This window comes from Serratia sp. UGAL515B_01, assembly GCF_033095805.1.
Lineage (GTDB): Bacteria > Pseudomonadota > Gammaproteobacteria > Enterobacterales > Enterobacteriaceae > Chania.
The window spans coordinates 461,372-517,484 of the sequence record NZ_CP109901.1 but is presented as its reverse complement, the minus strand read 5'-3'; the positions used below and the strand labels follow the sequence as shown (position 1 = coordinate 517,484).

Here is a 56,113-nt window from a genome sequence, read left to right as displayed (position 1 = left end):
AACCCAGGATACCAGGCAGTAATGTGCTGGATCTCCATGCTATGTGGCGTATCGCCTTCGTCGGGATCCTAATCGCTGTCAGTGCCTTTATGCTCGAAGCCTGGATGGAGCCACGCGGTTACAGTAGCGAACTGATCCGCACCGTATTGCTGCAAACCTTGGTAACGGCACAGTGGGCTTACATGTTCAACTGCCGCACCGCAGATCGCTTCTCACTCAACCGCCAAGTGTTCATGAATAAGGGGCTGTGGCTGGTAAGTGGCGTGTTACTGCTATTGCAGATGGCCATTATTTATCTCCCCTTTATGAACTCACTGTTTGGCACCGCTCCATTGCCGCTGTTCTACTGGGGTGTGACACTGATGATCGCTATTGTGCTGTTCCTGATTGTTGAGGTAGAGAAATGGATTATTAATCGTTTTATCTCAACGCCCCAAAAGACGTCATAACGCCTTCAGCAAGTGATACTCACGCCCGGTATATAATGCCGGGCGTTTTGCTATTGCAGCCTCGAAAAAGCAGCAAACTTCACCTAATGAGGCACATTAACAGGTATATTCAACGATCGTGGTGGCAGGTCTGGGATCTGGTGCTGAAACGGGCTACACTCGTGCCGCCAGACATCCTATAAAAACTGATAGAGAGGCTCGGATCAACGTGGCTCAATACGTCTATACCATGCATCGCGTCGGCAAAGTGGTTCCGCCGAAGCGTCATATTCTAAAGAACATATCCCTGAGTTTCTTCCCTGGGGCCAAAATTGGCGTACTCGGTCTGAACGGTGCAGGTAAATCTACCCTGCTGCGCATTATGGCGGGTATCGATACCGATATCGAAGGTGAAGCACGCCCGCAACCGGGCATCAAGATCGGCTATCTGCCGCAGGAACCGCAGCTCAATCCGGAGCATACCGTCCGTGAGTCGGTAGAAGAAGCATTGGCGGAAGTGGTAGGTGCGCTGAAGCGTCTTGATGAAGTGTACGCACTGTACGCAGAAGAAGGGGCAGACTTCGATAAACTGGCCGCCGAACAAGGCCGTCTAGAAGAGATCATCCAGGCTCATGATGGCCACAACCTCAATACCCAGCTCGAACGCGCCGCCGATGCGCTGCGCTTGCCAGAATGGGATGCCAAAATCGCTACCCTTTCTGGTGGTGAACGCCGCCGCGTTGCGCTGTGCCGCCTGCTGCTCGAAAAACCGGACATGCTGTTGCTAGATGAACCGACCAACCACCTAGACGCAGAGTCTGTTGCCTGGTTGGAACGCTTCCTGCACGACTTCGAAGGTACCGTTGTGGCGATCACCCACGACCGTTACTTCCTGGATAACGTGGCGGGCTGGATCCTTGAATTAGACCGTGGCGAAGGCATTCCCTGGGAAGGCAACTACTCTTCCTGGTTGGAGCAGAAAGATGCTCGTTTGGCGCAGGAAGCCTCTGCCGAAGCCGCACGCCGTAAATCGATCGAAAAAGAGCTGGAGTGGGTACGTCAAGGCACCAAAGGACGCCAATCTAAGGGCAAAGCTCGTTTGGCACGGTTCGAAGAGCTCAACAGCACCGAGTACCAGAAACGTAACGAAACCAACGAACTGTTTATTCCACCAGGCGCTCGCTTGGGGGATAAAGTGGTTGAAGTCTCTAATCTGCGCAAGTCCTACGGCGATCGTTTACTGATTGACGATCTCTCATTCTCAGTGCCCAAAGGGGCCATTGTCGGGATTATCGGCCCGAACGGCGCGGGTAAATCCACGCTGTTCCGCATGATGTCCGGTCAAGAGCAGCCTGACTCTGGCAGCATTGTGTTGGGTGATACCGTCAAGCTAGCCTCTGTGGATCAGTTCCGCGACAGCATGAACAACGCTAAAACCGTGTGGGAAGAAGTGTCTGGCGGTCAGGACATCATGCGCATCGGTAACACCGAAATGCCAAGTCGTGCCTACGTGGGTCGCTTTAACTTCAAAGGTGTCGATCAGGGCAAACGCGTCGGCGAGCTCTCCGGTGGTGAAAGAGGCCGCTTGCATCTGGCCAAGCTGCTGCAAGTGGGTGGCAACGTGCTGCTGCTCGATGAACCCACCAACGACCTGGATATCGAAACCCTGCGCGCTCTGGAAAACGCCCTGTTGGAATTCCCTGGCTGTGCCATGGTGATTTCGCACGACCGTTGGTTCCTTGACCGTATTGCTACTCACATTCTTGACTATCAGGATGAAGGCAAGGTGGAGTTCTTCGAAGGTAACTTTACCGAATACGAAGAGTACAAAAAGCGTACTCTGGGTGCCGATGCGCTGGAACCCCGCCGCATCAAATACAAAAGAGTCACCAAGTAAACTCTTATCGGGCGCGGTCATCCGCGCCCAATGCCAACACAGCCCGCCAGAAAAACGCCTATTATTTTTGGAGTACCGTTATGTCAATCAGAGCTATTGCTGTCGATCCTAAAGACCCTGCAAAATTTATCGAAATCACCCCAGAACAACCGACGCCGGGTCCATATGATTTACTGGTGGAAGTGAAAGCCGTCTCGGTTAACCCAGTGGACACCAAGGTTCATGCAGGCCTACAAAAGAATGGCTTGCAGCAGCCACGTATCCTCGGCTGGGATGCTAGCGGTGTTGTTGTCGAAGTCGGCAGCAGCGTCGACGGTTTCAAACCAGGGGATGCAGTATGGTATGCCGGTGACATTACCCGCCCCGGCAGCAACAGTACCCATCAGTTGGTTGACTCACGGATCGCCGCGCGCAAGCCGCGTAAATTGAACTGGGCCGAAGCCGCCGCGATACCATTGACCGCGCTCACCGCTTGGGAATCCCTGTTTGAACACCTGAAGATTCAGGAGGCAGACGCCAGCAAAACTCTTCTGATCATCGGCGGTGCCGGCGGTGTCGGCTCATTAGCCATCCCCTTGGCCATACTACGTAGCAAGGTACAAGTGATTGCTACCGCTTCACGTTCAGAGTCTGCCAACTGGTGCCACGAGCGCGGTGCCGATCTGGTGGTAGATTACCGCGATCTGAAAGGTAATTTGGCGAAAGAGGGTATTGAAAGTGTGGATTACATCCTGTGCCTGAATGATACAGATGGGCACTGGGAAGCTATCAGCGAGCTAATCGCTCCGCTTGGACACATCTGTACCATCGTGGAAAACCGCCAACCACTGGATCAGAACGCGCTGAAGCTGAAAAGCGCTGCGCTGCATTGGGAATTCATGTTTACACGCAGCATGTTTACGACACCGGATATCGCCCAGCAGGGAGAGATCCTCAAGAAAGTAGCGCGGTTGCTGGATCAAGGAAAGTTGACGACTACGCTGAGCGAAACACTGCAGGGGTTAACCGTCGAAACGCTCACCGCCGCTCACAGCAAGTTGTTAGAAGGGCATATGCAGGGCAAACTGGTGATTATCTATTGATTTAATAAAAAGCCTCCTCGGAGGCTTTTTATTAATTAGTTATTCGTGAAGCAATATAAAGAGCGTCACCTAATCTATCCTCGAAAATAGGGTTTGTTGCTTCAAATTCTTTTGTTGCATACATACTAAATGTTAGTTTCCCAAGCTTGGTTTTATCTTGTTCGTCACCGGCAATCACATTGTACCAAGCCTTTTTCAATCTCAGCACGTCCCCATCGGGGTCTCAACCAGACGGCTGGCATCAGCGGCTAGCAGTTGTTTAACCAAGTCAACGCAGCGCAGAAAACGTTCTTCATAATCACTGGATTCGACGTGAACATACTCAATGTCATTAGCATGCAACATCTCTTCCAGCAGGTGTTGGAAAGCTTTACGATCGACAGAACTGCCGAGACTGCGTAAACCGTCCGCCACCCATGGCGTGTTATTCTCCAGCAAGATCACCAGGTCGAAACGGTATTCGTCGATCAACGCTTGAACAAAGGGATGTTCCCGCCCTTCGTATTTCTTGCAAAACGCCTGAGTTGTAATAAAGTCGGTATCAATAAAGGCCACTTTATTGGCGTATTTCACCGCAAAATCTACATATTGCGCCTGCCCTAGAGCAATCTTGTCGTAGTCCGAATACTGAAGTGCCATTTCATCGCCCCCAGGTGTGAAAATACATAATCACGACCATATTCCCAGGCGCTGGTGGTATTGAAGATATTTGCCAGCTTATTGACCAGCGTTGACTTACCGCTGGATTCTCCCCCCAGGATAGCTACGGTTCGAACGAAGAAAGGTTTCACTTCCGTTGGAATATAATCCCAGTAACGAAATGGGTCCTGGCGGATCTGGCCACCACTGATATTCATAAAGGAACGTTCTGGATCTATCAGTATGGTTTCGATACCCAGATGTTCGCGGTAGCGCGGGGCATCCAAGGCTTCACTCGAGTAGATAAAACTCGGGATGATCCCTTCTTGTTCCATAAACTGCTTCATACCGTTACTCCACACATCCCAGCCATGCGGATAAGGTTCAATGCCTTTTTCATCGAAGGAATGGATGCGGATGTTTTTCTGGTATTTAAAGGTTTGTAACAGCCAGCGCAGACGATCGCTGACCGTCGGCTGTTGTGACATCGAACTATTCTCAAACAGTGCAAGGTCGCGTGGTTCATCGTGGCACAGGATCACATGTAACTCATCCACTTGGCTACAAGCACGCTGGATCAGATAGATGTGGCCAGTATGCAACGGGTAAAATTTACCAAACACTACGCCGACTTTCTTCTCACGACGCGGGAATTCAAGTCCTAGAAAACGGTGCAACGCTTCTAGCTTCTGTGCACTCGGGCTTTTAATTTTATCGTTCAACAGTTGGCTGAGATAACCCTTGGTCATGCGGCTTGCATCGGCCACCTGTTGTAATGTACATCCCTTTTGTTTGATCGCCGTTTTTAAGTAATCGAACTGCCGCATAGCCTCTCCCCTGTTTATATCCCCTTAATCTTTCAAGCTGCAGCGTTGTTGCCTGAGCCCGCCCTCTGGCCACTGACAGAAATGGGCAAACGAGTCACCTAGCTGCAACGGGAAAGCGATTGGGTATAATATACTAAACAAGAAAATGTTACGGCTGATTTAGAGCTCTTCCAAAACACTCAGAGCATCCGCCAGCTTTTTGACACCAAACACCTGCATATTAGCCGGAGGTTTCTTTGGCACATTGGCGTAAGGAACGATAGCACGCTTGAAGCCATGCTTTGCTGCTTCAGAGATACGCTCTTGGCCGCTCGGCACCGGGCGGATTTCCCCTGCCAACCCGACTTCACCAAACACCACCAGATCGTTAGGCAACGGGCGGTCACGCAGGCTGGAGACCAGAGCTAACAACAACGCTAGATCAGCGCTGGTTTCAGTCACCTTGACCCCCCCTACCACATTGACGAAAACATCCTGATCGGACATTTGCAACCCGCCGTGGCGATGCAAAACGGCCAGCAGGATCGCCAGACGATTCTGCTCAAGCCCAACAGCTACCCGACGCGGGTTAGACATCATGGAGTGATCCACCAACGCCTGGATTTCCACCAGCAATGGCCGAGTTCCTTCCCACACCACCATCACTGAACTGCCCGAAGTGACCTCATCACCACGGCTAAGGAAAATAGCAGAAGGGTTACTGACTTCACGCAGTCCCTGCTCCGTCATGGCAAACACCCCCAGCTCATTGACCGCACCAAAACGGTTTTTGTGGCTGCGCAGCGTGCGAAAACGTGAATCAGCATCGCCGTCTAACAACACAGAGCAATCAATACAGTGTTCCAGTACTTTAGGCCCGGCCAGAGAACCATCTTTGGTGACATGCCCCACCATGACAATCGCTACGCCCCGTGTTTTGGCAAAGCGAGTAAGATAAGCTGCCGTTTCGCGTACCTGTGCCACGCTGCCAGGAGAGGACTGGATATCTGCCATATGCATCACCTGGATGGAGTCGATCACCATTAGCCTGGGTTGTTCCTGTTCAGCGATCAGACAGATTTGCTCAATGCTGGTTTCCGACAGCATGTTCAACCCCTCAGTCGGTAAACCAAGACGATGGGCACGCATGGCGACCTGTTGCAAAGACTCTTCACCTGTGACGTACAGCGTTTTCATCTGTTCGGCGAGCTTGCACAACACCTGCAACAGTAACGTACTTTTTCCTGCACCAGGGTTTCCGCCGATCAAAATCGCACTGCCCGGTACTACACCGCCTCCTAGCACGCGATCAAACTCGACGAATCCCGTAGAGAAACGCGGCAGAGCCTCCAGGCTGATGTCAGAAAGCTTCTGAACTTTACTGACACCGGCATCACCGGCATAACCACTGAAACGCTCGGTGCGGGCAGAAGAGGAAGAGGCAGCAGCCAAACGCACTTCTGTAATAGTGTTCCAAGCATGACAAGCGCTGCATTGCCCCTGCCAGCGCGGATAATCCGCACCGCACTCATTACATACAAACGCCCGTTTTACTGCTTTGGCCACAATTTACCTCAAATCCTGTTTCAAACTGCCGCTGAGGATACAAAGCACACCCAGCAGATCGGCATGACGAATCGAAACCTGCGCTTTCTCATAAACCTTGGGTTTCGCATGGTAGGCAATACCCAACCCAGCCACCTGCATCATTTTCAAATCGTTGGCACCGTCACCTATCGCTACGGTTTGATGCGCGGGGATACCCAGTTTTTCTGAAAGCGCAATCAAGGTATCAGCTTTATATTTTGCATCAACGATCGGTCCCAGCACTTCACCGGTCAGTTTGCCATCACGGATTTCCAGCTCATTAGCCGCCACGGCAACCAACTTCAACTTGTCACGCAGATATTCAGCATAATAGGTAAAACCACCGGAAGCGATCGCCACATGCCAGTCTAACGCCTGGAGTTTACTAATCAGGCTGGTTAACCCTGGCATCAATGGCAGCTCATCACGAACCTGCTTGAGAATATTAGCGTCAGCACCTTTCAATGTACCAACGCGCTGCCGCAGGCTGGCGGTAAAATCGAGTTCACCACGCATGGCTCTTTCAGTCACTTCAGCAACCTGTTCCCCTACCCCTGCCAGTTTGGCAATTTCGTCAATACACTCAATCTGGATCGCCGTTGAGTCCATATCCATCACCAACAGGCCCGGAGTGCGTAGATGCGGGATCTTGCCCAATAGGGCCACATCTAACCCATTCTCTGCCGCCAGTAATTTGGCGCGGGCAGACAACGTGCCCGCCAGACGAACCACCTGGTAGTCTTCCACACACCAGGCCGTAACAACCACCATCGCAGCTCCCAACTTGCGTTGGAACTGTGTGAGACGCTCTTTATCCAGTTTTCTGCCATATAATAGCCAACCGGTATGGCCAGCTCGATAATCCAGCGGCATAACTTCATCGCCGTTAAGCGAAAGGGGAAGCCCCGGCCATTGAGAAATCTCCTCTGGGAGATCGCAATAGGTCAGACGATTCGGCATTATTGACTCCTGAAAAACACAGCGTGATAAAACAACGCATCAAGCTATCCTATCGCTACCGCTTCTGGCAACATATTACCCGATGAATTTCGAGTCGCAGCCAAAGGAGCCGCTGCTGGCTACAATGTAACGGTACGAAAAACCGGCAAGTATTATCCTCAAGGAAGCCCATGGCTAAAGCTAAACTGAAATTTCACCTGCATCGTACCGCTATCATTCTGATCTGTCTGGCATTACTGGTGCTCTTGATGCAAGGAGCCTCCTATTTTAGCCTGAGCCACCAGATGGCACGTTCGGAACAGGTGGAAGAACTGGCACAAACGCTCACCCGACAAGTCGCTTTCAGCCTGGTTCCATTATTAGAAGACACCAGTAACATCGATAATCAACGGATCACCAGCACCTTAGAACAGTTGACCTCCCATAGCAGGATACTCGATGCCAGCGTTTACAAATTTGACGGGTCTTTGATTGCACATTCCGGTGAGCAGATCACTGTGCGCGATCGCCTGGCGCTCGATGGCAAGCGTGCAGGCAGTTACTTTAATCACCAAATCGTAGAATCCATTCAGGGTAAAGATGGCCCACTTGGCTTTATCCGCGTAACGCTGGATACGCACGTGCTGGCTACCGAATCCAAACAGGTGGACAATACTACCAACCTGTTACGATTGATGATCCTGATGGCACTGGCGATTGGTATTATCCTGGCACGCACATTGCTTCAAGGCCGCCGTAGCCGTTGGCAGCAATCACCTTATCTGTTGACCGCTAACACCCCGTTAGAGGAAGAGAACACGGCAAAAAGCGATGGCGATAGGAAGCAGGAAGAAGAGAAAAAAATACGTAGGTGAGTAAGTCGATGGGCGCAGTCATTGCGCCCAACACGTTATTAGGCGTTGTCGCCCAGTAGCACGGATTCCAGTGCAATAACGATCATCTCGTTAAAGGTGGTCTGGCGTTCTGCGGCAGTGGTCGCTTCATGACGCAGAATGTGATCGGATACGGTGCAAATGGTCAGCGCTTTACAACCAAACTCTTCATACAACTCAGCAGCAACGCCGTAGATGCCTGCCGCTTCCATTTCCACACCCAGGATGCCGTACTTCTTCATCACCTGGAACATCTCTGGGTCTGGTGTATAGAATAGGTCGGCGGAGAAGATATTACCTACACGCGCTGGGATACCTTGGGCTGCTGCAGCGTCGACCGCATTACGCACCATGTCAAAATCCGCGATGGCTGCGTAATCATGGCCTTTAAAACGCATACGGTTCACTTTTGAATCGGTACAGGCCCCCATACCAATCACTACATCTCGCAGTTTGACATCATCGCGCACGGCACCACAGGAGCCCACACGGATAATTTTCTTAACGCCAAACTCAGCAATCAGTTCACGGGCATAGATAGAGCAGGATGGTATACCCATACCGTGCCCCATTACAGAGATCTTACGGCCTTTATAGGTTCCCGTGAAACCCAGCATACCGCGCACGCTGTTAACTTCTACCGCACCTTCCAAAAAGGTTTCCGCGATGTATTTTGCTCGTAACGGATCGCCCGGCATCAGAACGACGTCAGCGAAATCACCCATTTCAGCATTAATATGTGGCGTAGCCATAATCTCTTTCCTCAAAGCATTTCTAATAATGTGGTGGTCATTTGAAAGCACGCCTGTAAGCCCAGGTATTTCGGACTAAAAACGTGTCATCATCAACTTCAAAGCATGGATTTACCGTAATCCATCGGCGACACGCCAAAATAGCTGGCAATAGTCTGACCAATGTCAGCAAAGGTCTCACGGTGCCCCAATGAACCGGGTTTTACCTTGGGGCCATACACCAGAACCGGAATGTGCTCACGGGTATGGTCAGTACCGCTCCAGGTTGGGTCGCAGCCGTGGTCAGCAGTAAGGATCAGGATGTCATCCTCTTTTACCCGCTTCAACATTTCAGGCAAACGGCGATCAAACAGCTCCAACGCAGCAGCATACCCAGCGACGTCACGGCGGTGGCCGTAGGAAGAGTCAAAATCAACAAAGTTGGTGAATACGATAGTATTATTGCCCGCCTTTTCCATCTCGGCCAGGGTGGCATCGAACAGCGCGTCGATCCCTGTGGCTTTCACTTTCTGGGTGATGCCAACATGGGCGTAGATATCAGCTATCTTGCCGATAGAAACCACTTCGCCGCCTTTCTCATCCACCAGTTTTTTCAGTACGGTTGCCGCAGGGGGTTCGACGGCAAGATCGTGACGGTTACCGGTGCGCTGGAAGTTACCAGGCTTGTCGCCAATGAACGGACGCGCAATCACTCGGCCAATGTTATAGCCCCCCTCGGTCAACTCTTCACGGGCGATTTCACAAAGCTCGTACAGACGGTCCAGGCCGAAAGTCTCTTCATGGCAGGCGATCTGGAATACTGAGTCAGCAGAGGTATAGAAGATTGGCTTACCGGTCTTCATATGTTCTTCGGCCAGTTGATCGAGTATCACCGTGCCTGAAGAGTGGCAGTTACCGAGATAGCCAGGCAGGTTGGCACGCTCAACCAATTTATCCAGTAGTGCCTGAGGAAAACTATTGTGTTCATCCTTAAAGTATCCCCAGTCAAACAACACGGGCACACCGGCGATTTCCCAGTGGCCTGATGGCGTATCCTTACCGGAAGAAAGTTCGCTGGCATAGCCATAGGCACCAATGATCTCAGCGTTTTTATCTAAACCCTGTGGGAATTGACCGGTCGACTCTTCAGCCGCTTTGCCCAACCCCAGACGGCTCAGGTTTGGCAGTGTCAGCGGGCCGCTACGGCCCTCGTTAGCTTCACCGCGCGCACAGGCTGCAGCGATATGGCCAAGGGTATCGGAACCTTCATCGCCGAAGCGCTTAGCATCTGCGCTCGCACCAATTCCGAATGAGTCTAATACCATAATAAACGTACGTTTCATTGTGCTCTCCTGCGTTTTCACGCTATGACCGGCAGTGATAAACAACCACCGATCCTGATTCTTTAAACGGTGATTCTCATTCTGTGATGCGTTTGTACACCACAGGGGAGATTGCCGGGGCTTTGTCGCCCAGCACCATCGCACTGCGAACCGCATCTGCAGCTTGCTGCCAGCTTTCTTCATCGTTGGCGTGGATCACCGCCAAAGGACGCTGATTATCAACAAACGCCCCTAGACGAGCCATATGAGTCAGCCCAACGCTGTAATCGATACTGTCGTTGGCACGGCGGCGTCCGCCTCCCAACGATACCACTACCATTCCCAACGCTCGGGTATCCATCGCGATAATGTTACCCGGCTTTTCGGCATAAACCGGTTTGCTCAATGTTGCCACTGGCAGATAGCTATCATAACGTTCGATAAAATCGGTAGGTCCTTTCTGCGCCGCCACCATACGCCCGAACACTTCCGCCGCTTTACCATTATCCAATACCTTCTGTAATTTGGCTCGGGCATCGGCATCGTCAGTGGCTAAACCACCGGAAAGTAGCATTTCCACACACAGTGCCATAGTCACTTCGAGCAGACGCGGGGTACGGTATTCTCCCGTCAGAAAACGGACGGCCTCTCGCACTTCCACCGCATTACCGGCACTGGAGGCCAGAACCTGATTCATATCGGTGAGCAAGGCTGTGGTCTTACAACCCGCCCCATTAGCCACGCTAACAATCGCCTGTGCCAAATCTTCCGAAAGTGCGTAGGTGGGCATAAATGCACCAGATCCCACCTTAACATCCATCACCAAAGCGTTAAGTCCTTCAGCCAGTTTCTTCGCCAAAATAGACGCGGTGATCAATGGGATCGAGTCCACAGTTGCTGTGATATCACGTGTGGCATAAAAACGTTTGTCAGCCGGGGCCAAGGAACTGGTCTGTCCGATAATCGCCACCCCCACTTCCTTGATAATCTTACGGAAGACAACGTCATCTGGGTAAATACTAAAACCGGGGATCGCTTCCAGTTTGTCCAATGTCCCCCCGGTATGCCCCAGGCCGCGACCTGAAATCATTGGCACATAACCACCGCAGGCCGCTACCATCGGGCCAAGCATCAGCGAAGTCACGTCACCCACGCCGCCGGTTGAATGTTTGTCGACAATCGGGCCGTTCAATGACAGACTTTTCCAGTCAAGTACCGCGCCTGAATCACGCATCGCCATCGTCAGCGCTACCCGTTCCTGCATAGTCATATCGTGGAAGTAAATGGTCATGGCCAGTGCAGCAATCTGCCCTTCGGAAACCACGTTATCGCGTATCCCATTGATGAAAAATCGGATTTCCGCCTCACTCAACGTATGGCCATCACGTTTTTTACGGATTATTTCTTGTGCCAGGAACAAGGCATCCCCCTGTTTTACCCATCGATATGCCAACAATAACCACGCCTGTTTTAAGGCGCGTTACAGTAGCTGGTCGCGTGATAGAAAATCAGTAACCGTTACCTGTAGCCTGTGTGCTATGTCCCAATGTGATCAGCAGACTGGCCAACAGGCTTGAAGCACCAAAGCGGAAGTGACGCGCGTCAGCCCAACCTTTCCCTAGAATACGATCGGCGAGTTGTAGGTATTGCTGCGCATCTTCTGCCGTGCGAACACCGCCTGCGGGCTTGAAGCCGACATCGTTGGCAACACCCATATCACGGATCACCGTCATCATCAGCTCTGCGCTTTCCAACGTTGCGTTAACGGGGACTTTGCCGGTGGAAGTTTTGATAAAGTCAGCCCCAGCCTTGATAGCAATCTCGGAGGCCTTACGGATCAACTCAGCCTGCTTCAACTCGCCGGTTTCGATGATCACTTTCAGCAGCACATTGGCCTCGGCACAAACCTGTTTACACTGCTTCACCAGTTCAAAACCGACCTTATCATTACCGGCAATCAAGGCACGGTACGGAAATACCACGTCAACTTCATCAGCACCGTAAGCGATAGCAGCACGGGTTTCCGCCAAGGCGATAGCTACATCATCGTTGCCATGCGGAAAGTTGGTAACAGTGGCAATACGGATATCTGGCGTACCCTGTTCATTCAGCGTTTTACGCGCAATAGGAATGAAACGGGGATAAATACAGATGGCGGCAGTATGGCCTGCCGGGCTGTTTGCCTGACGACACAGAGCGATCACTTTCTCGTCGGTATCATCATCATTCAGCGTCGTTAAATCCATCAAGTTCAGCGCACGTTGCGCTGCTGCGGTTAATTCGGTCATAAAACTCTCCAACTGAGGACGGACATTGTTGGCGAGCGGACTTGGTTCCTTGAAGATAGCGTGTGGAATTAAACCACGACGGCAACTGAGATCCTTCTCGCCGCACATAGCCTTTCGGTATCGAACAGCCATTGATTACTATTTGAACACGATAACGGTGAGTTATTTGTGTTCCTATTCACATTATATGAAATAGCTATGCAACAAATTTAAATTATATGTGAATAATGTCACGAAACAACGGCAGATTGTACACATATTCACTAAACAGAACTCTAAGTAACAACGGGCACCGCTCAGTGTGCCCGTTATAAATTGTTTCAGGCCCTCAAAAGGGCCGTATGAAAAGGTTGAGGCCATGAATTCTGCAACCTTGAGGATCCGAAATTTCGCTTATAGTGCCAGAAAAAATCCGGCTATAGTGGCGCTCATCAAGTTGGAAAGCGTACCTGCAACAACCGCCTTCAGGCCAAAACGCGCAATATCATGACGACGGTTTGGTGCCATACTGCCCAGCCCACCAAGCAGGATCGCGACAGAAGACAAATTGGCAAAACCACATAGCGCAAAGGAAATAATAGCTTTGGTATGCTGCGACAAGACCTGCAGACCATCAGCAACAACAGCATCGTCCGGGCGCAGGTAAGCACCGAAATTCATGAAGGCGACAAACTCGTTAACAACGATCTTCTGACCAATGAACGAACCGGCCACCATCGCTTCATGCCACGGCACACCGATCAGGAAAGCGATAGGTGAGAAGATCCAGCCCAGGATCAGCTCTAGAGAGAGTTCAGGATGGTTGAACCAACCGCCAATCCCCCCCAATATCCCATTCAAAACGGCGATCAAGGCAATAAATGCCAGCAACATAGCCCCTACATTCAGCGCCAGTTGCATGCCGGATGCCGCACCTGAAGCCGCTGCGTCAATCACGTTAGCTGGACGGTCTTCTTCGGCAATCAACTTCATTGCATCGTCTTTATCGTGTGTTTTTTCTGTTTCCGGTACCATCAGCTTGGCAAACAGCAAGCCACCCGGTGCAGCCATAAATGAAGCGGCAATCAGGTACTCCAGCGGTACTCCCATCTGAGCATACCCGGCTAATACCGAACCCGCGACAGAAGCCAAACCACCACACATCACAGCGAACAGTTCAGACTGAGTCATGGTGGCAATATATGGCCGAACCACCAAGGGCGCTTCAGTCTGGCCTACAAAGATATTCGCCGTTGCCGACAACGACTCAGTCCGTGACGTTCCCAACAATTTATGCAATCCACCACCGAGGATCTTAATCACCAGTTGCATAATGCCAAGGTAGTACAGCACAGCAATCAAAGAGGAGAAAAAGACGATCACTGGCAATACGCGCAACGCGAACACAAAGCCACCGCCACCGAAGACTTCAAACATTTTATCGGAAACCAGGCCACCAAAGATGAAAGAAATCCCTTGATTACCATAGCCGATAACATTCGCCACTCCATCAGACATACTGCCAAGAATGCGGCGCCCAACGGGTACATACAGCACCAGCGCGCCGATAGAAATTTGAATGATAAATGCGCCGATCACCGTACGCAGATTAATAGCACGCCGATTGTTGGAAAGCAGTACCGCAATGGCGATGAGTACCATCATACCAACCAGGCTCATAATGAGTTGCATACGAAAATATCCCTGTTTCGAAAAAGAAAGGCCCCCAGCCCAATGACTGCAACGGATTGACTAAGGGGGATAACGGTGAGTAATTATACTGGGCCTGATGTTGTGAGACCCGTTTTATGTCACAAGCGAATACAACTAGAAGTAATTAAAAACTTTATAATGTGAAGTTAATCACATTAATGAGCCATGTGTGAGGGTAGGGCAAACAGAGCCTGGGCATTTTGTAGCAGAGAGTCGGCTATTTCATCCGGAGGTTCCGGCCTAAACTGACAGAGTATCTTAAATACTTCAGCAGCCCGTTCAGGGCGGTTAGGTTGTCCCTGATAACCGGCTAAAGGCATATCCGGCGCATCCGTTTCCAATAACAGAGATCTCAGTGGCAATTGTGCCATAACGCGGCGGGTTTTCTGAGCGCGTTCGTAACTGATCGTTCCCCCCACACCGATGGCGTACCCCAAGCGAATAAAGGTTTGAGCCTGAGCTAAGCTACCGGCAAAACCATGCACAACGCCACGGCGAGGGACATCTGCTTGGCGCAGCAGCGCTGCCAGTTGATCATGGCTACGGCGAGAATGCAGGATCACCGGCAGATCGTAGCGTTTCGCCAACATCAGCTGCGCTTTGAGCAACATCTGCTGACGCACAAACTGAGGATCGTCCATGTACAGATCCAGGCCGATTTCCCCCACCGCAACCAGTTTTTCTGGCCGCATGGCCAGAAAATCAGCCAGTTGTTCAAGCTGCTCATCGCGATGCTGTGAGATGTATAAAGGGTGTAGCCCTAACGCGGCAAACAGCGGAGCATACTCCCCCGCCAGTTTGATCACATTTTCAAAACGATCCACCGTTACCGCTGGCACGATAATCTGCTGAACACCGGCCTGAGCCGCCAACGCCAGGCTTTCCGTCTCGTGACCAGTAAAGGGAGGAAAATCAAAGTGACAGTGAGTATCGGCAAAAACGTAACTCACTGGTTCTCTCCACCACCGGGGGGAAGATCGCCTGGCGGAATAATTTTTGGCGTTACTCGTTGCGTTTGAGATTGCGCCTTATAGCCAGATAGTGCCTCAACATCAGTCATGATCGGCGAAGGCATCCGCATATTTTCCAGATGTAACAGACTGCGTGAAAGGGAGTTTTTTACCTTTAGACCATCACGCTTTTCCTGTTCCAACAACCAGTGTCCTACCGTTGCCAAAAAATAGCGTCCGCAGCGACGGCCCAGATGGTAGTCCTTATTCAAAGAAGCCAAACGGCTGCCAAGGGCATTGCTCGCCAAAGGCTTAGGGGGATAAATTTCAAAGATGCGCAATTTACCCGGCGGTTTCTCAATAAACTGCTGAATACGATGATAGCTCTCTTCATGACGCTGCATGATTCGCACCATCTGTTGCAGACTACTGTCACCGAGCCATTGCTCCATGCGTTTTATCCACTGAGGCGTGTAATACATCTGCGAAGGCACAGTACGGATCACAACAATCGTATCCGCACCACGACGATAAGCTTCTTCTACCGGGATAGCATCACTGATCCCACCATCCTGGTAACTGATACCCTCGAGCTCAACGCCCATGCGGTAAAAACCAGGAATAGCACTGGAAGCTTTGATAGCAGGCAGCCAATTGGCCCGCTCAGCACGCAGATAAGTCGGTTCGAAATCGTCACTCCGGCAGGCGCACATCAGGAACTCACGGTTATTGCTCAACCGTTGTTCAGCAACATCAATCGCCAGTGGCAATTCTTGTGAGGTGATATCCACCAGCCAGTCGAGATCGATCAGATGCCCACCGCGTACAAAACGCAACGGATTGAAGAAATTGACAGAGGTGGTGTAACGGGTGATCACTCGCCGCGCATAACCCAATTGGCCACAAACAAAAGCCGAGAGATTCTGCGCTCCAGCGGAAGTGCCAATCATCAGTTCAAACGGGTCAAAATTAGCGTGCTGAAATTCATCCAGTACACCTGCGGTAAAAATTCCGCGCTGTCCGCCACCCTCACACACCAGCGCCATTTTACCTGCGCTGTAAGGTTTATACGCCAACGGTTCTATATTGCCGAGCGTGATAGGTATTCTATGTCCCAACCCTATATCCTCAATGTGAACGTTTTTCCGAGGATAGCGCTTCCTGCTCTTTTCCGTAATCTTCTTGCAACACACCAGAAAGGAAGCCATTACTCCCAGACAACCAAGCATAATCATTGCCGGAAAACTCCGCCCACACCTGCCATAGCTGGCCTTTCAGCTGTTTCCAGCGGCCGACAATGATGTCGCTATTCATGACTTACCTCACGAGATGTCGAGAAAATAAATTAATCTTTGTTACACTTCGAAAAAAACTAAGGGCGCCGACGGCCGGTAAATAGACTGACCAGGAATAGAATAATACCGATGAAGAAGACAATTTTAGCCGCCCAGGCAGCACTGCCAGCCAAGGAACCAAACCCCAACGTCCCTGCGATGAAAGCGATAATGAAAAAGATAGAGCCCCAACGAAACATAAGCCTCTCCTTACCATAGTGAAAAACGCATAGCCATCAGCCAGTTTAGTTGATGGGATTAACCTTCACACACCGCATTATTCAAGGCTATATACCTCAATGGCGACCGATCAGAAAATACAACCGGCTCTGTTCAAACTCGACAACACAGAGAACGGGCTTTTGGGGCGCACACCTTAGGTGTTGAGGCTATTTGCACGCAGTGCTACGTTGCTCGCCGATTATTGGGCCCACCAAACATTACCGCTCACGCCTTGCCCTGTGAACAAATGACCGTAAGCGACACTCACGTGCAGTTAAAGGACACAGCCTAGGGTTTTACAGCCAGATCATTTTTAACGCTTTTCACACCTTCGATAGCTTTGGCAATTTTCTCCGCACGCTCTGACTGTTCTAGTGTTTTCACCGTACCGGAGAGTTGAACCACACCATCGGCAGTTTCTACTTTCACATTACGGGAAGGCACGATATCGTCAGCCAGCAGTTTGGCTTTCAGTTCACTGGTCGTTGCTGCATCGTTAGCATAGGCTTTAATTGACTGAGTCTCTTCATCTTTCACGTGCAACTTATCACTGACAGATTTGACACCGTCCACCAAGCTTGCGGCCTTAACTGCCTTCTCGGCCTGCATTTGACTAGTGACAAAACCGGTCAACGTGACAACACCACCTTCAGTTATCACGGAAATATCATTGCTTTTTATAGACTTATCCTCAACCAATGCGCTCTTCACCTTGGCCGTTATTGCGCTGTCATCCATGTAGCTGTCGACTTTTTTCATCGAACTACCGATTGTTTTTATGGAGCTATCGATTTTGGCACCAGCACTGTCAGCAACGCTGGAGGCTTTGTTTAGCAGGGTTTCTTCTGCAACAGCAGTACCACTCAGCAAAGCAGAACCCAACACGATAACCACCAGTGAATGTGCGAATTTGGTATTTTTCATCGAACTTTTCCTTCTTGTTATGGGTAGCAAGACAACTGATACTCTAATTCTGCAGGATAGCGGCAAACTCAAACGGAACTTCACGATCGCTATACCGCAAACGTTCAGATTGAAATAATGGGAATGAACATGAAGCAATGTACGTGCCAATATGTAGACACCGTCAAAGCACAACAATAAAACAGCAAAGTTGTAACATTAAGACGGAAAACTGTTGCCTATCGGCGACATTAGGAGACTGAGGGTAGCGTTTTTTTCCTATCTCATTGATTCTGATAGTTTAAATGTGTCTCCATTCGACAACATCACCGAATAACTCTCTATTGAGCCTAAGAACAATAGTACTTTACGCTAGAACTGTAAGATATACCCTAAAAATATAGGCCATATGATAAGAATGACGTTAGGGCCAGAAACAGCGCGAAGGAAGCGGTGAAATAGTTGCAATAAGAAGAAGTTATTAATCCGCTAGGTGGGGACAGAACAAAAAAACGCAGGGCACCTTGAAATGCCCTGCTGGTTTAATCAATGCTCACGAGTTTTACGGAACACCACGTCAGGATAGCGTTCTTGTGTCAGATTAAGATTAACCATGCTTGGTGCGATGTACGAAAGGTTCTCCCCACCATCCAACGCCAGATTAAGCTCGTTTTTACGCTTGAACTCTTCGAATTTCTTCACATCGTCACACTCCACCCAGCGTGCAGTAGAGACGTTAACTGACTCATACAGCGCTTCAACGTTATATTCGGTTTTCAAGCGTGCAACCACAACATCAAACTGCAGCACACCCACAGCCCCCACGATCAGATCGTTATTGGCGATCGGCCGGAATACCTGTACAGCCCCCTCTTCGGAAAGCTGGACCAACCCTTTGAGCAGCTGTTTTTGCTTGAGTGGATCGCGCAGGCGGATACGGCGGAACAGTTCAGGAGCAAAGTTAGGAATACCGGTGAACTTCATATCCTCACCTTGCGTAAAGGTGTCGCCGATCTGGATAGTCCCATGGTTATGCAAACCGATAATATCGCCAGGATACGCTTCTTCAACATGCGAACGATCCCCCGCCATGAAGGTCAGTGCATCAGAAATCACAACGTCTTTGCCGGTACGCACCTGACGTAACTTCATGCCTTTTTCATATTTGCCTGATACCACACGCATGAAAGCCACCCGGTCACGGTGCTTCGGATCCATATTGGCCTGGATCTTGAACACAAAACCGGTGAATTTCTCTTCTGCGGCTACCACTTCACGGGTATTTGTTTTACGTGGCATCGGCGCTGGTGCCCAAGCTACCAACCCATCGAGCATATGATCGACACCAAAGTTACCCAACGCGGTTCCAAAGAACACCGGTGTCAACTCGCCGGCCAGGAAAGCTTCCTGCTCAAACTCATGAGAAGCACCTTGTACCAGCTCCAACTCATCGCGCAGTTGTGTCGCCAGATCTTCCCCCACGGCCGCATCCAGATCCGGGTTATTCAACCCTTTGACAATGCGAACCTCTTGAATGGTATGGCCTTTACCGGTCTGATACAGGTAGGTTTCATCTTTATAGAGGTGGTAGACCCCTTTGAACAGTTTTCCGCAGCCAATCGGCCAAGTGATCGGTGAACAGGCAATTTTCAGTTCGCGTTCAACTTCATCCATCACTTCCATCGGGTCACGAATGTCACGGTCAAGCTTATTCATAAAAGTCAGAATGGGTGTATCACGCAGGCGGGTGACTTCCATCAGCTTGCGGGTACGATCTTCTACACCTTTAGCAGCATCGATCACCATCAGACAGCAGTCAACCGCCGTCAAAGTACGATAAGTATCTTCAGAGAAGTCTTCGTGCCCAGGAGTGTCTAGCAGGTTAACTAGACATTCACGGTAAGGGAACTGCATAACAGAGGTGGTGATCGAAATACCACGCTGTTTCTCCATTTCCATCCAGTCAGATTTGGCATGCTGGCTGGAACCACGGCCTTTTACCGTACCCGCGGTCTGGATAGCCTGCCCGAACAACAGCACCTTCTCGGTAATGGTTGTTTTACCGGCATCGGGGTGCGAGATAATGGCAAATGTGCGCCTGGACGCCACCTGCTCTAAGTAACTGAGGGTTTTCATTCTGTATTGTCTCAAGTATGTACAACAGCATGTACAAATTAAATTTTTCCTTAGATGGCAATTCTACAGGCATGGCATGTTCAATGATAGCCGGGATCGCTCCCGGCGGTGGGGGTTACATTGTAATGTTATTTAACTTGTACCCGATTGTTGGTGTCCCTGAGAATGAGATTGTTATTCCTTCATCCGGCTGTAAAAGGATCGTCCCAGCATTAGAAAGCTGAAGCACGTTAGACCCGCCAAGGCGCAGGAACGCTGAGGATATATCACCGTTGTAAGAAAGCGTTATCGGCAGACCAGTTGTATTCTGAAATACTAAAGGGCTGACAGTAGGCGCAATCTGCACCATTGGCTTTATCGGGAAATAAAGAGTTGATGTAACCATATCGAATACACGACCACTCGTCGTGGTTTGTGATGCGTCAAAGTAACCTCCTCCCTCCGGCAGTGGAATGCCGATCGACGTCCAATACTTAACATCGATATTGTCTACGCTGTAGTGATCTGCCCCAGATGATATTTCTACCCTCTCCCACAACCCACCATTTAACTCACCAAACCGTGCGCCAGGTGCTGCAAAGAATTTGCGCGACGAGTAGCAGTTAATGAATTTTGAGCTTATTCCTGCATCGAAAACGTCAGCAAATCCGCGATTCTCGAATCCAACCCCCGTGAAAGTATTCATGCGACTAGTTGCTGATATGGTCACACCGTTGCCGTCATTGTTTTCAGATGTGCCACCAACAAATGTCGCGGAATCGCCGTTATTAATAAAAATTCCGTCTCCGATCATGCCTTCAATTATAGGATTGATGAAAGTACAGTCGGTGGCCCTTGATGGCCCTGCCCCTGGTCCGTATCTCAAACCTGAGAACGGTCTGCTTGTCATAGGCTGCTCATTCGTAGAGCAAATAATCGTGTCAAATTTAGAAGCAACACTGAATGGGATGTCTAAAGCAAAGCAAGCTGAAGTCGAACCTTCGCGCATGTTTATGTTTCTAAAGTCTAAGTGGTGGCAATTGTCTACAAACAGGTGACTTGTTGTAGTCGGATTTCCTTTAATTCCAAAGTCGCGCAAAGCCATTCCGAACGTGAAATTTGATGCCTGAAGACGTATGCACCGCGTGCCAGCTTCAGCAGGGAAATGCAGCACAGAGTTATGTCGACCATCGCCAATCATGTCGACACCAAAGAAGCCCAGGTCAAAAACGGCATGAGTTTCATATTCGCCAGAAACCAGATGCATCTGCTTTTTATTTGCAATGCAGTAGTCGCGCCATTTGTTAAGCTGAACTGCGTTATCAGTGACTGACGGCAAGATACCAAACTTACGACAGCTTACCGCTTTATCGTTCAGGAACGCTTCAACATGCAGACCGTTGGCAAGATTAAACAGACTGCCCCCGTCCTCAACAACAGCACCAGATTTTACTCGCCCAATGCCACCGCCGCCGTCTGTAGCCTCTGCGTAACCCATCCATGCGATTACTGTGTCAGCCTCTAAATCTGTATCAGCAACCATATCAGCAACGGTTTCATATGTCTGGACAGCGCCGCCCACCAGCAAAGCGCCGTTGTCTTGCGCCAGATCATTACGCAGTTGGCCTGGGTCATACTTCAAGATATTTGGGAAGTAGAACTGCTGCGCCCCAAAAGAGTCGTAAATGGCCATACTATAAGCTTCTTCGGTAACAAACTTGCCGATCTGCCCGTTGTAAACCGGGTAGCCACCTGCGTTTATGCTGATCGGCTGTGCGGTAGGAATGAAAGATCCGTCTTCAGCCTCTAAAAACACTTGGATCTGATTTGATGGGATGGTCGGGTCTGTATCTACCTGGCCTATAAATATCTCACCGTTGGCCACTGCTTTAAACGACCTAGCCATCGTGAACAACTGGGAAGGCATTGATACTAAAATGTTGGGCATTGGGTAAACTCCGGGCAAAAAAAAGCCCCGCGTATGCGAGGCTGGCTTGATGGCATAAAAAACCCCGGCAATTAGGCCAGGGCTTGATGTATTTCCGCGTAATCCTATACACCTATCAGTGCAAATCCTTTCTACCGTCAGCTCTATATAGCGCCCCCCTTAATGAGTACGCTATTGCGCTTGCATCCCCTATCCGGTCGTATAGCTTTACCGCCAAAGGGGAACCTATCGCTTTTAGAGCTGGATGCAATTCGTTAATCCATACTTCACGAATAAAATCCATGTGGATGCATACAACATTGGCGTGGTGTGCATGCATGTGAAAATCAAATGATGGGCTAACCACCCCGCTTCCAATTTCACGATCCAGAATATCCAGAACCCACCTGCGGAACTCTTTAGCAACATCAGTGCGGGCAAACATTGCAATCAGGTGAGCGCCGCGAAGGGAAAAAACTCTCACCTTTTTGCGGTAGTTTCCTGAGGTCACTGATTCAATGACCTGAGTCATTCCGCCAGTAAACTCATCACTGTTCTGGTTAAACAGGTTGGTGATCGACTTGGCGCTTTTGTATTGCAATGCCTTGGCAATATCGGCAGAGGTTAGCCATACGCCAGAGATACCAGATACCGGTACAAGTGCATTGCCTTGGAAGTTGAAGTCTGATTTTGCTACAATGTTCATGTCGATATTTCCTGAGTGGTTATTTTCGATAAGAAGCCCTGACTGTTCACGCAGTTGGGGCTTCACCTTTTTAAGCATTTAACAACCCTTCTCTTTTCAAGCTCTCCATTACTCTGCGGTGAATCTCTGTATTCGCTGATCTTCCATTCTCTTCTGCCACCTTTCGAACTAGATCTAAGTCCTTCTGTGGCCAACGCAGATTGAACTGCGGCATTCTGCTAGCACCTTTCATATTTAACCCCTTTAAGGTCACCGTGACCTTATTGAGAATATAATATCATCGTTCTATCATGTCAACTTAATAGACAAGGGTGACGTGATGGCTAGAGACGAACCAAAGTTCACATTCAGAATGCCGCATGAAGTAAAAGAAAAGCTCAAGTACAGGGCGAAATCTAACGGAAGATCATTTAATGCTGAGCTACTGCAAATCGTACAGGACGCCCTAGCCCAGCCATCACCCATATCAGGCTATCGTGACGACGCTGAGAGACTGGCAGATCAGCAGGCTGAGCAGTTCAAGAAGGTTGTGTTTGATACGCTTAGAACTATGTACGACAAGAAAGAAGGGTAGCCCACCTAGCGATGGGCTTATCCCTATCACTCTACGCCAGGGAGGTACATCTGAACCTCACTAATCATGCGCTCACGCGCAGAAGCAAGAAGAGCCTTTCTACCGCCAACACCCCACTTAGCCATTCTGCTTGCGCACTGGCTCACTTCCTTTGTTTCGGCGTTGATGATGTGGTCTAGGCGGTTTAGTCGTGACATTGCATCAACCCCCTTGCGAATGACTGCCCTGAAGATATCGTAAACTTCTATCTCAAACTCCGGCTTAATCCACGCCGCATAGCGGATAGCAAGGATTTCCACACCCCAAGCCCCAGTCTCTCCCCCACCCTTTGTTACCTTAAGTGGTTGATTTTGTTCCGAAGCACTTTTTAGTGCTTTGGCCTGCAACACCTTAATGAATCGCTTGATCTGGGCGCTGCGCAAGAAAACACTTGGACGCTGTGATTCAGTTGCTTCACCATTGGCTACCGCTGCCGCATGAAGATCGTTAAGGCTATAGCGCCCTTCATTATCAACACGAACGGAAACGCCGTTTACTGACACGGTTGGGTATTTCATTGTGATTTACCTATAGAAAGCGAACCTGTCACACAGAAAAGCCGCCCCAGAGAGGTCACCACCTATTACGGCAGTTCTCAGGATCGCTTTCTGTAGGTTCTGGGATTATAACGTGCGCGTGTGATGCGCGGTGTGCTTCAGACACAAAAAAGCCCCGGCAGGTTGCCGAGGCTTAGATGTTTGGCTATGTTGATTAGCATTGCGCTAACTTGGCGATACTATGTATAAAAATTAAACATTGGAGGTTGGGTGAAGAATATAATCATAGTTTTTTCTGCCATTATCTTGCTCTCAGGGTGTGCAAACTCTTCAAAAACATATGCACCTGATGGAAGAGAAGCTTACTCTATCGATTGTTCTGGATTGGCTAGAACCTGGGGGATGTGTTTAGAAAAAGCCGGCGATCTGTGTGGCGCTAAAGGTTACGATATCTATACGTCAACTGGTGACAAGGGGTGGGTAGCTACAGCCCAACCAGATTTTGCTATGGCCGGAAGTACTATTTCACGAAATCTATTAATCGCATGCAAAAAATAGCCTTCCTTGGCCATGCTTCAATCATGAGTCATTCCGCTTATTGTGGTAACTATTCCAGCTCTAGATAGGCGGTTAAACTCTTGACTGCCTATCGCTTCACGCATTGCATTTACGGCAGTTTTGTTAGCCATAAATCGGCGTTCTGCGGCGGCAATGGCCTCTTTGCTGGCACCGATCTTAGTGGCTTTAGTTGCCTCTTGGATGGCCTTTTCTATGGCATACCGCCCGCTGCGTGAAGTCGCTAACTTCTCTATTACCCCTTTTGCAACAGAACCAGCAACAGCACCTACAGCGCCGCCAACAAACCCCGCTCCAGTAGCACCAACAATTGCCCCTGATGTTGAGTTACCTATCGCATTGAGAACTGATTGCACTGCTTTTGGCAACCCCTGCTCTAAAGAACTAATTGCAGGGATGGAGCGACCTGTATTCTCAACGTACCTAATCGGCTTTGTTGCTGCCCTAGCAAGCTCGCTATAAGCACTGGCAATCCGTCCTAATTCTTTTGAATGCCTGCTGATGGATGAAATGTTTTGCGGTGTCAGGATTGATGCAATGTGAGATATCCCGGCAGCGTCTGCTTTTCCACCCCTGACGCCTTGTGATAATGCGTCTTGAAGGATTGATGCGATAGCTGGCGCTCTTTCCGACTCAGGGAGCGACCCTATAATCTGGTTGAATTTCCCAGATCCGACTTTTGCTGAGTTTTGAAGTGCCTTAACGCCGTTTGTGACTAGCGTGTCAGTAGCAAGATCCTTACCAAGCGCATTTTCAGCCTGCTTTTGGGCGGCAAATCGAGATTTTGAAAGCTCGTTCGCAGCGCTCCACTGGTCAATAAATCCACCTTTTTCAGCCATAATGCGCATATCTTCAGTGGCAGCATCACGAAGCTCACCCATCCTTCTAGCCATGTTGGCTTCGCCGGAACGAATGTATTTCTGTTCAGCATCGGCAAGCTTCCCGCGCCATGCTTTCATTGCGTCGAAAGTTATTCCGTCCTTGCCTGTCTTATTGTATGCCGTTGCGAACTGTTTCATTTCTGGTGTAAGGGGCATTCCAGCAGAAATATCCCCTTGAATAGTGGCATTCGTATTAGACATGCGAGATTTCATGTCTGGCATGGTAGATCTAACACTATCCCATGCTGACTTTTCTGACGCCTTCATACTATCGATGCCAGAAAGCACCCTTTGCTTGATAGCCCCACTCTTTTCTGCAGCACTTCCAACTTCAGCGCCCAACTCATCAAGAGCCGAGTTGAATTTCGTCTGTATCTCGCCGAAAGCTTTTGAGTGAGCATCTTGAGTAACACCTGGCTTTGATGCCAGTATTCCTTCTGCTTGAGCTAGCCCTTTACTACCAGATCGCATTCCCGGAGTTAGAGCATTAACATCAACACCAACTGATTCCGCCGCCTTGGCAACCTCATCTGTTATATTTGATGCTTGGCTGGATATGTCAGATCTTCCAGATCCAGTTCTTGCCATCCTTGACACATCATCAGCAGAGTTTATCGCCGCTGAACCTAACGCATCTTTAACTTTCGGAGCGACTAATCTGCCGACTCCTGATAGCAAGCCCTGAGCACCAAGGTTTACTGCTGCGTTCTGTGCAGCGTTTTGCGCAAAGTCGCCTTTCTGATTACTTGCTTCCGCTAGCGATCCAATAACCATATTGCCAGCCACGCCGGCACCGGGAACCAGGTAACCGCCGATAGCTTCACCAGCTTGGGCATAAGGATCTGTTGGTCGGTCTACAGGGCGGTATACAGGGTCGAGAACATCCCCGGCTCCTATCGCACGGCTACCAGCATTGATTAGGCTAGCCCCGCCCTGCAATATATCGAACGGGATATTAGCCAGACCACGCGCCGCTTGCTCTACGTTATCCATCATGGATGGGGCTTGTTGCTCTGCGGGTTGCTGTTGCGACTGAGCCGGAGCGATAGGATATGCAGCAAAGAATTGTTGCCGTGCTGCTTCTGCTTGGTCGCCAGCCTTGGGTGCTACAACTTCATTGAAATATTGCTCTTGCGCTGCTGCTTGCTGGTCTGGAGGGAGTTGCTGATACTGAGGGGATGCCATTACTTCTTTCCACGGCTTAGCCATTAATCACCCCATAATGATTGAAAGCCTGAATTTGCTTGCGGCTTTGGTTGCGCTTCCTGAGTTTTAGACGGCCTGCTTTCACCGCCGACATTTACTTGATACTGCTGATTGTAGTTGTCGGTGTATTGCTGGATGTCTGCAATAGATTGCTGCATAGCTTCCGGGCTTGAGTAGTCAACCTGCGGCATACCTTGGAAGTACATTTTCGCTTCCGCAACGGTGTTGATACCACTTGCCCCCATATCACGAGCAGCGGCTATGCCTTGATTCTGCATGCGCCCCTGGATGCGCTGAGTTGCATTGTAAAGCTGGCGCTGCTCTTTGTTTCCAGGCAACCGGCTGCGCAGCTCGGCAAATTTAGCAGGATTTCCTGAGCTGCCCGTAACCCCGGTCATGAAATCAAGCTGATCAGTCTTTGCGCCCGCTATTGCATCGATGTCCTTTTTCATCGCGTAGTTTTGAGCGTTAGCTGCCGATGTCGCAGGTGCCGCAATGGCACTGGCTGGAACCCGAACCATGTTTCCTGAATCATCTATTCCTTCATAAAAGGCATTAGCTCCTGCGCCGTGCAATTTACCGCCCACATTTACTGTTCTTCCATCCGCAAGCTGGACAACCCGAGATCCTGAAGGCCCGGCGGCACCTCTTGCAGATGCTCTTTGCATTGCAAGGTCCTGACCACGGCGAGCAGTTGATGCAGAAATATCCTGCCCTCTCGCTGTAATATCTTGGCCTCTCCTTGCTGTTTCGGCGCCAATATCTTGCCCACGCATCTGAACCTTTCGGCCTTCAGCCTTGTCTTGCAAGTCGTAATACTTTTCTGGCCCAAGCGCAGACAAGCCAAGATGATCTACGAAGTTCAAGAACTCTTTCGGATCTTGCTGATACATTGAAGCAACGTCTTGAGGTCTTGCTCCAATACGCTGTAGCTCGCTTTGGTTTTTAGTCAGCCAAGCACCCATACTTTCAGGGGATGCTGCGGCAACACGCGCTGAGGCAGCAAGAGAGCCAACTGCATTACGCTGGTCATCGTCAATAAAGCCAAGTCCTTTCTGAACGCTTTCGAACTGCTCAGGGTATTGGGCAGCAAGTTGGCGCATTGCTGTACGATCACCGGATGAGAAGGCTTGTCCGTATAATTGCTTGAACTGGCCAGCGCGTTCCTGAGCTTGCTGCTGCTTGTAGATTTCATTAAGCCCTGCTAATCCCTGCACGGCTTGCATGCCGAGATTATTACCGCCTGCGCGTGCAAAGTCTTGGTTCTGCCCTATTCGCGCCAGATTGACGTTGACGTCGCTTGATTGCGGGGCGTTGGAATTTACTTGGCCAATAGCGCCAAGCAAACCGCCAGCACCCCCTTGTTGCCATGTCGCCATTTAGAATAACCCTCCAAGTGCACCCAAGCCCCCGCCAATCGCAGCACCCCAAGGCCCACCAATTGCCATGCCAGCACTAGCGCCACCAAGCGCACCAGTAAGCCCTTGCTGAAATCTCGACGGCTGATTAGCTCGCTGTGCTGCCAGTGATGCGTTTTGTTGCAGTAATTGGCCTGTATTGTTCGCGTAGGTCTGCCCTGCGTTAGCTTGCCCCTGAAGCGCACCAAGACCAATGTTTGCTAGGTTCTGTGCGCTATTCATCTGACCATTGAGCCAGTTTTCACCCAGTTGAGGTGCGATAAATGCGAGTTGATTTGATGTTGCCGTGGAACCTAGGCCGCCAGTTGCCTCTGCGGCTGCGAGATTTTGATACCGCGCCATATCCGACATTTGTTTGAACTGACCGGAGTTGTAATACTCTCCAAGAGCCTTTTCCTGCCCTGGAAGAGTAGATAATCCCTGCAACTGCTGGACATACTGCTGAGCCATTGGTGTAAACGGTGCAAGGCCATTCATTACCGTCTGCCACTGCTCGCGCTGTAGCCCGGTTTGTTGATTGATGGCGTCAGCCTGTACGCCTGCGCCACCATCGCCCCCCTTCCCGCCTTTTTCAGGGTATAGAGGTTCGAACCCGGCAAGCTTCCTTGCCAGGCTAAAAGCAAAATGACACATAATTACCTCTTAGATAGGAAAGCGATCAGCTCGTCGCGGGTTGCGGCGTAGAACGTCACATCGTCCACGCCTTTGAAATACTTTTTGATGGTGCCTACTCGCTGTAGGCCAATGAGGGCGCAATACATCTGGCCATAACGGAATTTACGGGCTGCAAACGATGTAAAGCATTGGTAGTTTGTATTGCCGATCATCAATCGCCAGAACTCTAGGCCGATATCAACGCTGTGCTTTCGTGCTTCTTTCAAAATCATCGCATGGCATTCGATAGAAAGAGGCTGCAATTCTTGAAAGTACACAACGCCGCAAAACTGGCCATCAATCTGCACGCCAAGGTATACACATCGCGGGTTATATTCGTAACCATCGCCGTTGTTACTTCCCGCTATGATGTCTGGATGGTTACCTACTGACTCGATTAGATCGATGTTTCGCGTGGGGGTGAATGTAATCATGCTATTAGCCCGTGAGTTCTCAGGGCATCCTCTAGCGTCTTAATTCTCTGACGCGCTTCTACGAGCCCGGCGGCAATAGCTAAGACTTCAGACTGACTATAAGTAGCGCCAACGGGGTAACCCGAGTTGGCATTGAACGCACCGGTAAATGCTGTTCCTGCGGCTGGTGTTATGCCTGTAACTCGTTCACCGACAACTTTGGTGCCATTTACAGAGTAACTGGTGGCTACCGATAGCGGACTCGCTATGCTCTGTAGTGTCGCTGCCGACTTTGAAACATAATCGCCTTCGACAAAAATCAGGCGGTTATCTAGGTTGAAAATATCCGCGTCATGACCATCAAGCCGTATGTCCTGCACGTCATTTTTTACTTGAGCGTCGTAAGCGCCTTGCGCGGCGGCGTTAGCTCTTTTACCAACACTAGCTAGATTAACGTCGCTGCTTAGAACATAACGAGCGTATGGAATGCTGAAGTTCTCAGGGAGTATCGTCCGATTGATGCCTCCCTCACTTATTGTAAGAATGCCATCTATTAGGCTTTGATCTGCCATTTTACTCGGCCCTCAGTTGACAGTTAGACAGGGTTACCGGCGCGGAGGTGACTATTCGGACTTTGAACCCGATGTTTTTCCGAACACGCCCAATCCTCTTCCAAATAACGCGCTGGTCGTAAACAAATGGTGCTTGCCAGGGGATCATCTGCTCACTACCGTAATTAAGTCCGTCAGTAGTAGCAGAAATAAACAGACGCTCGGCTTTTCCGGTCACGCCCGTCGATGCTTCAAGCTGAAAATCAAATAACCGTGCGTTGTCAGCTTTAAACATTGGCGTGTAAAGCAAATGCTCTTGCTGTTGTCCGTACTGAGCTGAACTTGAGAATGAAAACGTGCCTAGCCTTCCCTGCAATTTATCGCCGACAGTAAAGCTCTGGTTTTCAAAGCAGAAATCTATGGCTGTATGGGGAGAGTCAAAAAGCCCGGTTTTTAATATGCACCACTGCTGGCTCTGCTTTAGAGCTGCGTCGTAGCACAGAACGTGGTGGTCAAGGTGGATGATCAACAAGTCATGCCCATCGAATCGAATAGACTCCATTACCGCTTTGCTTATCTCATCTGCTGTATAGCTACGAAGGATCTGCTCTATCTGTCGCGTGGCAATGCTTACTGACTGGCCTGAGTTAATGAGATAGATGGAAGGTGGACCGCTGGATTGGTTACTGATAAACGCTATAGTGTCGAGATACAAAGCTTTGCAATAAGTACCGGCTATCCCTTTATCAACAAGCCAGTTTGATTGAGCAACGTAAATAGCAGCTTGCGGGTCAGTAGAGCCGGTAATAGTGAAATACTCTATTGTGCGGCTACCGAACATGATGACGAAATCGCGCCACGTTGTGCATGCGATTATCCCATCCGGCTGAGTCTCTGCCGTGTAAATTGGTCTAAATCTATCAGGGTGAGACTCGTCATCTAGGTCTGTAACGCCAAACTCCTGAGTTCCATCCTTTACCCATACATACCGCCCACGAGCGCGGCAAATATCCCTTACTCGCCCGATATCATAAGACGGGTAACCGGATAAAGGTGGCCAGTTGTCTAGCGTTTTAACAGTGCCGTCATAGCGATAAATACGCATAACCCCGCCAGTGGACACGGCTTGACTGTCGTCACTGTGAGCCATACTTACGCGGTCGGAGTTAGGCACTGTGTTTACCAGCACGCCAGACTTGTAAAGATTACCGCCAGCCACGCGATAAGCGACGCTCTGTACAGTATTGAAGTCCACCCCTCTCGACGGGCCCGACACAGATTGTCGAAAATCGATACCAGGAAAGGATCGGAGATAGCCAGCAGCGCCCAACACCTCAGTTTGGACAGCAAGCATATTCACTGGCAATAGATCGCTGTAGTCTGCGGTTCTGTAATCCTTCCCGGTTCCGCGTACTAATGGGAGTTGAGTTACTGGCATATGACACCGCTATTGAGGTTTGGGGAAGAAATTAACGCCGTTGCGAGTAAACAGGCGGTTACCGGAACCTACTGGCATTCTTGATGGGTAGCCCTGAGTTGATTTCGCTGCCGCTGCCGTAGCGATTGCCGTGGCTTTCTGCAGTAGTTCTTTGCCATGCGCTGCTGACGTCACAACCTTTGGCATTGCCTCGATTGCGTAATCAGGGGCGTGACGGATAGCAAGGTTGTTGATAACTGCTGCAATGTGCGCCTTTTTCAGTCCATGAGCATCACCAGGATCAACCGGCTCGCCATCCGCTGAAAACAAGTAACCGACATCAATGCCGCTGATACCGGTATCTTCCTGTAACCACTCGGCCATCATCATCTCAAGATCGTTGGCAGCATCCTCGATTGATTGCGGCTCTACATCCGTCAGCGTTGAGTTGCTGGCCACCGCAATTTTACGCAGCGCCGCCAGCACCAGATCACCCTTCGTTAGTATGTTCATCAATTACCGCCTTCGGCTTGCGGCCACGCTTAATATTCTCTGGCTCTGGCTCTGGCTCTGGCTCTGGCTCTGGCTCTGGCTCTGGCTCTGGCTCTGGCTCTGCAGGATTTAACAGCTTATCTGGATGATCAACCCAGCCATTTTCCAAATGCTCTTCAACCTCATCATATTCAACAATTTTGTATGTCAAATAGATGCCCCACACTTTTTCAGTGCCGCCAGCCTTATAAATCATCTGAGACATGGTTATTCCTCAAAGAAAAGGGGCCGACTTGCGACCCCGTTATTGTTATGCCTGATTAGCAAGACCGACGCCGATTGACTCAGGGCGAATGGCGGTTGGCGCATACCACAGAGCGATACGGCACAACCCGGCGAATGTGCTGATATTGCCTTGATAAGCAATCACTCCGTTAATCCCAACACCTGGGATGTTGAAGCTTTGCGTTTTCATGCCGCTGAATAGTTGATGGTTGATTGGGATTGGCTGAGACACCAGCTTGATCGCATCATCAGCCATGAAGATGTTGGTCTGTGCTGTGGTGGTATTGAGCAGATTGATCGCCATGCCAGCCGCCAATGTTGTGTTAACGTTGGCATATGCTTTCTGTTCCGGCGTCAGCGTCACATCACTCAGCGCGATAGGTTTCGGCGTAATGGTCAGGTTGTTGCCATCAACAGCAACAACGCTAAATGTCGCATCATGCGTCAGTACGTTCTTTGCCATCTGGGATAAGAACTTAACGCCGGTGAACGAGATCTTGTCACCGCGCTTGAAGCCAACGCCAGAACTAACAGCGACAACAGCGGTTCGGTTATCTACGTTCTGCTTGTTACCATCAATTCCGAGCGTCCAGGCTTCCGGCTTGAACGACTGAGCTCCTGCAACGGTAACGCCGGTTACTGCCGAACCTACCAATGAAGGCATTTTCGGGTGACGCAAGACGTTGTTGAACCCAGCAACTTGGCTTTGGATTGTGCCAGTCTTGTAAGCATCCTCAGCAATGCGCCCGTAGATGTCGCGCTGAGTCAGATCATAACCAGCCCCGCGATAGTCTTTAGGGTTGAACACAAAGCTAATGCCAGAATCTCGGTTAAGCTCGCGAGAGAACATGACTTCTTCCGCTTCAGAAACGAAATCCCATCCTGTCTTAGATGTTCCAATGGGAGTGGCAGAGGAAACCACTAAGCTTCCAAGGTCAACCCCTTGCTGAAGTATTGAGGTTTCAACGTTGTTGGCCAGCTTTTTTGCTGATGCGTTTGTACGACGGCGCAAACTACGCTCATCACGCACATCATCGGCGCGAAGCGTGAAGAAATCGTTATCAGGCTCACCCATATTACATTTAACAGCCAGCTCGAGGATGCCGGTAGCTTGGCCGGTCAAATCCCATCCTTTCTGTGTCGGAGCTTCTTGCTCTACTGGCAACCAAAGTTCATTGCTTGAGCGCTGCATGTCTTGCGCTGCGGGGTTGAGATAACCAATTGCTTGCGCAAGTGGAGTCATGTTCGTTACTGTCTCAATCACTTCATCGATCATGAAAGTGATGATTTGACCTTCTTTAAGTCCTGCCATTATTTGACACCTTTTAATTGATTTTTGAGTTTGCGGTATGTCTCCACATCACCCTTATCTGCTGCCTCTTCCATCTTCTTCTGTAACGAAGCAAGATTTGCAGCAGTAGCCTGTCCATTTAATGGTTCATCAGGCATAGGGGCGGCTGAGACTGCTTTACCGCGTGGCTTGAGCGTGAGTTTTGCGTCTAAACGGCCAAGTTCAATCATGGCCTGCTGTGAAGGCAGCGCATTCAAGCGTTTTGTTAGCTCTGGGTTAGAGCCCAGGTGATAAATGATTGCCGCTGATTTCTCTGGGAAAAGCTGCATAATGCCCGTGACTACATCCGGCGCAGTCATTGCCGCCAATGCGTCTTCTTTCTCTTGATAATCAGGTAGGTTCAATTTCTCGGCGCTGTCATAGTGCCGGTTAATCGCTTGAGTTTGCTCGATGGACTTGGCTTCGTACTCCTGAACCTTCTGAGCTTGCTTCGCGGCAAACCCGGTATGCTCTTGTGTGGCCTTTACCTGCCATACCCCCAAAGCTGCCTGAAATGCAGCCTGCGCTCTGGCAGTGTCAAAGCCGTACTTCTCAAGTGCCGCATCGCTAAAGTAATCATCAATAGATGGCGGCTGATCTGGTGATTCAGGAGTGACGCGCAGGGTTTCCGGTAACTCACCACGCTTTACTGCTGCAAGTGTCTGCTCAAGCTCACGTAGACGCTTGCGCTCTAGTCGCTGTGCAGCGTATTTCGCGTTGGTGGCTGGATCCTGCTTAGGTTTCTCATCTTCGCCAGCAATGACAATATCAAAGCCTTCTGGCTCAGGTTCCGGCGTTTCCACAGGTAGCGATCCCGTTTCAACTTCCAGATTGATGTCAGTTGGATTTGCTTCATTGCCTGTTTCGATGGTGCTCATAGTTTATCTCTCACATGGTTTGAGGTGTCTCAGCCGGTTGGCTGGTAGAGTTCTCGGCGCTTAGTCCGGGGATTTTCATGTCAGCGAGTTGATTGGACTCGTTGACGTCTTTCATTAGCTGGATAGTTTCGAGGACAGACTTTTGATCTAGGTTTCTTGCCTGAGCCAGCGAACGCACAGTGTTGGCTTGCTTTTCAAAGGCATCCTGTTGAGTCGTGTATGCTTTAAGTTTCAATTCTTCAAACATGGCTCTTGCCTTGACAGTCTCCACTTGCGCGGATATGTCACGACGCTGCGATTCGGTATGAGCTGATAGCATCCGGGCCTGTGCAGTTACTTCGTCGGCGTCTGCCTTCTTCATTTCTGCCTGGGCTAATACCATTGCGGCGTCTGGCTGCTTCGGCTGCTGTTGTGCTTGCGCCAGCATCTGCTCTTGCTCTGGCGTTTCTGGCTTCTTAACGCCCATCATGATCAGCTGCTTGGTTGCGTACTCACGCATCATCTCAACGCCCTTGCCGTCAAGCAGGGTGAAGTATTGGAGCAGGAGCATTTGATACTCAGGCGTACCGGGTTGAACTTTGCTTAGCAAGTCGAGAATTTCAGCGCGGTTCTGGGCTTTCATGGACTGGTATGACGGGCCAACATCTGTGTAAGTCTCGAACTTACCGCGAATGTCATTGAGCGTTACAACCTCACCGCTTTGCACATCTAGCACTTGGCTTAGCAGTTCAACTTCTTGCTCTGATCCATCCTCGCCAGTAACCAATACTTTGCGCGGCACGTCATAAAGCTCGTTGACCATCGACACGTAAATCTCACCGTCTCTACGCATGGCCGTGGCGAGGTTGTCCTGGTAAACATACACCCCAAGGTCTGCGCGTTGGTTTAGCTGATTGACTGTATCGAATGCCACTTGGCCGTTAGCTGCTTGTGCATCCACACCTTGCGGAGATACTTCTTTTACTGCTGCCGTTGCCGCTTCAAGCATCAAAACGTTTGCTTGCGGAAGTTCTGGGTTTTCCATATACCCGACCGGCCCCAGTGGCAGCTCGCCATTGCCGTTTTCTGTCGTCCTATTCAGCAAGTAATACGGGTAATCATCCGTGCCGCTATACATCGCCTCATAATCTTTGATTTGCTCAGCAAAGAAGAACGGCTTTTTAGTCGGGCTTCGAGCTACAGTGTCGGCACCGGCAGACAAGATGAAGTTACGCAAGCGCTGTCCGTCTTTAGTGCCGCGTACAACGCCCTCGTAAACCTCCTTGTCGCCAGCAAAACCCCACTCTCCGTACACCGGAACAATTGGGATGTGCTCGCCTGCGATACGCTCGCGGTCAACGATAATCGCGGTTGCTGTGATGATTGACTTGTAGACTCGGCGCTTTTTGACTTTACGCTCTGCTACTTTTTCGAAGCCATTTTCTGATAGCTCATCGATGACCTTTTTAATGTCTGCTTTGTAGTAGCTGACAGGTTCGCCGGTCATCGGATTGCGATAGATGTAGACAGTTTCTTTCTTGCACTCGACTTCGTAGTGTTCGCATATGTAGACGCAATCAGTAGTCATCCAGGGGAATGTCCACTGGGTATCCTGGCTTTGGAAGTCTGGCATCAAATCAGGATCAAGGTCGTTTTCTTCTGCGTACACCGTCCATCCGTCACGAGTAAATGGCGTAATGATTGAGCACCATTTAGCATCTGACTTGTCGATCTCTTTAGCGTTCGCGTCCCATACGACGTGCGCTGCGGCTTCGTGTATCGGCTTCCTGCGGATTACTTGCGTGTTACTTAGCTCGTCCTCGTCTTCATACTCTTGCACAAGCCGCCAGGCACCAAACCCGGTTTCTAGTTGCTCACGGACAGCGATATTTACAGCACCTTTTGCGGCGTTGTTACGCATGTCAGTACGATACATGCCCATTAATGTGTCGGCTGCGTCCGGGTCTGCTCCATCCTTCGGCCTGAACATCACCTCAATCGGGTTCTGTCGCATCTCTGCGATCAGCTTGCGTACTATCGAGCGAACAACATCAAACTGTCCGCGATATTGCAGTGTGCTGTAGTCCTGTAGCCAGTCGTCCCACTGTGATATACGGCTGAAATACAGATCGTTGACCGCTTCAGTGCGAGCGTCTTCGCTAGCGCTCCAGTCGCGATCAAAGTGCGAGAGCAGCGCATGCAGCCTTTTGTTGTCTTCCACGTGTGCTACCTCGTTTTACTGATGGGTTTGATCGGTGCGGGGATTTTCTTTTCTTTGGGCTTATTGATGTCGCGCATCAGTTTTGCAAACCGGCGCATCATGTATGCGTAGCGAACGGCATCAATGACGTCATCGTTCTTTTTGACGATCTTCCCGTTTGCGTCGCGGTGATAAAGCCTGAACTCGTCAAAGAATGGTTCGCAGGTGTTGAATACACGGAACCTTCCTTCAAGCATCAGATCGCGAAGCTCTATCAAGCCAGACTCAACAGAGTTGCCGCCTTCCGGGAATGTTGCGTGTTCGCCTAGCATCATGAATCCAGCATCGGAGTATTGAGTTTTTAGCTGCTCACCACCCCCCTTCTCATGCTGATGTCCGTCATGAGGCCAAGCCACAGGGATCTTGCTGGCCCATGATTTAACGGCACCCCACGCTTGCACGGCGGTGTTCTCTGCTTTTTTCCATACCCTTGCGAGATAGAAAACGTCCTCGTCCTTATCCCACCAAAGTTGAATATGCGACTGCGGGTGATCCCATCCAAAGTCCTGCCCATCGATAACGTAGAAGTGATCTGGGCATTCGAACGGTTGGCACTTGATGGTCTCTTCAGGTATCTGGAAGATGCGACCGGTGCCCATCGTTGGGATACCACTCGCACGGGCTTCTCGCTCATGCTCTGGATACCCAGCAATGATTTGTTCTTTCAGCTCGTCGCTGTAGTGTTCGGCATCGTAGATAGTCATGTTGACTACCTTTTGTGCCTTGTTTGGGTCTTTTACGAACTTCTCAACAACCTGCGACATACCCATGAGGGGGGTAAATGTCAGCATTGAGAATTGTCCGTACTTGTTGGTACGTGTCAGACCTTCGCTATAAATTGGATACGGCGGCTCTTCGTCAAACCATACGCCGTGTATCGTGTCACCCTGCCAACGTGCGCGGCCTTGTGAATACGGCTTGAAGTAGCAGATTGATATGCCATCTTCCACACCATCAGAGTTGTGATGCTTGACCAAGAGGTGGTCGACAAGGTTCGGGAAGAAAGGGGATTTCTTCCAGCTAATGATGTCTTCTTTCGGGATTGAGCCATAACCGGGCTCGTCGTTCTCTTCGATACGTCCACAGAGAATGCGCTGAGTAGTTTTAGTAACAGTCTCGTTTGTCTCCCCACCGATCCAGAACACTACCGGCTCGTAGAATCGTTTGCCTTGCCACTCCCCGCCGTACTTGCCATCACTCGGATAGCCATTGGTGCCTGGGTAGCGTCCGGTAAGATGGAAGGCCACCTCTGCGCCGCCTGTGTACGACTTGCCAAGCTGGTTACCGGCCATAAAGCAGCGCTCAGGGTAATCAGAGCCAGCGTCAATAAATTCTCGTTGCTTGTTGTATGGAGTGTATTCGTAGAGTTGGTGGGTACTGCGGTAGGCTTCTTCTTCTTCCAGCAATTCAAGCAGCTCTATCTGCTCGTCCTCTGTCAGCTCATCAAAATCAATCGCTGCGTTTTCCACGGCCTAATAACTCCTGAATTCGGGACAGACGCTTACCGCGATCCCCCTTTTCAGGTGTCACGTCTTCAACTTGCGACTGTTCTTTGAGGCCCAGGTCACGGGCGATGATGTTTGCATTGAGAAGGTCTGCTGCTGCGCCGGAGAATTTCTGGTCGTAGATGGTTTCTTCTGCTCGCGTAGTGACGTAATTAAAATCTTCGCGAGCCTTGTATAAAGCCCATGTCGGCTTAGTTATATCGAGGAATAAAAGCAGACCTGTTAATGTCATTGCCCGCATCTTGGCAATAGGCTCCTGCGTCACTTCACCCTGATAAGCAAACGCCTTCATTTCCCACAGCGGGTTGTTCTCTACCCACTCGAAATACTCACAACATGCAGCCCACAACTCCTCCGGCGAATCGAACTTTGGATTGCGCCCATGAGTGCTGCGGGCCTCCCAGAATCGGTTGCCCTTTGGTGCTGCCATTGTCTTTACTCCTTCTGCACTTACGCATTGACTATCGCAATTGCATCACCGTTAGTCGCATTGCCGTCCAGCGCTTTAACCCAAACCGGTGACCCTGGCGTTGCGACATACGCTAAGACTTCTTGATGTCGATTGATGATCGGAAAGCCGATAAGCCCATTTGCTGGCTGAGCATCAGACTGGCACACATAGCCGTAGCCAGGACTAATGCCGATTGTCGCCGTATTAGCTCCGCCATATACCTGCGTCCATACGCCACGCGGACAAGTTACGTTTAGTAGTTGCATGATTGCCTCTTATTACGTAGTCGGTACCATTTGCTCAGCAATGAGCAAAATAGTTGTAGCTGTGAAGTTGCCGCCGTTACTCTTGATCGTTATCGCTGCGCCATTTGTTGCGAGATTTCCGCCAGCGTCGACACTGAAAAATGTGGGAAGAGATACCGTGTCTGTAGTGACAGCAACATCACGACTCTCTACTAATCGGTTGCCCGTTGTGCCAACAAAATCGACTTCCATGCTGCGGCTAGAGCTTCCCCCTTGCCACGACCCTAATATGTTGATTTTAAAGGTAACAGTTGAATTGTTATTAAAAACAACGAGCTTATTGTTTGTCGTGTCAAAGAATGGCGCGAATGTGCCTGAGGTCGGAGTTAGCGTCTTTATCAAGTTGATGAGATTTGTTGTTGTCTGTGGCACTAGTAGACTAATGCCAGTAAACAGCAATTCTGACTTGCGGCGCACAGATGTAATTCCGCTTGGGCCCTGCTGACCTTCTGGGCCTTGCGGACCTTCAGGCCCCTCGGGGCCAGGAACGCCGACGTTGCTCGGTAATAAAGCCATGCTAACCCCTACAAATTACGCTTAATGAGTATTTCAATCGACGTTAGCGTGATAAGAGCGCCGGACTGATTGTCGAGAACGACCATCCCACCCTGCGTAGTCAGAAAATCATCTAACCCTTCTGTAGCTGTCTCTATCGACGTGTTAGCCCCTAGAAGCTGGTCTGTAGCGCTTTTCGTGACGCGTTCGCCGTCGATGAACGTTAACCCATCTTCTCGCCTTAGCTGCATGAGCCAGCCGCGAGTTGTAGCCGCCGTTCCGTCGATAGTCCCTGTTAGCCTTACCCGTATCGTTATTCCTGTCGGGTTTGAGACTGCAGGAAAGATAAGGCAGTTGTTAGGGCCGATTGTTACGCCAGCGTTGTCGATATGCGTAGCGCTCAGAGTTACTAGCTCAGTGAGATTTTTAATTGTGCCGATTGGGACAGCTTGGCTACCCGTCCAAGAGAAAACAGACTGACGATAAGTAGATGCAGGGACGGAGCTACCACCACCCCCGCCGGGGCCGATGGCAAAGGGTGGGATTAATGACATTTGTTACCTCTTGTTCCATTAAGCGGCTTTCTCTGTCAGCCTTCTTGCCGTCAAAAGACCAGCTATCCACTGAATGCCCTTGGGAGTAAATTTTGCCTGCGTAAATGCATGCCCGTTGTTCTGGTTTTCGCCCGTTTTAACGGTAAACCTGCCAGCGTCAAGATGTTGGGAATACGGCGTTAATTTCCCAGCCAGCTTGTACATAATCCCGCTATCAACCAGGAAGAGCCGAAAATCAGACTCTTTTACTTTGAGTAACTTCGCAACCTCGCGGAAACCCATAGAGCCTGAAGCCTCTACGTAGTTATCAACGAAATCAGCCTTCGGAGCAGCAATTGCCAGCTTGTTTTCAAGCTCTGCTTTTTGCTCCGCAAGATCGGCGGCAAGACGCAAAGCTTCCGGCAAGGTCTGAGGGATCGCAATTGGATGATTGACCGCCATTTCCAACTCTTGCCAGCGATCAACCAGTCTTGCAGTGAACTCAGGGCAGAGTTGAGCAACAGTAATAATACTGTCTCGTTTGCCTTGATCACCTTCGAAGCGGTAAACGTCAGCAAATCTGTTTGGGCTATTTGATTGTTTATTCTCAACTTTCACCATTAGTGGAAGTTGGATTACGCCAGTTTCGGACAAGCGCTCAATAGTTCTCTTTACGCTATCATGACGACTACCAACTAATTCAGCTATTTCCAAACTGGTCATTGATGTTGGTTGGTCATTTACTGGATATTTCATTGTGTTTTCCTTTAGAAACGAGCCTCGTTGCCCAGAAACGACGCCCACAGAGAAGGTCACCACCTATAACGGCGTTCCTCCGAGGCTTGTTTCTAGAAGACTCTGTGTGATTACTTGCGCCGGGCATGGCGCGGTGGGTTACTTCAGGTACAAAAAAAGCCCGACCGAAGTCAGGCTTGTTGTTGGGATCGCAGCCGTTGCCACGCTTGCCAGAGTTGCTTAGCTACTTCTCGTCTTTCCGAGCAGTCAAGAAAGGATCACCATCCTTTTCGGGTTAGCATTATCAATGGCGCTCAATGAGTGCCATTTGTAATGCCTACTTCTTGTTAGCGTCAGGAAACAGAGCGCCAACAGCGCCGCTTGCAGCCACTCCGATAGCGATAGCCAGCTCAGCGGAGTTAGTGCCAAGGTCAAAGCCGAGAGCGCCAGCGAGCAGCATGACAATACCGCGCCAGGTCGAAGCCTCTCTCAGACGGTTCAGGATGTAGTTCATAGAGCCTCACTTATGGGTAGTCTTGGCGGCGCAACTCGAAGTGCGGACCGTCGTAGAATTTTTCGTCGTCACTGCGACCGTTTTCGTTCCAGTCACCGCCCCAGCGGATTTTTACGCCAAGCTCTTTTGCTGCAGTGAACATGGCATCCGATACGGCTTTAAACTTTGATTTGTCATTCCAAGGGATTGAGCCTTTTACAAGCGGAGCACAATCAACAGCGTGTCCGGTCAAGTGCCGACTGCTTAGCGTTTGGCTTGTTCCGTTGCGCACAAGTTGCCGCTGGCGTTCTTGAGTGCGCAGACCTTCGATAACCATGAAATCAACAGTGGTCAGCTCAATGGCCCGGCGCACGACTTTTACCAGGGCGGGATTTACGCCCTTCAGGTTTTCCTCACTGCGCTTACTGAATCGGAACATGCATACCTCACTTCACAATGCGGCAGATTTTCGCAGCCAGAACCGGATCGCCAATTGCTTCTACTCGGCTAATCGACTTTTCACACAGCACACGCAACGCACCGATTTGAGCACCCCACTCGTCACGCTTCCAGCGCTCTACTAATGCGATCACGTCGTCGTCAGTCTTTGCACCGATCAGTCCGTACTGCACAACCGCAGTTGGATATGCGTATGCAGCTTCGTCTGCTCGATGTGCTACTTGATAGATGACCCAGCTGAGTATCAGCAAAGCCATGATGTAGGGGGCTGATGCGCCACCAGCTTTAATAATCCGTTGCTTAATCAATTTTTATCTCCAGTCTTTTTACTGATCGCCCGTAGAGCTATCTCGCGTACCTTTTCAACGCCGATAAAGCCAATAACGGCACCGATAAACACGTCTGTTCCTTGCGGCAGGCTGAGATATTCCAGTCCGTGAGAAACGCCAAAGGCCAGGAATCCGCAGAGGATCCCCTCAACCCATTTGTTTTTGCGCTTTTCACCGTCATGAATAATGCGTGCGTAGCAGACCAGTCCAGAAACTACGGCAGCGCCAAAGGTTGGCCACATGGCCTTTGCGGCGAGAGTTAGACTCATCCAGATATCGGGGTTTTGTTTCATTCGCATGTCCTCACCCTCCCGAACGGGCTCGGTGTGATTGAAATAAAAAAGCCCCGACCGGTTAAAGTCAGGGCTTTGAGTGGGTTGTGGTGGCCGGTGCTGATCTCCGGCTTGTTGGCGTTCCTCGTTACGCGGTCGTTTTACAATCCCCCCGTCATCACATCTACGGGACCGCTGCGCATCAGCCTGCGCATTCACCACAACAGAAATAGCACTGGTTTGGCGTAGCGATAGATTGGGACATGAACCCGTTATCGCTCAATGCTATTGCTGTTGTGATCAAAAAAGCCCCGCATCGGCGAGGCTCTTTTTTAATCCACCGTAACATTCAGACGGATTTGTAGTGTTATAGAATGATATTCTAGGTTAGTGTATTTTGCAAGTAGCAATCGTTGTCGGATTTCAATCTTCTGCGATATTGCTGGTAACTCGCTTAAGTTGGGTTTCCGCGAATGACTCCTCTCTTTCGAGTTGCGCTATCAGATCCTCATAAAATGGCTTTACCCCCCGCTTCCAGATATCGAGCGTTAGCGACGGAGCAATAGCAGATACAGACTGCAATGCCTTGGTGGTAGGGATGCGCTCATATCCCCGCCCCAGACACTGCTTGCAAGGCCGCTTAACTGGAACTCCTTGTCGCTCGGTCTCTTCCCGATGAACCGCCTCACCGCGTCCATTGCATTTGCAACAGGCTACCGATACCACCCCTTTGCCGTTGCACTTTTTGCAGATAACTTTCACCTCTTCAATTTTTGCATCGGTTTCTGCGTCACCTACGGGCCCATGCCCTTTGTTGTATACCGTGCAATACCGCTTTCCAGTTGACCTCTTTTCACTCAGAAACCCAGACCCTCTACAGCACTCGCACCGTTCAACGCCAGCAGCAGATCGGCTATAGTCCTTGAATGCAAACTTTGCGAGCGTTTGCACAACCTTCGCTTTAACATTGCTATCGAGCTTGCGTAAGGCTGCAACCTTGTCGCACTTGCTCATTCCGTATTGAGTTAATAGCTGTACTGCGCGTTTTTTATCGTTATCACTGATCTCCATCTTTCCGAGGAATGCCGAATAACCGAGAGGGGCGCGACTCTGACACATCCCCATTGCTGCCATAACATCCGTGCCTGTCAAAGTATCGGATGATGTGCCGCGTGGGGAGTCGTTGATCTGAGTGGACTTAGCGAAATGATATTTAACAACGCTGTCTAAGTTCATACCCTCACCCTGTCAGTGCTAACCCGATCCCAAGACTTGCCAGACTTAATAGACTGAATGTTCTGCTTAGACGTCTTGAACTCGTCAGCTATGCGCTTAATGCTTACACCAACGCCGATAAGCACACGGATTGATATGACGTCATTCAGTGTTAGTGATGCCCTTTTACGTGCCATTACGCTGCCTCCTGTTGTTTCTTGAGTGCTCGGGTTTTAGCTCGATACTCAGCCCGTAGAGCGTCTAACTCTTCGCGGGTGTATCGATGAGGGGTGTTGTTGTTTTCAAGCGCTAGGACGCGCTCAAGGCCGATTTTCTCTACCAATGCTGCACGGTAGGGAATGGCGTTACTCGATAGGTTGTCGTTGCAGTGGTGACACTGCTTGTGAATGTTGTCCTCGTTATATCTGAGGTGTGATGCCGCGCCTCTTGACCGGTAATGCCCTGCTTCCCATTGAACCGTTACCCATGTGCCGCAGCTAATACATGGCAAATCCCTATCACGCTCACGGATGTAATCATTGACTACCCGTTGCGTCATATCCTCCCAGTGCTTTAGTGGCTTCAACGCTGCTTTGCGTTTGTTCCACAAGCGACGTGAATCAGCCTCAGATTGCTTTTGCTTGCGCTCTGATTGCTGCTTGGCGTATTGGATTGCACAGGATGGACAACAGACGATTTGGAGAGAGTTAACAGGGGTGAATTTCTTGGGGCATATGCGGCACTTCTTCGGCTTCGGCGTTTTGCCTTTAGCCATCCTCACCCCCTCCCATAAACTTTTCCTTAGCGTATCTATCTACGCACTCGTCACAGCAGTAAGTTTCGGTTTCTTCAAGTGGCTTTTTACAATCTACGCAGTCAGATGCTTGCCCTAGCTTCGATATAGGCCAAGATAAATTCCTTTGCCGCTTCAGCGTTGATGGCGTTTCCGTAGGCGCTGTTTTGTGCCAGCACAACGGAAGACCCATTAACCAACAGGGGAAAGCAGGATTCAGGGACTTCCCTGGCCAACCCATCATTTCCGCGTAGTGGTATCGGACAACTAAAGCCAGGTCGGTAACTTTCGGATTCTTTGCTCCGAATGACTTCACCTTTCTTGCCATGAATTGCTCCGGCGAACCTCCCGCCTGTGTTTTTGTTGGAGTTGGCCACGAAGTAAAGCCGGTCTCTTCTGTGTCTGGCCCCGACAGCACCAGCCGGTAAATTCGACGCCCCGAAGGAGTAGTCAGCCACTTCCAAGTCACTCGCCACTTGATCAAGCCATCCGTTTTTAAACGCTGTACTAACCTGCTCTCCAAAGACCGTTGCAGGGCTTCGCTGCTTGATGAGCCAGTACCATGTCGGCCACAAGTGCCGAACGTCATCAAACCCGCCGCCTTTGCCTGCCGCGCTGAAAGGTTGACACGGGCATGAGCCTGTCCAAACCGGCTTATCATCTGGCCATCCTGCGTTTCGCAGTGCGTAACTCCAGACTCCAATTCCTGCAAAAAAATGGCACTGTGTGTAGTGTTTAATGTCATCTGGTTTCACATCCTCGATAGAGCGTTCGTCTACGTCACCGGGCGCTATGTGTCCGGCGGCGATTAAATTACGGAGCCATTGAGCGGCGTATGGGTCGATTTCGTTATAATAAGCAGTCACTCACTACCTCCATGACCTGTTGATCATCGAATACGGAGTAGGCGGCAAGTAGCGCACTTCATCACGCTCTACTGCTACGTCCCATCGTGTTTTGTCGGTAGCGTTAAGCGTTCGCTCTGCTTTAGCGCCGGTTCTGCGATAGCACTCCATCAAGTGGATTGCCTCTTCAGTAGTAATACACTCGTGCACAAATGTTGATTTCATGCGACCGCCTTACGCGCAGTTATCGCAGCGATTCCTAGGATAAGATTTACTGAGCTGTCGCACTCGTTACCCCAGCAATCCCAACCGGGAGCAGACTGACGGGCGAAGAGTTCAATACGCGGAACGTCGCCATAGAGAGCTTCAAGACGAAATCTAGCTTCTGCTGGCTTCCCACTATGCTCGTCTCGGCACGTGTAAATGACCTGCTTAACACTCTTGCTGGCACGCTCCAGACCCGAACCACGCACAGCGAAAAGCAGATCCTCAGAGTTAGCGCGGGTGTAGTTGCCGCCGTTCATGACTGTTTCAGCGTTGAGCATGTCCAGCACATCATGAAAGTCCAGTATCTGCCCATCTGCCAGCGCCTTATCAAACCGCTCCCCCGCCAACTTGTTGAGCTTTACCCACGTCAGCCCCTTCATTGTTCGAACATCAAAACCCCATGCTTTCGCTAACTCTCGCGCCTCTTCGACGTGAGTTGATGTGTACCACATAGCCAGCACTGCATTATCTGCAGCCAAATCCCAGACTGGGAGGCGCTTAATATCCTCGATAGCCATTGTTTTGTAGTGATTGCTAGCAGCGCCGTTGGAAATAGTGTTGTTGTAATCCCACGGTGGATCGGCGTAAATCAATGTGTATTTGTTCATCATGCAACCTTATTCTTATCGCCATACCGCGCAGCCCATTCAATCGCTAGCCGTGAATCTTCGCTCCAGCTAACGCCATGTTCTGCCCCGAATGCGTTCATCAGTTCGATTAAGTCGCGCATCTCTCCAACCTTCATCTTGCTTGTTGACTGCCCCAGAACGACAAAGCCATCACCTTTCAGGTTTGGCACAACCTCTTGCTTCTTCAGTGCAGCGGTGAATATGTGCTTCCACTGCTCAGAATTCAGATTGCGCCCATGCCAAATGACCTGATCGCTGATATCGCGCAGAGTGGCCCATAAACGAGCGTTCTGGTCGAGTGTGCGGGTAGGTTCTTGGATGGTTACTGAGAGAGGTTTATCTGGGTTTAACTGGAGGGTGTCGATGTACTGCTTGAGGTTCTGTTTGATTTGAGAGTTGCGCAGGTAAAATACCTGTTTTTGCATCAGTTACTCCTATTTGCAAAGCAACCTAAACATGAAGTAGATGAATATGCATATCACGATAAGGTTCATAGCTTACTTCTCCGTGGTGGGTGGAGTGTCATTAACCCTTACTTCAACAATGCGCCCGTTTCTAACGACATTGGTGATTCTTGGGTTGCCAAAACAACCCATTCTAACCATTTTTCTAACCCGTTTTTGGCTGGCATTCTGCTCACTTCTGAGTTCAAAAAAGTAATTCATTCCAGTATTTCTGTCTTCCTCTATCCTGTACGAAATGGCATATCTACCAGCTCTTGCACGCAGCTCAGCCCGATATGATTTTGAAAGCTCCCATATCGTAGATGATTTTCTAGTCATCAATCTTCACCCCTTCAATTTTACCGGCGCGGATTGCGTCGTAGATGGAGGTATACAACGAATCGCTACCCTTCCAGCCACCTGAAAACCTAGCGTCATTGAATGCCCTTAGAAATGCGTTAGAAATCCGCTCCCTCCTTTCCGCTTCGATTTGCTCAGGGGTGGGGGTGGGGCGAAATTGCAATGCGCAGGTTTGATAGCAAGCTTCCGTTTCGCCATCAGTGACAAATACGGTGTGACAATCCGAGATAAATCTGATGGTCACGCGAAGCCAGTCATTAACGCGCTTAATCTCACAAACCGTCCCCACTGGCGGCAGACCTTCGCCGTTCCATACTTGCTTATTCATGGTTATCTCCGGGGATTTTCAAAGTAATTAACAGCCGGTAAAAAACAACAAATGAGCCACACAAAGAAACACAAAATCAAATATGCGGCCCCATCTTGCTCAAGGTTTGCGTTATTTGCTTCGAACAACAAAGCCGCTAAAAAAACAAAAGCAGCCCAGCCGATAATTGGCATTAAATAAAAAAACAGTTTCATTGGTTACCTCCACCGCTGCATGCCAGAAAATAAACTGACACAGCGAACATCGCGATTATTATCCAGTCTGATTCGGTCATGATTTCCTCGGCATATTCAGCTTGGCGCGGATTTCGGCGATTTTACTTAGCGCCTTTTCGTTGCTAACTGGCATGTGCAGTTTAGGGATTTGCACAACTGGTGCGGGGATCGGCTCACCGGCTTCGATTCGCTTGGACATTGCGGTCAGCTCTTTCCCGCAGTGCTTGAGCAACTCCGATTCGGTTAGGTTCAGACTGCGCATTTCCGAGTAGAGCTTGGTCACCATCCAGTAGGCCGCATTGCTCGACCACGGAAAGGCCTCGGCGCTGGAATACAATCCACGGCGCTTGGCATAGTCCATGACAAGATCATACAGCCCAGCGGCATCAGGCAGGCCAGAGGCACGAATAACGCCCTGCTTGCACCACGCGATGAATTGTCCTGGCGATGGCCAGAATGGCGACTCACTGGCGCGGGCATGCTGCATACCGGCTGAGAGCTGCTCCTTGGTTCGAATGCCGTTTTCGGCAAAGGCGGCGATCCACTGCTTCTTCGCTGCCGATTCGTCAGCCTCGCTGCGCAGGTTGGTCTGGCTAGCTGCCGGAAATACCTGCTTGAGTTGGCGAAATAGAGCGTCAACCAGCTTTTCAGCATCAGGGTTCACGATGCTTTGCAGGTTGGCCGCTTGTCCTCCGTAAATCTTCGCCAGTGCTGCACCGTCGCGGTTGGCTATGGCGTTAACGAGTTTTTGGCTCATATAAAATCTCTCCAAGACTCTTCGCTATTCCAGTGTGGGACTGGTTCGGCGTTGACCACTCGCTTACCTCCCCGCAAAGCGGCCTGCTTGTTCTGATAGCTCAACTTCTGACTTGCAGTGATAAACCAGTTTTTCGGCTTCTCGTGAGCAAACTCGAGATCCAGTTTTTGCAGTTCATACTTGAGTTCTATCAGCGGGTAGAGCTTCAACCATGCTTCGAAGTCTTTGTGATTCAGCCTGACCACTTGCCCATCGAATGCGTACTTAGATGATATTTCGTGGATGCCAGCTTCTTCCGGTGGCCCATCAGGAATAGTTCCAACCTCGCAGCCTGCGATAGCGGGCTGGGTGTTATGTTTTAATTCCTCTTCCTTTCCATTCCGGATCCCTTCCAGATCCCTTCCGTCAGTGAGTGCTCCATGAGTATTCACTGAGTCCTCACTGACTTGAGGCTTTGGGATATTGGTCTTGGATGGCCTATTTATTTTCTGGTGAGTGCAAAAACCTTTTATATTTAGATAATTAACACCACTCACTGAGTACTCAATGAGTAATCCATGAGTAATCAACTCTTTTATTAACGGCTCACAGTCAATTGCATCAGCCGGGAATATTTGCATCTTGAGACGCTTTGGAGAATTAACCAGATTGCCGTTATCGTCAGCGAAATTTAGTGCGCCGATAAACAACAATCTTGCTGCTATAGAACATTCGACGATCTTCTCATCCGTCCAAAGCTCAGGTTTAACTGTTCGTATTCTTGCCATTTATTCGGCACTCCGTATAATTGCATCAGAATTCAATGCTTATCTGTTCCGAACCCTGGTTAGCCGACCGGGGTTTTTCTTTTGGTATCAGCAGCGCCGCCACTTGTTTAGCTATCCGGGCCAGGTCATCGTCAACGACTCCCCACTCCAGCACTGCAAGCAGCATTGCCATTCTTGGTACTAACGAATCTTTCCATCTGGTGACCTGTGACGGGTTAACGCCGATGCTTTCAGCTATCTGGCTAACCCCTTTCACAGCAATTTTATTCAGTAATGCGCTCTCAATTTGACGAGCGGCTTTGCGTGTTTTTGCGCATTCCATTTGTGATACTTCTCCGTGTTGTTTAGATGTGATCAGCCCGTAGGTGACCACTTGGTAGTTGTGCCCTACTTCTCAGCAAGGGCGGTCAGTAGTGTTAAAGAGCGGTGGTGCTATGCGGCTTTCTTGTTCAACTGCTCGAACAAGCTGGCCTTGTCTGGTCGGAACTCTGATGGGTGAATTTTCCCGTCGGTTGCTTTTGAGAGAAGTAACGCTCCTTCAACGGAGATTTGTTTTTTCCCGTTCAACCAGTCGGATACAGTGGACTGCGCTTTGCCAACAGCTTTCACCAGAGCGGCTTGGCTGCCAACAATCGCAATCGCTTTTTCGACTAAGTGATGTTTCATAAAATCCCCTTTTCTATTACTCAGAGCTGATTTTAGCTATCGCTTTAGCTAAAAGCAATCGCTTTAACGATTTTGATAATGTATCGCTGCGGCGATATGATGAGACCCGATGTATGTGCGAGGTTTTTATGACTTTTTCTAAACGCCTAGAGATAGCGATGAAGGAGAGCGGATATACGCAAGGATCGCTTGCTAAAGCTGTGGGTATGGCGCAATCCAGTGTATGGAAGCTAGTTTCTGGCGGGGCGCAAGGATCGCGAAAGATTGTTGATATCGCCAAGGTTCTAGGTGTGCGTCCAGAATGGTTGTCTGATGGCTCTGAGCCAATGCGCATTGACGGTGCTCACCCTTTGCCTGTGGACTTGGCACTTAGTACGGAAAGCGATTTTTACAGGGTGGATGTTTTAGACATTCAAGCCAGTGCAGGGCCAGGAACGTTTGTTTCAACAGACTTCATCGAGAGAATTAGAGCCATTGAGTACACGAACGAGCAGGCAGCATCGTTGTTTGGCAATCGCCCTGCCGACACGGTGAAACTGATCACTGTTCGCGGTGACAGCATGGAGGGCACAATAAACCCTGGCGATGATGTTTTTGTCGATATGGCTGTGACGCAGTTTGATGGTGATGGGATCTATGTGTTTGTCTTTGGCAACACTCTCCACATCAAGCGGCTACAGATGCAGGGTAACAAGTTAATTGTGATCTCTGACAACCAGAGATACCGGGATTGGCACATCAGCCAATCTGACGAGGACCAGTTTTTCATCATGGCAAAGGTATTGCTCAGGCAGTCGATAGACTACAAGCGCTTCTGGTAGAGACTAAGATGAGGCTGGTGTAGGGTTGGGGAAAAATGATTGGGTAGCCGCCTGGAATGAAGTGGCGGCGGGGTGATCTTGATAACATTTTAAAAAGCTAATTAACTTTTGATTGACAGGATTGGAGCCAATAATGGTTGCTGCACAAGAAAAAAGGATAAAAGGGATTAGAGTTGGTTTCTATACCGGTTCAGAAAACATGCGCTCAGCATATCCCGGAGCAATTTCTTCTGCATTTGATGAGCTTTACAGAAAGTGCAACCAATCCAATGATAAAGCTCATTATGTGGAGTTTGGGGAGCGGCACTTAAAAATTCAGTTTATAGATAAGGATGATGTAAATCATTCATATTTTGGATATATGTCTAGAAAAAGAAATGGCGCACACTTGGCATATATCAGTGATGAGTCATGGGTTGAAGAAAAAATACCACTTATCGGCTCCAAAGTATTGACAGAAAGAACTTTTTTTATTTATTACCCAAAAGACGACCTTTTAGTTCTATCCCTCAATCATCTTGGCCCAAAGCACAGCGATTTGTCTTACATTTTATTCAGCACTTCTTCATGCTCGTCTCCAATATCTTTCGAAGCTATATGGCGACAAGAAAGCATAAAGGAATTACTTGAAACTGGATCAGCGTTGCGTAGTTGCGAACTATCGCTTGCCATACCAAGAAATCTCAACGAATCAAACTATGATCTTAGTGGGACTTTTGCAAAACAGGTCATCGCAATGGCTAAAGGAACATGCTCCAGTCACATCACACTCCTACTTCGTGGGCAGTCTCCATTGAAAAGAAATCTAAAGGGGTGGCTCACTTTCGATGTAAAAAGTAGCATCAAAGAGTTATTAGAAAAATTCCCAATTGGTGATGGCGGGTTAGCCGTAGAGAAAGCTGATGTTGTTGCGCAAGGCGATAGAAAGAAGAAAAATTTAGTTGACCAGGTCCTAACGGTGAAGAAGTCTGTTATCATACAACATGATGGTTATTCAAGCGACTCAGACATGAAAATCGCAATGATACAGGCAAAAATAGAGAATTCTCGTTATCTTGATCAGTACGCTTTGCCAAAAAGCACAGCATAGGCAGGTAACAACCATGAGCCAGTTAACAATATTTTTAGCAAAGAGCGTGCTGGCGTTACTGCTAACATTTTTTGGTATTCGCCACCTGACCCCTATGGATCAACAAAGCATCATCTCTGTAGCAGGTGTCTTGTCAACCGTGTCCGGGATACTTTTTGGTTTTGTTCTTGCAGCTATAACCATCTTCACTAGCGCAGACAGCAGCAAGGGCCTGCTTGGGGCGCTGAAGAAGAATAACGTACTTAAGGGCATTGTGAGCGGGTTAATAAACACCGGAGCTACGCTTATTGCATCTTGCATTTTCCCGCTAGTTGCTATGTTTTTTCATAAGAGTCAAGTTGTTAACTTGCCTGTTGATTTTGCATTAACCTTATTGGGGTTATCATTTTTGATGATATCAATCACAACATTTTTCTTTAGTTGGCGTAATTTAGCAATGATAATTCCACACCTCTAACCCGGCCACCGAGCCGGGTTTTTTATTCCCCCGATCTCCCACAGTCACCACCTGATGATCACCCTAACACACTGATATTCCTATCGTAACATTCAAATAATCGCGATTTGGTCACCACCTAGGTGTCGGTTCGATCCCTGCCCATGCCAATCAGCTTTCTAATCTGGTGTAATTCCACAAAATTAAACGTTCACCCCTTCCCCGCCAGTCAGCAATAAAAATAAATCACTTTAATTATCATCAAATTATCGCTTTATCGGTAATTATTATCGCCTATGCGATTGACTCACTAAATCGCTAAAGCTATTATCAACCCATCAAAACGAAACACCGACACGCACCAAGTGTCATGCTCTTTAACAATCAGGACTGTATGCCGAAAGGTGTACCAAAAGTGTTTTTACTCTGTCGCTGTCAATGTGAGGCGGCAGCAATAAAACCACTAAGAGGATTGCAAGATGAAATCACTAACACTGGAAACAGCAATAATCGCAATCGCCAAGGTTCAAGCTGCATATAACTGTGCTGACTTGGAAGCAATAACACGGATGCAAGCAGCAGCCTGTAAAGCTGGAGATGAGGCCTCTCTAGAGGTGCTTTGTGAGATTAAATCTCAATTACTTGATAAGTAAATAACATCCACGTAAATGGGGCTTTAGCGGAGGGTTACACGATGAACTCAAGAGAACGCTGCAAACTGCGTCGTAAGCTCCGTAGAGCTGCGGAACGTGCAGAAGCAACAAAGGATATTCGCTTATGCAAGAGCGTTTCAGCGGCTCTTGTAGGCTCTCACAGAGTAGCTAAAGCATTGGCACTTTGTGAGCACAAAAGCACTGAGAGTTACAGCGGTGCGACCTGTATCCCGGACGTAGCGAGATTTGCAGCAGGTTATCGCACTACACGCAAAGAAGCAGTTCACATTGTTAAGTGAGGGCTAGACGATGGCTACACAGATTTCTAAGCAAAAACTTAAGTCAATTTTTGATCAGTATGGTGCCGACGTTTCTGACCGGCAGCTCTTGGATACCTTGGATCAGTGCAACGAGCAAGCCGACGAAGTTTACAGCGACTACAACGGCAAACTATTACCGCCCCGCACTGCTACGCAATGGGCGCACCACTTCGCAAGGGGAGAGGCCGAAGAACAACGATGCGAAGGACTGTCGGCGGCTGACTTCCAGCGCAATGCATACGGCTTTGACTAACACGCCTCCCCGGGAACTGGCTACAGATGCTTACACGATGTTAACTATCAAGTGATTTTACCTCTGCCCCTACACGTGGGGGGCTTAGTTAACTCTGGGGTGCGGTGGGATACGGAGTAAAGCCAACACCAGGGCATGTATCTCACTGCACCACCAGAGTTAATTAACGTGACAGAGAGGCCATTATGGAATTGAAAAAAGTATTAGATGAAATTTTTAAATGTGAAGAAAGCTTGGAAGCAATAAATAGGCTTTCTTACGCTCATAGCCGGGGTGATGATAGATTTTATCTCGGTAGCGACAGTACTGCTGGCGTATTGCGTCTTGATCTGCCGACTGTTTCGAGCCTAATTGAAGCTAAAGAAAAAAGCCTCAGAGAAAGGCTGTCTCAGCTGCAAGAAGCCAAGAACCTTGCTGAGAAGGTAATTCACGGGCTACTTAATGACTGAGTACAGAGCCACATGCTACGACATCCCATGTGGATGTAAGACCACATTTCATGTATCAGCAGAGAACGATACAGAGGCCATAAAAGAGGCTGAAAAAGTCCTCAATCAAAACGGAATGGCTGAACTTTTCTTTGTCCATAAAGTTGAGCCAGTTAATCACCAAGTCGCTTAGTGCGGCTTTTTTTATGTCTGGAGTAAATGAATGCACAACTCAACGCTAACTAAGTGGCTGCTTTCAATCAGCCGTTTTTTATTGCCACCAAGCAATTTGAATTATGAGCCATCACGCGGTAAGGCCCGCAACAAGCATCCGCACAAGCCAAGCGGTGTAGCAAAGATGCGCCGAGCAGCACGCAAGGCACGTAACTTAAAGCGCAAATAGAGCGCATCCAACAATAACGGCACCTGATGGTGCTTTTTTTATATCTGGAGAAGTGAATGGAAATTCAAGCACCAGCAAAACTACAGGCGCTCATCTACGCGCTTGGCAAAGAAGCGGCTCGTAACTCATTTAACGACTTCCTAGAAGATCTGGGAATTACGGATGAGGAATACGAAGAGATTTGTAAATTCTTATCTCAATTCGGCGTGAAAACGTACTGTTAAATCAATATGTAAGGGTGACCTACTAATCACCACTCACCACTAATCAAAGGAAAACGTCAATGGCTAACGCTATCGGCGGCGCTATTGGCGTCGCTAAAACTCTACTTGAACGTATTCATCAATGGCTAATTGATAGCACTAAACCCAGCTCGGAGGCATACGCATGATAAGCATAAGAAGCGTAATAACCACCTTCTGCCGCTGGCTTAAAGAAACTCTTAACCAGAGAGGTGACCCGTTATGAATCTATCACGCGCATTGCAGCTAATGGCGCTGCTTGCCATTGAACGTAAAGACGAAGACCTGTTTCAAATCTCACGCTGTCTATTTTACCGGGGGTTGAAATGAGCAACTACCAGCAGATGGTCGACGAGGCTTTAGAGCAATACGAGCAGATCCTCGAAATGGACCAGGACGAGCAGAACCTTATCGGTGACCGCACCGAAAAGGAAATGAACGGCTTGAAATTGCACGCTCTACGCAATGCTGCAAGCACGCTTTTCCCACACGCAGATCAACGCCAGTTAAACGCAATGCTGCATTCTGACTGGATGGACGAACGCTTGCATGATGTCCAGTACGAGATCGTGCAGCGAAAAGTGAAGATGGAACGGGCTATGGAGCTACTGCAGGTAAACAATCATTTTGATGAGGTGGCGTGATGACAACAGCATTGGTAACAATGGCAGGGAAGCTAGCAGAACGACTAGGCATGGATGCCGGATCAGACTTGGTTGGCGTATTAAAAGCTACGGCATTTTCCGGTGAGGCTACAGACGCCCAATTTACGGCGTTACTGATCGTAGCAAATCAGTACGGATTAAACCCATTCACTAAAGAAATCTACGCCTTTCCAGACAAACAGAATGGCATTGTACCGGTGGTTGGCGTAGATGGATGGGCAAGGATCATTAACGAACACCCTCAGTTTGATGGCATGGAGTTTGTGCAGGATGCCGAATCATGCACTTGCAAGGTATACCGAAAGGATCGCAATCACCCAATTAGCGTCACAGAATGGATGGACGAGTGCAAGCGTGAGGCTTTTAAATCCAAAAGCGGCTATGAAGTCAAAGGGCCATGGCAATCACACCCCAAGCGTATGTTAAGACATAAAGCCATGATTCAGTGCGCAAGATTGGCATTCGGATTTGCCGGGATTTATGACAAGGATGAGGCTGAGCGCGTGATTTCCGCAACAACTAACGAGCCTTGGTCTGACATGCATGGCGAACAATCGAATGAGCGCGATATTTCCCCTGCATCCTCTGAAACCCTGCAAAGCATTACAGACCTGCTCACTAGCATGAATAAGACGTGGGAAGATCTCTACCCGATTTGCTCACAGACATTCCGCCGCCCTATCTCATCTGCCAACGATATCACCGAAGAAGAGGCCATTAAAGCCCGTGGCTTTTTGGCGGCAAAAGCCAAGGTGGCAGCATGACGCCAGAAATCATTCTAGAACGCACTGGCATCGACATTCTAACCGTCGAACAGGGTGATGAAAGCTGGCTGAAATTGCGCCTCGGAGTTATCACAGCCTCGTGTGTATCTGCAGTTATATCCAAGCCACGCAGCGGCACAAAGTGGACTGATACAAAGACTACGTATTTTAACTCACTGATCGCGGAGGTATGCACGGGAGTAGCGCCAGAGGTAAAGGCTAGGCCGCTGGCATGGGGAAAGGATCACGAAGCGGAAGCACGTTCGCTATTTGAATTTATTTTCGGCGTGACCGTTAAAGACTCGCCGATCATCTATCGCGATGAGTCAATGCGCACGGCGTGCTCCCCTGATGGCCTGTGCTCGGATGGCGTTGGCCTTGAGCTTAAATGCCCTTACACCACCGCGCAGTACATAAAATTCAGGCTTGGCGGCTTCGACGCGATAAAGGCTGATTACATGGCGCAGGTTCAATACTCAATGTGGGTTACCGGCTGTGAGGCTTGGCATTTCGCAAACTACGATCCGCGCATGAAACGTGAAAACCTGCACTTTGTGACTGTTGAGAGAGACTCTGAATTTATGCAGCGCTTTGACGATGAGGTGCCGGATTTTATCGAAAAGATGGATCTTGCGCTGGATGAAATCGGCTTCAAATTTGGCGAACAGTGGAGGTAGATATGGCTGAAAAATGGGAACCCTACGAACTCCAATTTCTACGTGAAGTGGCCGGGCAAATGTCCGGCCTTATCATTTCTGAAAAGCTTGAACGCACGCACGCTGCAATAAAAACAATGGCAAGAAAAAAAGGAATAAGCCTGTGTGTACAGCCAAAGAATAAGGATCCGCAATGAACAACGTAAAGCGCTACGACGCGCACACTAGCATCGATGATTTTAAATCTGACTGGCATGAGGTGAAAGACGGTCCGATGGTTAAGCATTCAGATTATGAACTGCTCAAGCAGCAGTTTGATGCTGTCGTTGCTGAGAATGTAGCGCTGAAGAAGTTCTGCAAAAACGCAGCATTCGACGCTGACGATATTGCTGAAATGGGAATGGAACGTGGCGGGTTTACTGATGCGCTGAATGATATCAATACCCCCGCCACCGAAGCAGCACTGGCAGAAGTAGAGGCTAAGGCGATTGATGGTTTCGCCGACATGCTAGGGAAATTGTATCAGTGCGAGAAACCAACAACAGCCAGAGCAAAGGCGTTCAAACACGTCGTGTTTCTGGCTGTGAATTATGCAAAAGAACTGCGGGA

General features: G+C 49.5%; 69 protein-coding genes and 2 pseudogenes (2 of these 71 cut by a window edge). 18 read left to right on the top strand and 53 right to left on the bottom strand.

Annotated elements, in window-relative coordinates:
* The 3 genes from OK023_RS02540 to OK023_RS02530 all read left to right on the top strand — a co-directional run.
* Positions 1-449: the end of a cation-transporting P-type ATPase gene (locus OK023_RS02540; RefSeq protein ID WP_317694628.1), read on the top strand. The gene continues 2,281 nt to the left of window position 1, outside the view; the window shows 449 of its 2,730 coding nt (coding positions 2,282-2,730); its start codon lies off the left edge, out of view; its stop codon occupies positions 447-449.
* A 208-nt stretch (positions 450-657) separates the two neighbouring features.
* Complete coding sequence (gene ettA / locus OK023_RS02535) at positions 658-2,325, top strand: energy-dependent translational throttle protein EttA (protein WP_317697454.1); 1,668 nt, start codon at positions 658-660, stop codon at positions 2,323-2,325.
* An 80-nt stretch (positions 2,326-2,405) separates the two neighbouring features.
* Positions 2,406-3,407 (top strand): zinc-binding alcohol dehydrogenase family protein, encoded by a 1,002-nt coding sequence (locus tag OK023_RS02530; protein ID WP_317694627.1) that lies wholly within the window; start codon positions 2,406-2,408, stop codon positions 3,405-3,407.
* Between the two features lie 40 nt (positions 3,408-3,447).
* Here OK023_RS02530 and OK023_RS02525 read toward each other — a convergent pair.
* From OK023_RS02525 to serB, 4 genes and pseudogenes are all read right to left on the bottom strand, one after another.
* Positions 3,448-3,591, bottom strand: a pseudogene (locus OK023_RS02525) (immunity protein Tsi6 family protein); the annotation flags it as partial.
* A 17-nt stretch (positions 3,592-3,608) separates the two neighbouring features.
* Positions 3,609-4,873, bottom strand: a pseudogene (gene nadR, locus OK023_RS02520) (multifunctional transcriptional regulator/nicotinamide-nucleotide adenylyltransferase/ribosylnicotinamide kinase NadR).
* Between the two features lie 159 nt (positions 4,874-5,032).
* Complete coding sequence (radA, locus tag OK023_RS02515) at positions 5,033-6,418, bottom strand: DNA repair protein RadA (protein ID WP_317694626.1); 1,386 nt, start codon at positions 6,416-6,418, stop codon at positions 5,033-5,035.
* A gap of 3 nt (positions 6,419-6,421) precedes the next feature.
* On the bottom strand, positions 6,422-7,399 hold the full coding sequence (serB, locus tag OK023_RS02510; RefSeq protein ID WP_317694625.1) for a phosphoserine phosphatase: 978 nt from the start codon (positions 7,397-7,399) through the stop codon (positions 6,422-6,424).
* A 170-nt stretch (positions 7,400-7,569) separates the two neighbouring features.
* Between serB and OK023_RS02505 the strand changes: the two genes are divergently transcribed.
* Entirely contained in the window at positions 7,570-8,253 is a 684-nt protein-coding gene (locus OK023_RS02505) for a YtjB family periplasmic protein (protein ID WP_317694624.1), read from the top strand.
* Between the two features lie 38 nt (positions 8,254-8,291).
* Here OK023_RS02505 and deoD read toward each other — a convergent pair whose 3' ends face one another.
* The 14 genes from deoD to OK023_RS02435 all read right to left on the bottom strand — a co-directional run bounded on the left by deoD (position 8,292) and on the right by OK023_RS02435 (position 22,693).
* Positions 8,292-9,023 carry a purine-nucleoside phosphorylase gene (gene deoD / locus OK023_RS02500; protein WP_317694623.1) on the bottom strand — a complete coding sequence of 244 codons (732 nt, stop codon included), beginning with the start codon at positions 9,021-9,023 and terminating at the stop codon, positions 8,292-8,294.
* 98 nt (positions 9,024-9,121) lie between these two features.
* Positions 9,122-10,345: a phosphopentomutase gene (gene deoB / locus OK023_RS02495; protein WP_317694622.1), complete on the bottom strand. Its 1,224-nt coding sequence runs from the start codon at positions 10,343-10,345 to the stop codon at positions 9,122-9,124.
* Between the two features lie 76 nt (positions 10,346-10,421).
* Positions 10,422-11,744, bottom strand: a complete 1,323-nt coding sequence (gene deoA / locus OK023_RS02490) for a thymidine phosphorylase (RefSeq protein ID WP_317697452.1) — start codon at positions 11,742-11,744, stop codon at positions 10,422-10,424.
* Positions 11,745-11,832: 88 nt separating this feature from the next.
* Positions 11,833-12,612 (bottom strand): deoxyribose-phosphate aldolase, encoded by a 780-nt coding sequence (gene deoC, locus OK023_RS02485; protein WP_317694621.1) that lies wholly within the window; start codon positions 12,610-12,612, stop codon positions 11,833-11,835.
* 393 nt (positions 12,613-13,005) lie between these two features.
* Entirely contained in the window at positions 13,006-14,271 is a 1,266-nt protein-coding gene (locus OK023_RS02480) for a NupC/NupG family nucleoside CNT transporter (RefSeq protein ID WP_411569404.1), read from the bottom strand.
* A 188-nt stretch (positions 14,272-14,459) separates the two neighbouring features.
* Positions 14,460-15,254 (bottom strand): TatD family hydrolase, encoded by a 795-nt coding sequence (locus OK023_RS02475; RefSeq protein ID WP_317694619.1) that lies wholly within the window; start codon positions 15,252-15,254, stop codon positions 14,460-14,462.
* On the bottom strand, positions 15,251-16,372 hold the full coding sequence (locus OK023_RS02470; RefSeq protein WP_317694618.1) for a patatin family protein: 1,122 nt from the start codon (positions 16,370-16,372) through the stop codon (positions 15,251-15,253). Before OK023_RS02470 ends, OK023_RS02475 begins: the two co-directional genes overlap by 4 nt.
* 10 nt (positions 16,373-16,382) lie before the next feature.
* Positions 16,383-16,568 (bottom strand): stress-response protein, encoded by a 186-nt coding sequence (locus OK023_RS02465; RefSeq protein ID WP_317694617.1) that lies wholly within the window; start codon positions 16,566-16,568, stop codon positions 16,383-16,385.
* Positions 16,569-16,626: 58 nt separating this feature from the next.
* Positions 16,627-16,788 (bottom strand): DUF1328 domain-containing protein, encoded by a 162-nt coding sequence (locus tag OK023_RS02460; RefSeq protein WP_317694616.1) that lies wholly within the window; start codon positions 16,786-16,788, stop codon positions 16,627-16,629.
* A gap of 310 nt (positions 16,789-17,098) precedes the next feature.
* Positions 17,099-17,734: a molecular chaperone OsmY gene (gene osmY, locus OK023_RS02455; protein ID WP_317694615.1), complete on the bottom strand. Its 636-nt coding sequence runs from the start codon at positions 17,732-17,734 to the stop codon at positions 17,099-17,101.
* Positions 17,735-18,259: 525 nt separating this feature from the next.
* Complete coding sequence (prfC, locus tag OK023_RS02450) at positions 18,260-19,849, bottom strand: peptide chain release factor 3 (RefSeq protein ID WP_317694614.1); 1,590 nt, start codon at positions 19,847-19,849, stop codon at positions 18,260-18,262.
* Positions 19,850-19,964: 115 nt separating this feature from the next.
* Positions 19,965-21,776, bottom strand: coding sequence for a phage head-binding domain-containing protein (locus tag OK023_RS02445; RefSeq protein WP_317694613.1), 1,812 nt, complete (start codon positions 21,774-21,776; stop codon positions 19,965-19,967).
* A gap of 115 nt (positions 21,777-21,891) precedes the next feature.
* Positions 21,892-22,461, bottom strand: a complete 570-nt coding sequence (locus tag OK023_RS02440; protein ID WP_411569403.1) for a Bro-N domain-containing protein — start codon at positions 22,459-22,461, stop codon at positions 21,892-21,894.
* Between the two features lie 70 nt (positions 22,462-22,531).
* Entirely contained in the window at positions 22,532-22,693 is a 162-nt protein-coding gene (locus OK023_RS02435) for an Arc family DNA-binding protein (protein WP_317694611.1), read from the bottom strand.
* Positions 22,694-22,780: 87 nt separating this feature from the next.
* On the opposite strand from OK023_RS02435, the gene OK023_RS02430 reads away from it, so the two are divergent.
* Entirely contained in the window at positions 22,781-23,035 is a 255-nt protein-coding gene (locus OK023_RS02430) for an Arc family DNA-binding protein (protein WP_317694610.1), read from the top strand.
* A gap of 26 nt (positions 23,036-23,061) precedes the next feature.
* Here the strand turns inward: OK023_RS02430 and OK023_RS02425 are convergent, their stop codons facing one another.
* Entirely contained in the window at positions 23,062-23,592 is a 531-nt protein-coding gene (locus OK023_RS02425) for a KilA-N domain-containing protein (RefSeq protein WP_317694609.1), read from the bottom strand.
* A gap of 249 nt (positions 23,593-23,841) precedes the next feature.
* Between OK023_RS02425 and OK023_RS02420 the strand changes: the two genes are divergently transcribed.
* Entirely contained in the window at positions 23,842-24,129 is a 288-nt protein-coding gene (locus OK023_RS02420; protein ID WP_317694608.1) for a hypothetical protein, read from the top strand.
* A 17-nt stretch (positions 24,130-24,146) separates the two neighbouring features.
* On the opposite strand, the gene OK023_RS02415 is transcribed toward OK023_RS02420, so the two are convergent.
* The 34 genes from OK023_RS02415 to OK023_RS02250 form a co-directional block, all read right to left on the bottom strand.
* The gene (locus OK023_RS02415; RefSeq protein ID WP_317694607.1) at positions 24,147-26,237 is read right to left on the bottom strand and encodes a DNA transfer protein; all 2,091 of its coding nucleotides are present in this window, start codon (positions 26,235-26,237) and stop codon (positions 24,147-24,149) included.
* Positions 26,237-27,613 carry a phage DNA ejection protein gene (locus OK023_RS02410; protein ID WP_317694606.1) on the bottom strand — a complete coding sequence of 459 codons (1,377 nt, stop codon included), beginning with the start codon at positions 27,611-27,613 and terminating at the stop codon, positions 26,237-26,239. Before OK023_RS02410 ends, OK023_RS02415 begins: the two co-directional genes overlap by 1 nt.
* Positions 27,614-28,285 carry a DNA transfer protein gene (locus OK023_RS02405; protein WP_317694605.1) on the bottom strand — a complete coding sequence of 224 codons (672 nt, stop codon included), beginning with the start codon at positions 28,283-28,285 and terminating at the stop codon, positions 27,614-27,616.
* Positions 28,286-28,287: 2 nt separating this feature from the next.
* Entirely contained in the window at positions 28,288-28,740 is a 453-nt protein-coding gene (locus tag OK023_RS02400; RefSeq protein ID WP_317694604.1) for a DUF2824 family protein, read from the bottom strand.
* A complete protein-coding gene (locus tag OK023_RS02395) occupies positions 28,737-29,291 on the bottom strand; it encodes a phage tail protein (RefSeq protein WP_317694603.1) in 555 nt (184 codons plus the stop codon). Before OK023_RS02395 ends, OK023_RS02400 begins: the two co-directional genes overlap by 4 nt.
* A 1-nt stretch (position 29,292) precedes the next feature.
* Positions 29,293-30,708 (bottom strand): packaged DNA stabilization protein, encoded by a 1,416-nt coding sequence (locus tag OK023_RS02390; RefSeq protein ID WP_317694602.1) that lies wholly within the window; start codon positions 30,706-30,708, stop codon positions 29,293-29,295.
* Between the two features lie 9 nt (positions 30,709-30,717).
* The gene (locus OK023_RS02385; protein WP_317694601.1) at positions 30,718-31,200 is read right to left on the bottom strand and encodes a packaged DNA stabilization gp4 family protein; all 483 of its coding nucleotides are present in this window, start codon (positions 31,198-31,200) and stop codon (positions 30,718-30,720) included.
* A complete protein-coding gene (locus OK023_RS02380; protein ID WP_317694600.1) occupies positions 31,178-31,444 on the bottom strand; it encodes a hypothetical protein in 267 nt (88 codons plus the stop codon). Before OK023_RS02380 ends, OK023_RS02385 begins: the two co-directional genes overlap by 23 nt.
* Before the next feature lie 45 nt (positions 31,445-31,489).
* Positions 31,490-32,776, bottom strand: a complete 1,287-nt coding sequence (locus OK023_RS02375) for a P22 phage major capsid protein family protein (RefSeq protein WP_317694599.1) — start codon at positions 32,774-32,776, stop codon at positions 31,490-31,492.
* Complete coding sequence (locus OK023_RS02370) at positions 32,776-33,672, bottom strand: scaffolding protein (protein ID WP_317694598.1); 897 nt, start codon at positions 33,670-33,672, stop codon at positions 32,776-32,778. Before OK023_RS02370 ends, OK023_RS02375 begins: the two co-directional genes overlap by 1 nt.
* A gap of 10 nt (positions 33,673-33,682) precedes the next feature.
* Entirely contained in the window at positions 33,683-35,872 is a 2,190-nt protein-coding gene (locus OK023_RS02365) for a portal protein (RefSeq protein WP_317694597.1), read from the bottom strand.
* A 5-nt stretch (positions 35,873-35,877) separates the two neighbouring features.
* Positions 35,878-37,380, bottom strand: coding sequence for a terminase large subunit domain-containing protein (locus OK023_RS02360; RefSeq protein ID WP_317694596.1), 1,503 nt, complete (start codon positions 37,378-37,380; stop codon positions 35,878-35,880).
* Entirely contained in the window at positions 37,361-37,846 is a 486-nt protein-coding gene (locus OK023_RS02355; protein ID WP_317694595.1) for a DNA-packaging protein, read from the bottom strand. Before OK023_RS02355 ends, OK023_RS02360 begins: the two co-directional genes overlap by 20 nt.
* Positions 37,847-37,866: 20 nt before the next feature.
* Positions 37,867-38,133, bottom strand: coding sequence for a hypothetical protein (locus tag OK023_RS02350; protein WP_317694594.1), 267 nt, complete (start codon positions 38,131-38,133; stop codon positions 37,867-37,869).
* A gap of 12 nt (positions 38,134-38,145) precedes the next feature.
* Positions 38,146-38,688 (bottom strand): tail needle knob protein, encoded by a 543-nt coding sequence (locus OK023_RS02345; protein ID WP_317694593.1) that lies wholly within the window; start codon positions 38,686-38,688, stop codon positions 38,146-38,148.
* A gap of 8 nt (positions 38,689-38,696) precedes the next feature.
* The gene (locus OK023_RS02340) at positions 38,697-39,221 is read right to left on the bottom strand and encodes a hypothetical protein (RefSeq protein ID WP_317694592.1); all 525 of its coding nucleotides are present in this window, start codon (positions 39,219-39,221) and stop codon (positions 38,697-38,699) included.
* A gap of 18 nt (positions 39,222-39,239) precedes the next feature.
* Entirely contained in the window at positions 39,240-39,956 is a 717-nt protein-coding gene (locus OK023_RS02335; RefSeq protein WP_317694591.1) for a phage antirepressor KilAC domain-containing protein, read from the bottom strand.
* Positions 39,957-40,272: 316 nt separating this feature from the next.
* Entirely contained in the window at positions 40,273-40,449 is a 177-nt protein-coding gene (locus OK023_RS02330) for a hypothetical protein (protein WP_317694590.1), read from the bottom strand.
* Between the two features lie 10 nt (positions 40,450-40,459).
* Positions 40,460-40,867 (bottom strand): M15 family metallopeptidase, encoded by a 408-nt coding sequence (locus OK023_RS02325; protein WP_317694589.1) that lies wholly within the window; start codon positions 40,865-40,867, stop codon positions 40,460-40,462.
* Between the two features lie 7 nt (positions 40,868-40,874).
* Positions 40,875-41,195, bottom strand: coding sequence for a hypothetical protein (locus OK023_RS02320; protein ID WP_317694588.1), 321 nt, complete (start codon positions 41,193-41,195; stop codon positions 40,875-40,877).
* Entirely contained in the window at positions 41,192-41,509 is a 318-nt protein-coding gene (locus tag OK023_RS02315; protein ID WP_317694587.1) for a phage holin, lambda family, read from the bottom strand. Before OK023_RS02315 ends, OK023_RS02320 begins: the two co-directional genes overlap by 4 nt.
* Before the next feature lie 402 nt (positions 41,510-41,911).
* Positions 41,912-42,724: an antitermination protein gene (locus OK023_RS02310; protein WP_317694586.1), complete on the bottom strand. Its 813-nt coding sequence runs from the start codon at positions 42,722-42,724 to the stop codon at positions 41,912-41,914.
* A gap of 175 nt (positions 42,725-42,899) precedes the next feature.
* Entirely contained in the window at positions 42,900-43,478 is a 579-nt protein-coding gene (locus OK023_RS02305; protein WP_317694585.1) for a recombination protein NinG, read from the bottom strand.
* A gap of 101 nt (positions 43,479-43,579) precedes the next feature.
* Positions 43,580-44,362: a DNA cytosine methyltransferase gene (locus OK023_RS02300; protein ID WP_317694584.1), complete on the bottom strand. Its 783-nt coding sequence runs from the start codon at positions 44,360-44,362 to the stop codon at positions 43,580-43,582.
* 3 nt (positions 44,363-44,365) lie between these two features.
* On the bottom strand, positions 44,366-44,566 hold the full coding sequence (locus OK023_RS02295; protein WP_317694583.1) for a hypothetical protein: 201 nt from the start codon (positions 44,564-44,566) through the stop codon (positions 44,366-44,368).
* Positions 44,563-45,219 (bottom strand): MT-A70 family methyltransferase, encoded by a 657-nt coding sequence (locus tag OK023_RS02290; RefSeq protein ID WP_317694582.1) that lies wholly within the window; start codon positions 45,217-45,219, stop codon positions 44,563-44,565. The genes OK023_RS02295 and OK023_RS02290 overlap by 4 nt, the downstream gene beginning before the upstream one ends.
* The gene (locus tag OK023_RS02285; RefSeq protein ID WP_317694581.1) at positions 45,216-45,662 is read right to left on the bottom strand and encodes a recombination protein NinB; all 447 of its coding nucleotides are present in this window, start codon (positions 45,660-45,662) and stop codon (positions 45,216-45,218) included. The genes OK023_RS02290 and OK023_RS02285 overlap by 4 nt, the downstream gene beginning before the upstream one ends.
* 72 nt (positions 45,663-45,734) lie before the next feature.
* Positions 45,735-46,019 (bottom strand): hypothetical protein, encoded by a 285-nt coding sequence (locus OK023_RS02280; protein WP_317694580.1) that lies wholly within the window; start codon positions 46,017-46,019, stop codon positions 45,735-45,737.
* On the bottom strand, positions 46,012-46,368 hold the full coding sequence (locus OK023_RS02275) for a hypothetical protein (RefSeq protein ID WP_317694579.1): 357 nt from the start codon (positions 46,366-46,368) through the stop codon (positions 46,012-46,014). The genes OK023_RS02280 and OK023_RS02275 overlap by 8 nt, the downstream gene beginning before the upstream one ends.
* Before the next feature lie 2 nt (positions 46,369-46,370).
* Entirely contained in the window at positions 46,371-46,562 is a 192-nt protein-coding gene (locus tag OK023_RS02270; protein ID WP_317694578.1) for a hypothetical protein, read from the bottom strand.
* A 76-nt stretch (positions 46,563-46,638) separates the two neighbouring features.
* Positions 46,639-47,340 carry a replication protein P gene (locus tag OK023_RS02265; protein ID WP_317694577.1) on the bottom strand — a complete coding sequence of 234 codons (702 nt, stop codon included), beginning with the start codon at positions 47,338-47,340 and terminating at the stop codon, positions 46,639-46,641.
* Positions 47,337-48,107, bottom strand: coding sequence for a hypothetical protein (locus OK023_RS02260; protein ID WP_317694576.1), 771 nt, complete (start codon positions 48,105-48,107; stop codon positions 47,337-47,339). Before OK023_RS02260 ends, OK023_RS02265 begins: the two co-directional genes overlap by 4 nt.
* Before the next feature lie 25 nt (positions 48,108-48,132).
* A complete protein-coding gene (locus OK023_RS02255) occupies positions 48,133-48,429 on the bottom strand; it encodes a CII family transcriptional regulator (protein ID WP_317694575.1) in 297 nt (98 codons plus the stop codon).
* Positions 48,430-48,539: 110 nt separating this feature from the next.
* A complete protein-coding gene (locus tag OK023_RS02250; protein ID WP_317694574.1) occupies positions 48,540-48,773 on the bottom strand; it encodes a transcriptional regulator in 234 nt (77 codons plus the stop codon).
* A gap of 128 nt (positions 48,774-48,901) precedes the next feature.
* Between OK023_RS02250 and OK023_RS02245 the strand changes: the two genes are divergently transcribed.
* The 12 genes from OK023_RS02245 to OK023_RS02190 form a co-directional block, all read left to right on the top strand.
* Positions 48,902-49,594 carry a helix-turn-helix transcriptional regulator gene (locus OK023_RS02245; RefSeq protein WP_317694573.1) on the top strand — a complete coding sequence of 231 codons (693 nt, stop codon included), beginning with the start codon at positions 48,902-48,904 and terminating at the stop codon, positions 49,592-49,594.
* A gap of 133 nt (positions 49,595-49,727) precedes the next feature.
* Complete coding sequence (locus OK023_RS02240; protein ID WP_317694572.1) at positions 49,728-50,684, top strand: hypothetical protein; 957 nt, start codon at positions 49,728-49,730, stop codon at positions 50,682-50,684.
* A 13-nt stretch (positions 50,685-50,697) separates the two neighbouring features.
* Complete coding sequence (locus OK023_RS02235) at positions 50,698-51,141, top strand: hypothetical protein (RefSeq protein ID WP_317694571.1); 444 nt, start codon at positions 50,698-50,700, stop codon at positions 51,139-51,141.
* A gap of 458 nt (positions 51,142-51,599) precedes the next feature.
* Positions 51,600-51,773 carry a hypothetical protein gene (locus OK023_RS02230; protein ID WP_317694570.1) on the top strand — a complete coding sequence of 58 codons (174 nt, stop codon included), beginning with the start codon at positions 51,600-51,602 and terminating at the stop codon, positions 51,771-51,773.
* A 309-nt stretch (positions 51,774-52,082) separates the two neighbouring features.
* Positions 52,083-52,346, top strand: coding sequence for a hypothetical protein (locus OK023_RS02225; protein WP_317694569.1), 264 nt, complete (start codon positions 52,083-52,085; stop codon positions 52,344-52,346).
* A 185-nt stretch (positions 52,347-52,531) separates the two neighbouring features.
* Positions 52,532-52,795, top strand: coding sequence for a hypothetical protein (locus OK023_RS02220; protein WP_317694568.1), 264 nt, complete (start codon positions 52,532-52,534; stop codon positions 52,793-52,795).
* Between the two features lie 438 nt (positions 52,796-53,233).
* Complete coding sequence (locus OK023_RS02215) at positions 53,234-53,401, top strand: hypothetical protein (RefSeq protein ID WP_317694567.1); 168 nt, start codon at positions 53,234-53,236, stop codon at positions 53,399-53,401.
* A gap of 344 nt (positions 53,402-53,745) precedes the next feature.
* A complete protein-coding gene (locus tag OK023_RS02210; RefSeq protein ID WP_317694566.1) occupies positions 53,746-54,063 on the top strand; it encodes a hypothetical protein in 318 nt (105 codons plus the stop codon).
* On the top strand, positions 54,063-54,848 hold the full coding sequence (gene bet, locus OK023_RS02205) for a phage recombination protein Bet (RefSeq protein WP_317694565.1): 786 nt from the start codon (positions 54,063-54,065) through the stop codon (positions 54,846-54,848). The genes OK023_RS02210 and bet overlap by 1 nt, the downstream gene beginning before the upstream one ends.
* Positions 54,845-55,525: a lambda exonuclease family protein gene (locus OK023_RS02200; protein WP_317694564.1), complete on the top strand. Its 681-nt coding sequence runs from the start codon at positions 54,845-54,847 to the stop codon at positions 55,523-55,525. Before bet ends, OK023_RS02200 begins: the two co-directional genes overlap by 4 nt.
* Positions 55,526-55,527: 2 nt before the next feature.
* A complete protein-coding gene (locus tag OK023_RS02195) occupies positions 55,528-55,701 on the top strand; it encodes a hypothetical protein (RefSeq protein ID WP_317694563.1) in 174 nt (57 codons plus the stop codon).
* On the top strand, positions 55,698-56,113 hold the 5' portion of the coding sequence (locus tag OK023_RS02190; RefSeq protein WP_317694562.1) for a hypothetical protein. 22 nt of this gene lie beyond the right edge of the window; the window shows 416 of its 438 coding nt (coding positions 1-416); it begins with the start codon at positions 55,698-55,700; the stop codon falls past the right edge of the window. Before OK023_RS02195 ends, OK023_RS02190 begins: the two co-directional genes overlap by 4 nt.

Coding starts and splice junctions, on each gene's coding strand:
- OK023_RS02255 (WP_317694575.1), bottom strand. CDS start 48,429: ATGGAATGCGCAAAAACACGCAAAGCCGCTCGTCAAATTGAGAGCGCA.
- OK023_RS02370 (WP_317694598.1), bottom strand. CDS start 33,672: ATGAGCACCATCGAAACAGGCAATGAAGCAAATCCAACTGACATCAAT.
- OK023_RS02315 (WP_317694587.1), bottom strand. CDS start 41,509: ATGAAACAAAACCCCGATATCTGGATGAGTCTAACTCTCGCCGCAAAG.
- OK023_RS02530 (WP_317694627.1), top strand. CDS start 2,406: ATGTCAATCAGAGCTATTGCTGTCGATCCTAAAGACCCTGCAAAATTT.
- OK023_RS02340 (WP_317694592.1), bottom strand. CDS start 39,221: ATGTCATTAATCCCACCCTTTGCCATCGGCCCCGGCGGGGGTGGTGGT.
- OK023_RS02395 (WP_317694603.1), bottom strand. CDS start 29,291: ATGGCAGATCAAAGCCTAATAGATGGCATTCTTACAATAAGTGAGGGA.
- serB (WP_317694625.1), bottom strand. CDS start 7,399: ATGCCGAATCGTCTGACCTATTGCGATCTCCCAGAGGAGATTTCTCAA.
- OK023_RS02330 (WP_317694590.1), bottom strand. CDS start 40,449: ATGAACTACATCCTGAACCGTCTGAGAGAGGCTTCGACCTGGCGCGGT.
- OK023_RS02415 (WP_317694607.1), bottom strand. CDS start 26,237: ATGGCTAAGCCGTGGAAAGAAGTAATGGCATCCCCTCAGTATCAGCAA.
- OK023_RS02480 (WP_411569404.1), bottom strand. CDS start 14,271: ATGAGCCTGGTTGGTATGATGGTACTCATCGCCATTGCGGTACTGCTT.
- prfC (WP_317694614.1), bottom strand. CDS start 19,849: ATGAAAACCCTCAGTTACTTAGAGCAGGTGGCGTCCAGGCGCACATTT.
- OK023_RS02385 (WP_317694601.1), bottom strand. CDS start 31,200: ATGAACATACTAACGAAGGGTGATCTGGTGCTGGCGGCGCTGCGTAAA.
- OK023_RS02265 (WP_317694577.1), bottom strand. CDS start 47,340: ATGAGCCAAAAACTCGTTAACGCCATAGCCAACCGCGACGGTGCAGCA.
- OK023_RS02275 (WP_317694579.1), bottom strand. CDS start 46,368: ATGAATAAGCAAGTATGGAACGGCGAAGGTCTGCCGCCAGTGGGGACG.
- OK023_RS02445 (WP_317694613.1), bottom strand. CDS start 21,776: ATGCCCAACATTTTAGTATCAATGCCTTCCCAGTTGTTCACGATGGCT.
- OK023_RS02295 (WP_317694583.1), bottom strand. CDS start 44,566: ATGAAATCAACATTTGTGCACGAGTGTATTACTACTGAAGAGGCAATC.
- deoD (WP_317694623.1), bottom strand. CDS start 9,023: ATGGCTACGCCACATATTAATGCTGAAATGGGTGATTTCGCTGACGTC.
- OK023_RS02435 (WP_317694611.1), bottom strand. CDS start 22,693: ATGAAAGGTGCTAGCAGAATGCCGCAGTTCAATCTGCGTTGGCCACAG.
- OK023_RS02210 (WP_317694566.1), top strand. CDS start 53,746: ATGAGCAACTACCAGCAGATGGTCGACGAGGCTTTAGAGCAATACGAG.
- OK023_RS02290 (WP_317694582.1), bottom strand. CDS start 45,219: ATGATGAACAAATACACATTGATTTACGCCGATCCACCGTGGGATTAC.
- OK023_RS02305 (WP_317694585.1), bottom strand. CDS start 43,478: ATGGCTAAAGGCAAAACGCCGAAGCCGAAGAAGTGCCGCATATGCCCC.
- OK023_RS02345 (WP_317694593.1), bottom strand. CDS start 38,688: ATGGCTTTATTACCGAGCAACGTCGGCGTTCCTGGCCCCGAGGGGCCT.
- OK023_RS02390 (WP_317694602.1), bottom strand. CDS start 30,708: ATGCCAGTAACTCAACTCCCATTAGTACGCGGAACCGGGAAGGATTAC.
- OK023_RS02235 (WP_317694571.1), top strand. CDS start 50,698: ATGAGCCAGTTAACAATATTTTTAGCAAAGAGCGTGCTGGCGTTACTG.
- OK023_RS02400 (WP_317694604.1), bottom strand. CDS start 28,740: ATGATTACATTCACCCCCACGCGAAACATCGATCTAATCGAGTCAGTA.
- OK023_RS02240 (WP_317694572.1), top strand. CDS start 49,728: ATGGTTGCTGCACAAGAAAAAAGGATAAAAGGGATTAGAGTTGGTTTC.
- OK023_RS02410 (WP_317694606.1), bottom strand. CDS start 27,613: ATGGCGACATGGCAACAAGGGGGTGCTGGCGGTTTGCTTGGCGCTATT.
- OK023_RS02325 (WP_317694589.1), bottom strand. CDS start 40,867: ATGTTCCGATTCAGTAAGCGCAGTGAGGAAAACCTGAAGGGCGTAAAT.
- OK023_RS02195 (WP_317694563.1), top strand. CDS start 55,528: ATGGCTGAAAAATGGGAACCCTACGAACTCCAATTTCTACGTGAAGTG.
- OK023_RS02465 (WP_317694617.1), bottom strand. CDS start 16,568: ATGAATAGCGACATCATTGTCGGCCGCTGGAAACAGCTGAAAGGCCAG.
- OK023_RS02220 (WP_317694568.1), top strand. CDS start 52,532: ATGGAATTGAAAAAAGTATTAGATGAAATTTTTAAATGTGAAGAAAGC.
- OK023_RS02230 (WP_317694570.1), top strand. CDS start 51,600: ATGAAATCACTAACACTGGAAACAGCAATAATCGCAATCGCCAAGGTT.
- OK023_RS02270 (WP_317694578.1), bottom strand. CDS start 46,562: ATGAAACTGTTTTTTTATTTAATGCCAATTATCGGCTGGGCTGCTTTT.
- OK023_RS02310 (WP_317694586.1), bottom strand. CDS start 42,724: ATGAACTTAGACAGCGTTGTTAAATATCATTTCGCTAAGTCCACTCAG.
- OK023_RS02350 (WP_317694594.1), bottom strand. CDS start 38,133: ATGCAACTACTAAACGTAACTTGTCCGCGTGGCGTATGGACGCAGGTA.
- OK023_RS02280 (WP_317694580.1), bottom strand. CDS start 46,019: ATGACTAGAAAATCATCTACGATATGGGAGCTTTCAAAATCATATCGG.
- OK023_RS02425 (WP_317694609.1), bottom strand. CDS start 23,592: ATGAAATACCCAACCGTGTCAGTAAACGGCGTTTCCGTTCGTGTTGAT.
- OK023_RS02505 (WP_317694624.1), top strand. CDS start 7,570: ATGGCTAAAGCTAAACTGAAATTTCACCTGCATCGTACCGCTATCATT.
- OK023_RS02200 (WP_317694564.1), top strand. CDS start 54,845: ATGACGCCAGAAATCATTCTAGAACGCACTGGCATCGACATTCTAACC.
- bet (WP_317694565.1), top strand. CDS start 54,063: ATGACAACAGCATTGGTAACAATGGCAGGGAAGCTAGCAGAACGACTA.
- OK023_RS02440 (WP_411569403.1), bottom strand. CDS start 22,461: ATGAACATTGTAGCAAAATCAGACTTCAACTTCCAAGGCAATGCACTT.
- OK023_RS02250 (WP_317694574.1), bottom strand. CDS start 48,773: ATGAAACATCACTTAGTCGAAAAAGCGATTGCGATTGTTGGCAGCCAA.
- OK023_RS02245 (WP_317694573.1), top strand. CDS start 48,902: ATGACTTTTTCTAAACGCCTAGAGATAGCGATGAAGGAGAGCGGATAT.
- osmY (WP_317694615.1), bottom strand. CDS start 17,734: ATGAAAAATACCAAATTCGCACATTCACTGGTGGTTATCGTGTTGGGT.
- OK023_RS02405 (WP_317694605.1), bottom strand. CDS start 28,285: ATGTGTCATTTTGCTTTTAGCCTGGCAAGGAAGCTTGCCGGGTTCGAA.
- OK023_RS02355 (WP_317694595.1), bottom strand. CDS start 37,846: ATGGCAGCACCAAAGGGCAACCGATTCTGGGAGGCCCGCAGCACTCAT.
- OK023_RS02460 (WP_317694616.1), bottom strand. CDS start 16,788: ATGTTTCGTTGGGGCTCTATCTTTTTCATTATCGCTTTCATCGCAGGG.
- deoB (WP_317694622.1), bottom strand. CDS start 10,345: ATGAAACGTACGTTTATTATGGTATTAGACTCATTCGGAATTGGTGCG.
- OK023_RS02260 (WP_317694576.1), bottom strand. CDS start 48,107: ATGGCAAGAATACGAACAGTTAAACCTGAGCTTTGGACGGATGAGAAG.
- OK023_RS02380 (WP_317694600.1), bottom strand. CDS start 31,444: ATGTCTCAGATGATTTATAAGGCTGGCGGCACTGAAAAAGTGTGGGGC.
- OK023_RS02225 (WP_317694569.1), top strand. CDS start 52,083: ATGGCTACACAGATTTCTAAGCAAAAACTTAAGTCAATTTTTGATCAG.
- deoC (WP_317694621.1), bottom strand. CDS start 12,612: ATGACCGAATTAACCGCAGCAGCGCAACGTGCGCTGAACTTGATGGAT.
- OK023_RS02375 (WP_317694599.1), bottom strand. CDS start 32,776: ATGGCAGGACTTAAAGAAGGTCAAATCATCACTTTCATGATCGATGAA.
- OK023_RS02285 (WP_317694581.1), bottom strand. CDS start 45,662: ATGCAAAAACAGGTATTTTACCTGCGCAACTCTCAAATCAAACAGAAC.
- OK023_RS02335 (WP_317694591.1), bottom strand. CDS start 39,956: ATGAAATATCCAGTAAATGACCAACCAACATCAATGACCAGTTTGGAA.
- OK023_RS02430 (WP_317694610.1), top strand. CDS start 22,781: ATGGCTAGAGACGAACCAAAGTTCACATTCAGAATGCCGCATGAAGTA.
- OK023_RS02215 (WP_317694567.1), top strand. CDS start 53,234: ATGGAAATTCAAGCACCAGCAAAACTACAGGCGCTCATCTACGCGCTT.